Origin of the sequence: Aeromonas sp. Y293-4 (assembly GCF_027705905.1) — a bacterium.
Taxonomy (GTDB): Bacteria; Pseudomonadota; Gammaproteobacteria; order Enterobacterales; family Aeromonadaceae; genus Aeromonas; species Aeromonas veronii.
Genome location: NZ_JAPDCI010000007.1, coordinates 173015 through 226580, shown reverse-complemented (window position 1 = coordinate 226580; position 53566 = coordinate 173015). Strand labels below are relative to the sequence as shown.

Sequence of the window (53566 nt, the reverse complement as noted above, 5' to 3'; positions counted from 1 at the left end):
GAGAGTATAAGATCACACCCAGATCGGTCGGTCAAATCCTCTTAACATTGCTTCAAAACGTTCACGATCTCGCCCTGCTTGTTCGCACCTTCCCTAAGGAACAAATTGCTCGTAAAGCTTCAGAAAGTATTTCCAAACAATATTGGAGTCATATAATTTCATGAGTAGTGTAGCCAAAACGTTTTCTAATACTGATGGAAAAGAATTTCTTAAAAATTCTTTCTCTATGCAGCAGAAGGTACTTCAATCCCAGCTGGCAATGTCTTCCGCAACCATAACTCACAATGGAACGATGGGAGAGGTTAACGAGCAGTATTTTATTGAAATAATAAAAAAGTACCTACCAGATCGTTATGCCGTTGATACAGGAATTGTTATAGACTCCAATGGTAAGACAAGTGATCAGATTGATGTGATAATTTTTGATAACCAATATACGCCGACTTTGTTAGATCAACAAGGCCACCGCTTTATTCCAGCTGAGTCAGTTTATGCGGTTTTAGAGGTCAAGCCTAAAATTGATAAGGGTTATCTTGAATATGCTGCCCAAAAAGCAGAATCAGTTCGGGTGCTCCATCGAACTAGTGTGGGCATACCACATGCAGGAGGAATTTACCCACCAAAGCAGCATTTTGAAATAATAGCCGGTATTGTAGCGACTGATATTGATTGGGCTGATGGGTTTGGTGAAGCATTTTTACGAAATCATAAAACGTTGAATGGAATGCAAAGGTTAGATTGTGGCTTGGCGGTATCTGGTGGATGCTTCGATATATTTTCGAATGATTCATCAATGAAGCTTGGTCCGGTTGATAATTCTCTTATTTATTTTCTTTTCCGTCTGTTGCAGAAGCTTCAATCGTTAGGAACAGTTCCTGCTATTGATTGGAATGAGTACGCAGAACAACTAGTAACCTAAAAACAGTTCCATAAAAATTCGCAATGTGTAGTATTTTACTATGCAGATGCGATGGTTTTAAGGTGATGTGCTGTTCGTAGGTTCGTTTATCTGGTAGGCGTAATTGCAAACTCGCGATGACACATTCCCGCTAATGTGGCGATATGGAAAAATTTTAGCGAGTTGAATTCAGAAAGGCCGCGAACGTCCGATTACGCTTCGCTAATCGAACCTGTTGCCTTGTGATAAAAACTTTTTTTGACAGCTTTTGTGCATGAAAATCTTTAGGGCTCGGCATTATAATAACCGAAAGGAAGTTTGAATATGAATGTTGAAACAAGTTCAGTTTTGGGATGGCTTGGAGTTGTGTTGGCTATAGTTGAAGTATGGCATCCAAGATTATCGGTGATGTTAGAAGATTATCTCGACAAGCAGATTTCAGAAGTTAACGCCTTTCAAAAACTCTTCCTAAATGAGTATGATGTTTTATCTAAGATGGCCAATAGTTCTATTAAAGAGGCTCTTAAGGGTCCCCAATTAATGACATTAGAAGAGCTTAAAGGAAGTACCTATACATCTATTGAGAATATTAAATCTTATTTGAGGTTTTATTTTGTCACATTGGTGAATGTTATGATTTTGAAACCAATTAGGCTTTTATTAGTATTCCTAAACAGAATCGGTAGAGGTAGGGCCGTTGGTGGCTTAGGCATCATTTTGGCTATATTGAGTACCATTTTATGAAATGGTGCCGATGATTGTTGTTAACAAAGCATTTCGGTGTTGACTACTGGCGGTATTCAAACCAGAAGTTGTGAAGCTCCTGCCGAAAGCCATGGTTACAGCAAAAAATCAGGGAGCCATAGCTCCCTAATCGCGACACACGGGGTGATAAATCAGCCGATGGCGGGCGCCAGTTGCCCGTTGGCGGGCTGCAGGCGTCCTTGGTTACGGCGCTGATAGCGCCAGGCCAGCAGTAGCGGCATACCGAGCAGCAGCTGGGCGGCCAGCGGGATCTCCTCGATGGGGGCGGCCAGTGCACCTTCCGGAATAATGCCCCCCTCAATTTCGGCCGCCAGTTTGAGCTCCAGCGCATTGCCAAAGTCGGCGAAGGTGGTGGCATTGATGACAAATGCATCCTGACCGCCCGCCACGTTCTCCACATACCACTCTTGCAGTACCCCATCGGCATAGTCCTGACCTATGGTGATGCCGTTGATGGTGTCGATGCCGGAGGCGAGCAGTTGATCCCGCACGGTGGAGGTATCCAGCCCGTTGTTCTGGATACCGTCACCCGACACATCCATCACCTGGCGGGCGGCGGTGTAGTTGTTGGTATCAAACTGCTGGGCACCAAAGGCCATGGCCGAACCGGGGGCCGTCATCCCCGCATAGGGGCGCACCAGGGCATCCAGGGTGGCGGCGAAGTTGTTGATGGAGGTCATGTCGTAGAGGTGGAACCAGTCAGTCATCACGCTCTGCTGGGTCGAACCGCTCCACATCACCATCTGTACCGCAATGGTCCCCAGCTTGTCGCCACTGGTGTCGAGGATGGCGCTCTGTACATCCTGACTGTAAAAGGCGTCCACATACCCCTGTAACTGCAAATTGAATTCCGATGAACTGACGCTGCCCGACACATCCATCAGCAGTTGCAGTTCGGTATCGACTTCGGTCAAGGCGTATGCGGGGGAGGTTACCAACAACATCCCCAGCAGCCCTGCCAACGGTTTGAGTTTCATTGCCCACTCCTTCTCCTTGGCGCTAGTGCCAGCAGGGGGAATGAATAAAGCGTGCCAGCTTTGTTGCATCCTCTGACTTGGCTTGGTCCGGGTGAGGCCGGGCAGGCATGGAACTTGCGAGAACTTGCGACAGAGGTCAAAAGCGCTGATAACCGGCAGGAGTTGCGATGGAGATCCGTCCCTGGCAGTGGGCACCCAACTGGCTGCTACTTGGTTTGGCCAATCAGTGGGGCATGGTGTGGCTCAATATGGGCCACTTCAACCTGCTGGTGGTGTTGCTGATTGCTATCTGGTGGCAAATTGCATCGCGGGTTGCACCGAGCTGGCGTCCGCATCCACTGGCGCTCGCCCTGTTTATCCTGCTGATCCTGATCCCCAGCGCCAGTTGCAAGGCGCTGGCCTGTCTGCTGTTGGTGGCCTCGCTATGGCGCCGTCATCAGAGTGGCGATGAGCGGGCGGTGTTGCAGATTGTGCTCGCCTTTACCGTGGCGGTGTTGTGGGGGCAGCAGGTGTTTGCCCTGCTCTCCGGCCCTGTGCTGGCCCTCGACGCCTGGGGGGTGGGCCAGTGGTTGCAGCTGCTGGGCTGGGAGACTCGCCTTGATGGCAATCGCATCGAGCGGCTGGGAGGCCATGCGCTGATTGTGCTCAAGGGGTGCTCCTCGTTTTCTCAACTCTATCTGGTGGTGCTCTCCTGGCTGGTCTCCTGCTGCTGGCTGGCGCCTGAGCGCCCCCTCTACCGGCAGTGGCCCATGTTGCTGCTGGTTTGCCTGCTCTATATCGGGGCCAATCAGTTGCGGTTGGTGCTGATGAGTCTGGATCTGCGCTGGTACGGCTGGCTCCATACCGGCTCGCTGGCCCAGCTCTACCAGTGGGCCATTATGTTGCTGGTGATGACCATTCTCTTTATCCGGGGGCGCCGTGATGCATCTATCTAGGGGATACCTGTTGCTGTTGCTGGTGGCACTGCTCAGTGCTGCCGCCATGGGCTGGCGTTATCAGAACCGGGCCGTTAACGAGGGAGCCAAGCCCATGCTGATGGAGCTGGTCCAGTTGGGATGGCGCTTGCGGGTGGCTACGCCGGTATTGGGCGGCACCTATGTCAGCTATCAGCTGGCCCATCCCCGCTGTGACGGTCTGCTGCAGGCCATGCTGGTGGCGCCTGATAGCGAGGCGATGTCAGTGACGCTGGCGGGTGAAGGGATGAGTCAGGGGGTGATGTTTTTAGGCGAGCTACACCAGAGTCCGCCGCTGCTCTCGTACCGTCTTACCCAGGGTTGGCGCAAATTGTGGGGGCTGGTCCCTTATCCCCTCTATCGGGTGGCCTTGCCAACCTCTTGCCTCGCGCTTATTGCGCCGCCGTTGGCGTGACCGCCCCCGATTCGCCGTTTGGCAGAATGCGGATCAGCAAGGTATTGGGGGCCAGCATGGGGTCATAGCGGGGCTCCAGCTCAATAGCGCGAGCTCCCAGCAAGCGGGTGAGGGCAGTAAGTCGCACGCTTGCCATTCGCGCACTCTCCAGCATGTCGGTTTGCAGCCCGGGGCCGCTTACCAGCGCAATCCGGGCCGGATCCTTGCGTCCTAAAAACTGATGCAGCAGCTGCTCCTGATCCGCTGGCAGTTGTGTCTCCGCGTTCTGGTACTGCAGTTGCAGCTGGGGCTGTTCGGCCAGCTGTTGTTCCCGCAACTGGTTGAGGATCGGCAGGGTCTCATTGACCGGCTCCTGACGGGCGCAACCGGTGAGGATCAGCAGCGGAAGCATCAGAGGCAACAGGCAGCGCAGGGCGCTGTCGTTTGCTGTGGAGCGGGGAATCTGGTTGGCCATACGCAGTCACTTCAGGAGGATGAGTTGGCACCAGTTTGCAATGTTTTCAATCCCTTGGCCAGTTGTTCAATCTCGCGGCGCCACTGGATCCAGGCGGCAGAGGGCAGTTGCTCTGCCACCTGCCAGCGGGTCGGCAGCTGATCGCGCAGGCGCTCCAGCAGCAGGGCGGCATCCACCTGATAGCGGGCCTCCTGCTCCAGCCATGCGAGCCAGCGCAGATCTTCGATGGCTTGCTGCAACAGTAACAGATCGCGGGAGAGGTGATGCGCCTCGCAGGCTTGCGGGCCGAGCAGCATAAAGTCGCTCTCCCGCCCGTCGGTGGGGTCATAAGGCAGGGCGGTGGGCATGCGACCATGCCACTGCAAATAGCCCTCGGCGCCGCTTTGCCACAAATAGAACCCGGCGGCTCTCGGGGTGCCCAGATTGTAAAACCAGGGGGTGACCTTGTGCTGGCGTATCCGCGCCACATCGGCCTTGTCGGCGCCAAAGCCTGCGTTGATCAGGGCAATCTCCACCTCTGCAAGCAGACCAACCTGACCCGGATGATTGAAGTGGCCTGCGCGGATCACCGCTGGATCCCGCCGTTTCATCTCCCGCGCCAGGGTGGTGATGGCGGGCAGGGTGGCAAGATCCGGCTCATCAAACAGGCTCCATGCCAGCGGGGGCAAGCCGCTGGCGGTCAGCCCCTGTTGCCGCGCCTGCCACTGATCAAGCTGGTTGGCAGGGTCTCCCCCCCAGCGTTTGAGCGGGGTATAGGCCAGCAGGGGCGGCACAAAGCCGAGCCCGGCCGCCTCTCCCATGATCTCCTGCATCCCCGCTTCATCCTGTGGCAGGGCGGGCGAGAGGCCGCTGATCCCGAGTTTGGCGAGCCGCTGCAGATCGCAGTGACTGGCCTCGGCGATCTGCTCTTTTAACGCCTCGGGATTGGGGCTCAGCCAGTTGAGATAGGGGGGCGCTTCGACATAGATGCCGACCGGCTTGCTGGCCGCGGGCAGGGTCAGCGGCAGCACCTCGATAGTCAGTGGCAACTGCACCAGTTGCTGTTGGCTCAGCAGCTGAATATTGCCCAGATAGCGCCCCGCCGGCGCATCGCGTGGGACTGTTATCTGCAGCACCAGACGCCGAGGTACGTCTGCCAGCAGGGTGAGCCCGGCGATCCCCTCGACCAGCTCCTGATCCGAGGGGGCTAGCAGGGTGCCACTCGCCTGCGGGCGAACCAGATGCCACTTGCCGTAATAGGGGGTCAGCGCCAGCGGCGATCCTGCTTGCTCAGGGGGCTGGATCACCAGCAAGGGGGCCGGATCGTCGGTGGCGGCGTGGATGGCAAACTCCAGCAACAGCTGGCTGCCACGGGCGGCCAGCACGGGTTGCGCAGCCTGCTGCAACGCATCGGCCGCAGATAGCGGAGCGATCTGCAGGGTGGGGGCGGCATCCGTAATCGGCGTGAGGCTCAGTTGCTGCGAAGCAGGGGCTGGGGCTGGGGTTGGGGAATAGTGCGCCAGAGTCCACTTTTCCAAAAACAGCTGGCGCTGCTTGGTCAGCACGCTTGCGGTAGCGTCGGCCAATACGGCGAGATCTTTTCCACTATTCGGGAGAGCCTCTTTGCTGGTGGGGGCCGGATAGGGGGCAAGCAGCAGCCCCGCCAGGTATTTGGCATCCGGTGAGTGGCCCACCAGTGTGATAGTGAGCGGGCCGCCGGGGTGGTTCAGGGTGACATGGACCGGGCCGCCTTGACGAGCTCCGAACAGCTGCCAGGGATCCGGATTTGGCAGTGCCTCGCGGGACTGCCCCGCCAGATAGCGCTGCGTTAGCCACTCCTGCGGTTGCCACTGCTCGGCCCAGATGGGCTCGCCATTGACCAGCACGCTGCGCTCGAAGGGGTGGGGCAGGTACTCCCACTCGCCGGGGTCATCGAGCCAGAGGGTGAGCTGGTAGCGTCCTTTGGCTAGATCCAGTCGTACTCCGTCGAGATTGCGCAGTCCATCGCGAACCAGGGCATCGCCGGAGGGACGCAAGATGGGGGTGGGATGGCCAATCAGCCGGGGATCCCCCGGACTCAGGGGCTCAAAGCCGGTAAAGCGGGGCGCAGCCGCAGCCCCCAGATCCAGCGCAATGGTGCCCGCTGGCAAGGTCAAACCGGGCTGCCAGTACCAGCGGTGAATGGTCATGGAGGGGGCGTTATCGGCCATAAAGAGATAGAGCTTGGTGAGTTTCTCCAACGCCAGCGCTCTGGGCTGGCTGGTGCGCCACTCACTCAAGGCAAAGCGCTGGGTGAAGGGGCCGGGGGCGACAATCCGCTCCAGATTGACCCGGCTGCGGTAGTTGACCGAGGCCTCATCGTCGATACGCAGGATCAGGGTTTGCGGGCGGGCGCTGGGGTTATGGCCCTCGATCACCAGTTCATCATCGCTGCCTATTGGCCAGTTGTGGGTGCTCAGATCAAGCCGCTGGGGTGTCTGGTTACTGGTTAGGGGCAGCGGGGTCAGCCCCTCCAGCCGGGTAGCGGCTATTGCTGCATGGCAGCAGAGCAGGATAACCAGCCAGAGCCCTCTGCTCATCCGGCCAGCCCCTTCAACCAGTTGTTCAGCTCGGCAGCCTTGTGATCCCAGCTTTGCTGGGCCACCTGCTGTTGGCGAGTGTGGCGCCCTTCGCTGCGGGTGAGCCCCTCCCAGCCACTCTCCTGAAACCAGCCCGGATTGGATTGATCAAAGGCGGCCCGGTTGATGGCCTGGGCCAGGCTCTCCCCATCGTGGGGGAGCTGGATCTGATCCCGATAGCCATCGAGGGCCGGAAAATCGGTGCTGACGATGGGCCTCCCTGCTGCAAGATATTCGCGCAATTTCAATGGATTGCAGGCACGGATCTGGGCGTTGTCGACAAAGGGCAGCAGGCTCACCTGCCAGTGCTGGGCATAGGCCGCCAGCGTGTGGTGGGGACGGGGCCCCAGCAGATGGATATTGGGGAGCCCCTTGAGGGGGGAGATATCGGTCTGGACCGGGCCAATCAGCACCAGATCCCAGTGGGGCAGGGCGGCGGCCGTCTCTGCCAGCAGGGGGATATCAATCCAGTCGCTCAGGCTGCCGTAAAATCCGGCAATGGGGCGGCCGGAGGGGAGATCTGCCGGACGCTCTCTGGGGGGCATAAACAGCTCGAGATCCACACCGTGGCTGAGCAGCCGGGTTTTATGGGGGGGGAAGCGGCTGGCTAGTGCGGGGCTGGCGGCCAGAATGAGATCCGCTTTTTCCACCAGTCGGGCTTCGCAGTGAGCGATGGCCTGATGATCCACCCCCGCCAGCGCCGAGAAGTCATCGCCGCAGTAGTAGATGACCGCCCGCTCTTCGAGCTTGCCAATCAGATCGACGGCGCTGGGCAGGGAGATCCAGAGCAAGGGGCGATCCAGCTCGGGCAGCTGACGCCGGATCTGCGCCGCCAGCCAGTGGCCATTGATCTTGCCTGCCAGCCGACTGCCCGGCAGTGGCAAGGCGAGCGGCGGCAGTACCCGGGGGCTGCTGACCTCTGATGGCGCAACCGACTGGCCGCCAGCATGGCGCGCGCCGCGCAGCACGGCCCCCAGTTTGCGGACGATACGGGTGAGATCATGAAGGGTAAAACGGGGGCAGCGCATGCCGATGGAGTTGACCCAGAGCACCTGATAATCGGGCAACAGACGCTTGATCAGGTGCTGGGTGCTGGAGGGGTGCTGGCCCCAATCCTCGCCCAGCACCACCAGTTGCGGCAGTGAGTGTGGTTTCATGCAAAGGTCTCCGAAGCGTGTGCGAGGTCGCTGTGATCCTGTGGCTGCAAGGGGCGCAGTACGGTGGCCGGTACACCCGCTGCCAGCACACCTGCAGGCAGATCCCGAGTGACGACGCTGCCTGCGGCGACAATGGTGCCGGCGCCTATGGTGACACCGGCCATCACCATCACCCCGGTGCCTAGCCAGACATCCTGCTCCAGCACAATGGCCCCCACCTGTTCATCGCGATCCGGCAGGCCCCGGGCGCGATCGCGGGCGTTGACCGGGTGCCCCGGGTAGCCCGCCAGAAAGGCGCGCCCTGCAATCCGGACGTTATCCCCCAGTACTATCTTGCTGCCCACCGCCAGGGTGGTCTGCCAGCCAATGCCGACATTGCGGCCAATGACCAGCCTTGGCGTCTGGCTCGATGCCCGGCCGCTGATGGTCATGGCGGCGCTGAGGCGGCAGTCGGCACCAATTTCGATGGTGACCGGGCCGCTGATATAGGGGATGCCGCCATAGAGATAGAGGCGTGGCGCGGGGGCTGTGAGGCGAGATTGAAACAAGGGGGTCCACCAAAGGGTGCGGGTCAGGGTTGCCAGCGCGTTGCTGCCCAGCAGATAGAGCCGATAAAGCAGCCGATGCAGGGGTGGGATCACGGGGAATGACCAGTGGCGGGCACTTTTGGCCAGTCGCCATACCCGGCGAGCCAGTGGCGTCTCTCCCTGTTTGGCCCAGCTTTTCATCCGGTGCAGGTTGATGGTGTTCATGGCGACCTCTCCCTCTGGTGCAGTCCGTTGCTCGCTATGCAGAAAGCAGGGATCGGGCCAACAGGACGACCCCAGCGGGATCGGGCCAAATGGGGCTAAGAGGTGGGGCAGATTGCGCCGGTCGGTGCAATTTGCAGCCAGCGTTGTGCAAAACGCAAATGCCAGTCTCATTCTGGGCTTGTTCAGGCCGGTTAAGCCGCACAGAGGGGCTATCGCTTCAGGGCGGGAGTGAGTGGCGTGGGCTTTGCATTAGCGGTAGCTGACCTGGAGCAGGATGCTTCGGGTGGCTGGGAGGCCCTATGAAACTTGGTGTGAACCAGATTGCCATGCTCTATTACGCCGGCGGATTGCTCCTGATGAAGGGGATCTCCCTGCTGATGCTGCCGGTGTTGACCCATCAGCTGCTGCCTCGTGAATACGGCCAGCTGGAGGTGCTGCTGACCCTCATCAATCTGGGTTCCCTTATTTTGGGCTTCGGGCTGGTAGATGCCCTCTACCGCTTTGCCGGATTGGCGAAAGATGAGCAGGAGCGCCAGCAGGTGGTGGCCCGCATGTTTGGTCTGGTCTGGCTGATCGCCCTGGCCAGTCTGGCGCTGCTCTGGCTCTTGGCACCTGTGGTGCAAGCCTGGCTGCCGGTGGAAACCCGCCTTGCGGATGTGCGCTGGGTGCTCTGCGCCCTGCCGTTTGAAGGGGTGATCGGCGTGCCGCTGGCATGGCTGCGCATGCGCAATCAGGCGCAGCTCTTTTTCGTGGCGACCGCAGGCAAGGCGGTGATCCAGTCGGTGCTGACCGGCTGGTGGCTCTGGCTCGGTTGGGGCGTGAGCGGGGTGCTGGCCTCCGGCACCCTGACCTGCGTTGCACTGGCGCTGCTGCTGAGCCTCTGGCAGTGGCGAGATAGCGGGATCCGCTTTGACTGGCAGCACTATCGGCCGCTGCTGCGCTATGGATTGCCCCTGGTGGTGAGCGGGCTGGCAGGTTTTGCCCTGAGCGGACTGGATCGCTGGCTGCTGGCCGATGTGGTGGGTGAGGCGCTGCTCGCCTACTACGCGGTGGCGGGCAAGCTGGCGCTGGCAGTGGGGTTGTTGCTGCAACCCTTTGCCCTCTGGTGGTATCCCCGCCGTTTCATGCTGCTGCGCGAACCGGATGGACTGCGACTCAATGCTCACTACAGCGTGATGGGGTCGGTGTTGGGGTTTGTTACCGCGGGGATTGTCGGGCTCACTGCCCCCTTGCTCATTCGCTGGCTGACCCCGGAGAGCTATCACGGGGCGATTGCCTATATTCCGCTGCTGGTGCTGGGGATGGCGGTGCGCAATGTTTCGGACTTGCTCAATGTCGGCTGCTTTAGCGGCGAGAAGAGCAATGCCCAGATGGTGATCAATCTGGGCTGCAGCGCCCTTGGGGTGGCAGGCTTTCTGCTCGCCATCCCCCCCTTCGGGGTTGCCGGGGTGATCTGGACCCTGCTGCTGGTCTATCTGGTGCGGGCGCTGGCCTTTTATCTGGTGAGCCAGCGGTTGCTGCCGCTGCCGTATCGCCTCTCGACCCTCTGGGCCAGTTCGCTCGGGGCGCTGGCGATGGTCTGGCTCGGCCAATGGTGGGCAGGATCATGGCTCGTCTAACGCCAGCCATCTGGGCAAGCACCATCTGTCTGGTGCTGGCCCTGCTCTGGTGGCGGCTGCCCCATCCCTTGCTGCTGCCGGTGCTCGGCCTTGCCATTCCCGCCATCTGGTTTGCCCTGCGCTGGCCCTTCTTGATGGTGCTGGGGTTTGTCACCTTCTCCTTCTTTCGACTGCATGAGGTGTTCCCCCAGCTCTATCCCCTCAAGATCCCGCTGCTCTTCTCGCTGGCTGCCATCGGCGCGCTGGTCTGGCACATTTTGCTGACCGGCCGGATCAAGCCCTACTGGAGTCCTGCCCTGAGCTGGCTGACGGCCTTCTTTGTGATGGTCTCCATCGGTGTGCTGTTTGCCAGCAACCGGGGCGAGGCGATCGCCACCTGGACCGGCAGCTACAGCAAGATCTATCTGATGACCCTGGCCACCGCCTGGCTGGTGCGCACCCCGGGGGATTTTGCGCTGGCGGTGCGCACTTTTGTTGTGGCGGGTTGTCTGGTGGCGCTGGTGGCCCTCTACAACAAGGCGAGCGGGATCGGGCTGGTGGAGGGGACCCGGGTGACCATAGGGCGCGAGCTGGGCTCTGTGCTGGGGGATCCCAACGATCTGGCGCTGGTGCTGCTCTTTCCTGCCGGCTTTTCGCTGAGCTTGTTGCTCAATCAGGGCAATGGGGTGGGGGGGCGTTTGCTGGGGGGGCTTGGTTTTGTCCTGACTGCGGCCGCCATTATCGCCACTCAGAGCCGCGGCGGCTTGCTTGGCGTGTGTGCGGTCAGCGGCCTGTTTGCCTGGCAGCGGGTGAAGTCGAAAACCCTGTTGATCTCGCTGGGGATGGTCGCGCTGGTGGTGCTGTTTGCCGCCGCCGGGATCAGCGACCGGGCATCTGGCGGCGCCGCCGAGAGTGGGGTCGATGCCTCGGCCATGGGGCGGATCTACGCCTGGCAAGCGGCCTGGGGCATGGCGCTGGGCCATCCGTTGGTGGGGGTGGGCTTGTCCAATTTCTATTACAACTACTTCTTCTACAGCCCCCATTGGGATGGGCTTAATCATGCGGTGCACTCCACCTGGTTCGGGGTGCTGGCTGAAACCGGCTTTGTCGGGTTGGCGCTGTTTATCGGCATGGTGACGGTGGCCCTGCGCAGTTGCTGGCGTTGCCAGCTCGCTGGCATGCCTCCTGCAGTGATCACGGCGATGCAGGGGGTGATGGCCAGCATGGTGGGGTTTGTGATTTCGGGATCCTTCCTGACCCAGGGGTTTACCTGGCCTATCTATCTGGAGTTGGCGCTGGCCGTCGCCGCCATCAAGTACGTGCAGCAGGCGGCCGCAGAGGTGAAGGCCACCGCTGAGGAGCATCAGGAGGCAACCCGGTTGCCGGCAGTGCCACCAAAGGGAGCAAGAGGATGAACGCAACCCCTGTTTTGCTGGTTCACTACGGAGAGGACTGGATCCGCGGCAGCGAACGCTGCCTGCTGGATCTGCTGGCCCACCTCGATCGCAGCCGGTTTACGCCCCTGCTCTGGTGCAATAGCCCGACGCTGGCGGCAGAGGCGGCCACCCTCGGGGTAGAAACCATGGTCGAGCCGTTCAGCCTGCTGCTGGGATGGCAGGCGCCACGTTTTGATCTTGCGGCCCATCGGCGCCTCTCCCGGCGAGCCAGAGAGCTCATCACCGAGCGGCAGATTGGGCTGGTGCACGCCAACAGCGCGGCCCCTTGTCAGTGGCTGGCGGGGGTCTGTCGGGCGTTGCAGGTACCGCTGGTGTGCCACCTCCATGCCCGTTACCAGCCAAGAGACAGGTTCAGCCTGCGGGTTCATCAGGCAAGCGTGCTGATCGGGGTGAGCGAGCCGGTGTTGACCGGTTGGCGCCAGGATGGCTGCGCGGCCGATCGGTTGATCCGGGTACCCAACGGGGTGGATGCCGCTCGCCTGAATGGCGGTGCTCACTGGCCGGTCGTCGGCATGCTGGGCTTGCCACCGGGGGATATGATCATCGCAACCGTTGGCTCATTGATCAAACGCAAGGGGATTGATCTGCTGATCCGCTCGCTGGCTGCCCTGATGGCATCGGGGGAGGAGGCCCAGTTGTTGATCATTGGCAGCGGTCCGGAGCGGGAAGCATTGATGGCGTTGGCTGTCGAGCTCGGGGTTGCCGAGCAGGTCCACTTTCTCAGCGAGCGACCAGACAGCGCGGCTATCTTGCGGGGCGGGGTGGATCTGCTGGTCTCCGGCGCCCGTGAGGAGGTGTTTGGTCTGACGTTGGCGGAGGCGGGCATGTTGGGGCTTCCGGTCAGTGCCTATCGGGTAGGCGGCATCCCCGAAGTGGTGGAGGAGGGGGTGACCGGCTTGCTGGCAACCCCGGGGGATTGGGCCGAGATGGCTGATCACTGGCGGCAATTGAGCAATCCGCAGCGCCGATGTGCGATGGGGCGGGCCGCTAAGTTGCGTGCCGCACAGCTGTTCACGGTGGCGCGCTATGTCGACGGGGTCACGGCGGTGTGGGACGCCGCGCTGGCTGGTCGTTGGCACGCCACGGCCTCCACACCCTTCCGACCACTCATGCATTGGGCGGGGCAACGCCTCCTTGCCAGAGGTCGCAATATGCTGGCGAGTGGGATGGCAAGAGTTGCGCAAAAAGTGCAACTGGGGTTTGGCCGCCGCAAGGTGCCAGAGTAAGGGAGCAGCAAGATGAGCATGCAAACTGAGCCGGTGTTCGGAAAGGTCATCGTTGTGGATCCTATCCCGTTTCGCGGTGGCTCCAAGGTTGCGACCGAAGTGCTGCTCGATGAGTTGGCCAAACGGATGCCCGGGCTCACATGCCATGTGCTGACCCAGGATCCCGACTCCTGGTCCCGTTGTCAGCATCATCCCCTTTGGCTGCCCCACATATTGAAGGGGCGGGAGTCCGGCATCGGTTATCTGCTCAAACAGGGGTGGCAGACCATGCTGATCCTCTGGCTGGTGTTGCGTCTGGGGGAGGTGAAGTGTCTGGTGGCGGCGTCCGGGCCTGGGGTGGATCTCTGCTGTTACTGGGCGGCCCGCTGGTTGCGGTGCCGGGTGGTTCAGCTGATCCATGGCCCTGTGGGGTGCTCGGGGCTCTCTGCCAGGGCCTTGCAACGGGCGAATTTTGTGTTTTATCTCGAATCAACTCGCAGCTCCCTGGCGGCATTGCTGGCCCGGCTTGGCGAGACCGAGTTCCCGTCACACTGGCAGCCATTTACCAACGGTTTGAGCGAGATTGATTGGCCCAAAGCGACCCTGGGGGGGCCTCGTATTTTGTGGGCGGCCTCGTTGCTGCGCTGGAAGGGACTGGAGACCATGCTGGCCGCCCATCAACTGATCCCTGACGCGCGCCCCGAGCTGATGGTGTGCTATCTGCAGCCCAAGGGCACGCTGCAACCCTGCAGCCAGCCTCAGCCACAGCTGCCAGACACGCACTGGTATGCCAACCCCGCCAATCTTGACGAGATCCGATCACAATGCGGCATTTTTGTCTCCACCAGTCATCAGGAGCCCTTTGGCCTCTCCATTCTGGAGGCCATGGCGGCAGGATTATGCGTGGTGATCCCGGCCGATGGCGCCTGGTGGGACCGACACCTTACGGATGACGTGAATTGCCGTAAATATCAGCCAAACGATCCCGGCGATCTGGCGCGGGTGCTGGCCAGCCTCAATGCCATGCCCGACGTGGTCAAGCGACTTGGCCATCATGCCCGCCTGCATGCCATGGTCCATTACAACGCGGCGGATACCTATCAAAGCACACTGGATCAGTGGGAAGGTATGTTGCGATGGGATGCGTTGAGCCTTGCCGTGCATGGTTAGCGTGCAGTGGTTCCCCGTGGGGAGGATGGTTACGCATGAGGGACTTATGGGCAGAGGGGTTACGGGAGGCTGGGTGACTCCGCCAGTCTGATGCAGTTACGGCCGGATGATTTGGCGGTGTAGAGCGCAGCATCAGCCAGTTTTACCAGTTCAGATGGCTGCCAGTGACTCGATGGTCTGAGGCAGGCAACACCCATGCTAACGGTCACCAGACCGGTGGCATTTTGTGCGTGTGGCTGCGCGAGTGCAAAAATCAGCCGCTGGATATGTTGGGCAATTTCATAGGCGGATTGACGCTCGACATGTGGCAACAGGATGACAAATTCCTCTCCGCCGTAGCGAGCCACCAACTCCCCCGAGCGGCGCCCGGATTGCGCCAGGGTATGGGCCAGCAATCGAAGGCACTCGTCACCGGCAACGTGGCCATAGAGGTCGTTGAACTGCTTGAAATGATCGATGTCGAGCATGATGAGCGCAATCGGCATCTCTGTCTGAATACAGTGCTCCCAGGCCTGGTTCAATGAGTTGTCGAACAGACGACGGTTGCCGATATTGGTGAGCCCGTCGGTATTGCTGAGCGCTTCCAGTTTCCGGTTCGCTTCGGCCAGCTCTTTGGTTCTGAGCTCGATAATGAGCTCCAGCTCATGTTGGCGCGCCTCCAGACTGGTCATCGGGTAAATTTCGCTTTCCCGAGCCGCACTGTAAGGGATGGAGATACTGCTGTGAGCAATTTTCCACGCCATGGCTTCGTGTCGAAAAATCAGCACCAGTCTGGCGGTTCTGCGGGAGAGGATAGGTTCTGATTTCGGTAGATGGATATGGAAGAAGGCGGTGACCGCCACCACATCGGCGGCCAGATCTTGCAGGGTTACGTCGAGTATTTCCAGGCGGATCCTGCCCGGGATCTGGGCAAAATCGCGGCGGGTTATCCGGATCCACTCATCTCTATCGGTAACCAGAACATCACTGCTGCCGGCAAAACCGCTGAAATTGTCGCTAAACCGCGTGGTGAGCCGATCATCCCGTGATGAATACATCTCGATGTACTCATCAAACAGTGAGCGGATCAACTGTTCCCGTTCAGTGGTCATTGCGCTGGGTCCATGTGAAGTGGTCACGTTTTTCAAACGTTCGATTGAATTATAGTCAATTATGTCATTTAAATTGGCTATCTATCTTGATTTTTCTCGTTTTTTTGTTCAATTCCCGCACTTGGCAAGTGTCCCTAGGGCCAGCCAGAAACAAGGCTTCATGGCGTTGTTATCAGAGGCAGTCAGGGGGAGGTTTCTCTCTGCAACTGCGGCCGCTGCGGGCTGAATTTCACGAGGTGAGCAGGGCTGTCAACGAGTTCGAGTTCGATCAGGCAAGGTAGTGGCTGGAGCCACTGCTTGACTGATGATTAACACCCTTATCGTTTGTCATGTTTATCGTCATCCAAACTCATTTTTTGGGGTTGCCATTGAACAAGAATAATTATCATCTATATCGATGGGAATGGATATTTACGCTCTGGTTAATTACGCAGGGTGACGTGAAGGTAAATAGTGTGAAGGTGGGCGGTAACATCTGTAACTGGGTGAGCGAATGCATCGCGAGTTAAATATGTACACTATGTTGCAGGCAGCCTTCCACCTTGCCTTTTCTCTCTCCAATGATTTGAATGCAGATTCACGATGATGCGTAAACATATCCGTGAGCGCGATATTTTACTCACCCGCATCCAAGACAATAAAAAGAGTGGGGGGGCGTATTGATATGCATACCTCGGCGGTATCTTTTCATTAAGCGGTGTTAAACATAAGGGAGGCCAAGCGGGGTTGTACTGTGTGGGCTAGCAGGAGCAATCATCGCCGTCCAGTGCAGGCTGAATGCAAACTGAAACCAAGCGACATGCAGGTAAATCGTGCCGTGCAGGCCGTGCTTGCTACCGGTGGCAGCTGGCCGTGAGACAGTTCTGGTGTGGGGAGGTAAGTCAGGAGGTTGCCCGTAGATGACTGCATGAAATATGCAATGAGATGAGTAAAGATATATTCAATGGATCATTTATTGTTGAGCGTCATTATTGTTAAATGAGCGGTATAGCCAAGATTTCAATCATGTTAATTTGGCTCACAGTGAAAGAGAGGATATGCAGTGATTAATTATTTAATATCCAATTAAGTTCATAAAATTTATGGGGATGCTAAATATCTCTTTGGGGGTAATTAATTTCATTTGTGATGTGGCTCGCTATGAAAATAGGGGTAAGCCGGTCGAAATTGATAGAGATCAATACTGCAGGGTGGGTGAGTCCTTAGCATTTCCGCTATTAAGCATTTATCAAACAAGTGCTCACTACGGGAATAAGTAGAATGGTCGAGGATAATTTTTTATCGGCTCATGGGATTAATCGCCGTGATTTTATGAAATTGTGTGCCGGGATGGCCGCAACCCTGGGATTAAGTCAGCATGCTGTCGCCAAGATGGCCACTGCGCTCACCAGCCCCGAACGGCCGCCGGTGATCTGGATTGGGGCGCAGGAGTGCACCGGTTGTACCGAATCGCTGCTGCGCGCCACGCACCCCACTATCGAGAACCTGATCCTCAATACCATTTCGCTGGAGTACCACGAGGTGCTCTCGGCGGCCTTTGGTCATCAGGCGGAAGAGAACAAGCACAACGCCATCAAGCGTTATAAAGGCAAATATGTGCTGGTGGTGGATGGCTCCATTCCGCTGAAAGATGGTGGCGTCTACTGCATGGTGGCCGGTGAGCCCATCGTCGACCATATTCGCCGTGCGGCTGCCGATGCGGCTGCCGTCATTGCCATTGGTTCCTGTGCCGCCTGGGGTGGCGTCCCTGCCAGTGGTGGCAACCCGACCGGCGCTGTCAGCCTTGAAGAGGCGCTCGGCAATATCGGCACCCCCATCATCAATATCCCGGGTTGCCCGCCCAATCCTCACAACTTCCTCACCACGGTTGCCTACTACATCACCTACGGCAAGCTGCCAGCGCTGGATAGCAAGAAACGTCCGCTGTTTGCCTATGAGCGACTGATCCACGAGAACTGCGAGCGTCGTCCGCACTTCGACGCAGGGCGTTTTGCCAAGGAGTTTGGCGATGAGGGGCACCGTCAGGGCTGGTGTCTCTACCATCTGGGCTGCAAGGGGCCGGAGACCTACGGCAACTGTTCAACTCTGGAGTTCTGCGATGTGGGCGGTGGCATCTGGCCGGTCGGCATCGGTCACCCCTGTTATGGCTGTAACGAGCAGGGGGTCGGTTTTAGCAAGGGGATCTTCCAGCTTGCCAAGGTAGAAAACCCGACTCCGAGGGTGGATAAACCAGATGTGAAGATCCAGGAGGGGGGCTATACCTCGCCCACCGCGACTGGCCTGATCGGTGGCGCCCTCGGGGTGCTGGTGGGGGTGAGTCTGATGACGGTGCGTGAACTCGGTCGCCAGCAGAAGCGCCACGAAGCCGGGCAGCACCCATCACGGGAGGAGTAACCGTGAACAGACGCAACTTCCTCAAATTTGCCTCCGTCGGTGCGCTGGCGGCGGGCACAGCCGTACCCGGCAGCGCACTGGCGGCGGCCAAGAACAAGCCGCCCATTCCCGGCGCACTCGGCATGCTCTACGACTCCACCCTCTGCGTCGGCTGTCAGGCCTGTGTGGCGGAGTGTCAGCGCCTCAACGGCAACCCGGCCAATCCAGCCGGGGCGCAGACCTGGTCCAACAACGACAAGCTGACCCCCTACACCAACAACATCATTCAGGTGTGGAAGAGCGGCACTGGCGAGCACAAGGATCAGCTGGTGGATGGCTACGCCTACATCAAGAAGCAGTGCATGCACTGTGTCGATCCCAACTGCGTCTCTGTCTGTCCGGTGCAGGCTCTTAAAAAAGATCCCAAGACCGGCATCGTTCACTACGACCCGAGCGTCTGCACCGGCTGTCGCTACTGCATGGTGGGTTGCCCGTTCGATGTGCCCAAATATGACTACGACAATCCGCTGGGGGCGATCCACAAGTGCGAGCTCTGCAACCAGAAGGGGCTTGAGCGGATCGATCAGGGCAAGTTGCCCGGCTGTGTCGAGGTGTGCCCCACTGGCGCCGTCATCTTCGGCACCCGCGAGGAGCTGATGGCCGAGGCCAAGCGTCGCCTGCTGGCGACCCCGGGCAGCGAATATGCCTATCCGCGCCAGACCCTCTCTGCCAACGACCCTTACCTGCACGAGGTACCCAACTACCAGCCTTACGTCTATGGCGAGAAGGAGGGGGGCGGCACCCAGGTGCTGGTGCTGGCCGGGGTGCCCTATACCAAGCTCGACATGCCCGACTTGCCGGAGCTCTCCTCCGGTGCCCGCTCCGAGCATATCCAGCACACCCTCTACAAGGGGATGGTGCTGCCCATGGTGGTGCTGACCGGCCTTTCGGTGCTCATTCGCCGCAACACCAAGAATGGTCACGATCATCATCACGATGATGGCCATGATCAGGGGAGTGCGCAGATCAAGGATCAGGGCACCACAAAGGGAGGCAAGGATCATGAGTAACCACAAGGCACATCCCCTCGGCGGCAAGCTGGTCAGCTGGCCTGTGCTGGTGCTGGCCCCCTTTGCCGTGTTGTGCGGCATGTTGATCTTGAAGCGCCTCGTCTTTGGGCTGGGCTCGGTCACCGATCTGAACGGTGGCTATCCCTGGGGTCTCTGGATCTCGTTCGATCTCTTGATCGGTACCGGTTTCGCCTGTGGCGGCTGGGCGCTGGCCTGGGCTGTCTATGTGTTCAACCGGGGCGAGTATCATCCGCTGGTGCGACCGGCCCTGTTGGCGAGCCTGTTTGGCTACTCGCTGGGCGGTCTCTCCATCACCATCGACGTGGGGCGTTACTGGAACCTTCCGTACTTCTACCTGCCCGGTCACTTCAACACCTCCTCGGTGCTGTTCGAGACAGCGGTCTGCATGACCATCTATATCGGGGTGATGGCGCTGGAGTTTGCGCCCGTGCTGCTGGAGAAGTTCGGCTGGAAGGCGTCCCTCATTCGCCTCAACAAGATCATGTTCTTCGTGCTGGCGCTGGGGGCGTTGCTGCCCACCATGCACCAATCCTCGATGGGCTCGTTGATGATAGTGGCGGGGGAGAAGATCCATCCGCTCTGGCAAAGCTACGAGTTGCTGCCGGTCTTTTCGCTGCTGACCGCATTTATCATGGGCTTCTCCATCGTGGTATTTGAGGGCTCCTTGGTGCAGGCGGGACTGGCGGGGCGTGGCCCCAATGAGAAGTCACTCTTCTACAAGCTGACCCAGGTGATCGATATCTTCCTGATCCTGTTTGTGGCGCTGCGCTTTGCCGAGATCGTCATCCACGACAAGTCGGAGTATCTCTCCGAGTTCAATCGCTTCTCCATCATGTTCTGGAGCGAGATTGCGCTGATGATCTTCCCGCTGCTGGTGTTCCACTGGGACAAGAGCCGCCGGGATTCGCGCATGTTGTTCCTGGGGGCCCTCAGCATGCTGCTGGGCGCCGCCCTCTGGCGACTGGATTACTCCCTGCTCGCCTTCAACCCCGGCAATGGCTACCACTACTTCCCCTCCGCGGAGGAGGTGCTGATCTCTCTGGGCTTTGTTGCCATCGAGGTGTGTGCCTATTTGCTGTTGATCCGGCTCTTGCCGGTACTGCCATCACTTGAACGTGTTCACCAAGATTATCAGGCCCGAGGGAAAGCCAACGTATGAGCCAACGTATCACCATAGACCCCATCACCCGCATTGAGGGGCACCTGCGTATCGACTGCGAAATCGAAGGCGGTAAAGTGACCAAAGCCTGGTCGTCCGGCACCATGTGGCGCGGGATGGAGGAGATCGTCAAGGGCAACGACCCGCGCGATGCCTGGATGATAGTGCAGCGCATTTGCGGGGTATGTACCTCCATTCACGCCATCGCCTCGGTGCGGGCTGTGGAGAATGCCATCGGCGCCAAGGTGCCGGTCAACGCCCAGTTTATCCGCAACCTCATCATCGCGGCCCACAACATCCACGATCACATCGTCCACTTCTATCAGCTCTCCGCGCTGGACTGGGTGGACATCACCGCGGCCCTTGAGGCCAATCCGCAAAAAGCGGCGGACATGCTCAAGGGTGTATCAACCTGGTCCCTCAACAGTGCCGATGAACTGACCAAGGTGCAGGACAAGATCCGCGCGCTGGTGGCGAGCGGCCAGCTCGGCATCTTTGCCAACGGTTACTGGGGTCACAAGGAGATGAAGCTGAGCCCGGAGGTAAACCTCATCGCCGTGGCCCACTACCTGCAGGCGCTGGAGTGCCAGCGCGATGCCAACCGCATTGTCGCCATCCTCGGTGGCAAGAGCCCGCACATCCAGAATCTGGCGGTGGGCGGCGTGGCCAACCCCATCAATCTGGATGCACCTAGCGTGCTCAACCTGGAGCGGCTGCTCTATGTGAAGAGCTTTATCGACCGGCTCGGCGAGTTTATCGAGCAGGTCTACAAGGTGGATGCCGCCATCATAGCCGCGCACTATCCTGAGTGGCTGACGCTGGGGCAGGGGGCCAAGCACTACCTGAGCGTGCCGGAGCTGCCCACCGACGCCAATGGCGGCAGCTTCCTGATGCCGGGCGGCTATATCGAGAATGGCAATCTGGCGGGATATCGCCCCATCGAGAGCCATCAGGATGGCTGGCTGATGGACGGCATCGCCGAGAGCAACAAGCACGCCTGGTACAAGGATGACGAGCCCCTCAAACCCTGGGAAGGCAAGACCGAGCCCGATTACACCGGCTGGCAGGATAACGGCAAATACTCCTGGGTCAAATCCCCCACCTTCTACGGCAAGGTGGTGGAGGTGGGGCCGCTTGCCGACTTGCTGGTGAAGCTCGCCGCCAAGCACCCGGAGACGGTAGCGCACTTCGATCAGCTGAACGGCATCTACAAGGCGCTCACCGGCTCTGCCATCAAGACCGAGCAGCTGCACTCCACCATGGGTCGCATCATCGGTCGCGCGGTGCGCTGCTGCGTGCTCAAAGATACTCTGTCCCATCAGTGGAAGGCGCTGGTGGACAACATCGGCAAGGGGGACACCACCGCCTATATCAAGGCGGAGATCCCGGCGGACAAGGAGTTTCGCGGAGTGGGCTTTGAAGAGGCACCGCGCGGCATGCTCTCCCACTGGATCGTCATCAAGGGCGGCAAGATCGAGAACTATCAGGCGGTGGTGCCATCGACCTGGAACTCGGGCCCGCGCAACTTCAATGACGAGCCCGGCCCCTACGAGCAGGCGCTGGTGGGCACCCCGGTAGCCGATCCCGCCAAACCGCTGGAGGTGGTGCGCACCATCCACTCGTTCGATCCCTGCATGTCCTGCGCGGTGCATGTGGTAGATACCCAGAATGGCGAAACAACTCAGGTGAAGGTGTTGTGATGAACATCCTGATCTTGGGCGTCGGCAACCTGCTGTTGAGCGATGAGGCGGTGGGGGTTCGCATCGTCGAGGCGCTGGGGCGCAACTACCGTTTCGCCCCCGGCATCGAGCTGCTCGATGGCGGTACCGCCGGCATGGAGTTGCTCGAAGCGATGGCCAGTCGCGATCACATCATTCTGGCGGATGCGGTGCGCAGCGGTAATCCGCCGGGGACAGTGGTGACCCTGAAGGATGAAGAGATCCCGACCCTGTTTGGCCGCAAGATCTCCCCCCATCAGCTGGGGCTGGCGGATGTGCTCTCGGCGTTGCATATGACGGGGGAGTCGCCCAAGCGGCTCACCCTGATCGGGGTCGAGCCTGAATCCCTCGAACCCCGCATCGGCCTCACCCCCGTGGTGATGGCTGCCATGGGGGAGGCGACGGATCGGATTTTGACCCTGCTGGCTGCCGTTGGTGCGCCCGCCATTCCGCTCTCTGAGCAGGAGAAAGCTGAACAAGCACTGGAGGGCCTATGGCGCAGTCCCATTTAAGCGAGGCTGAGAGAGTGCTGGAGAGAGGACCGGAGACGGCACAGGAGTTTGCCGGTTTTGCCAGCGATCCCGCGCCTCTGCTGGTAGCCCAGTACGAGCGGATCGCTCGCGAAGAGATGCAGGCGTTGCCCTTCTATCACGCCAGCATGCCAATCGTGGCGGAGTGTGTGTTGTTTGAAGACCAGTGGCTCGGCTGCGTGCTCACCCCCTGGATGCTGAGCGTGGTGCTGCTGCCGGGGCCGGATCAGCTTTGGCCGGTGCGCAGCAGCAGCGATCGGCTCGCCCTGCAGCTCCCCTGCGGCAACATGACCTTTATGGTGGGTGAATTGCCCGAAAGTGGTCAGTTGCTGGCCTGCTCCCTGATGTCGCCGCTCGATCCCCATCTCGGGGCCGGGGAGGGGCGAGCACTGGTGAGCAGCACCCTCAAGATGCTGCTCTCCTTGCCGGTGCAGCAAGGGGCTGGCGGCGTGGATCTGGGGCGCAGACGGCTATTCGGTGCCCGGCGCGGTCAACCGGCATAGTCGCTAGGTTTCACGCGAAATCAAGTTTAGAATAGGGGGCCATTTTGGCCCCTCACTCCCATGTTCAGACACGCATTGCGCCTCTTTTTTGAGTGATGATCCGTGAGTGGTACAAAACAAGAAGGATCCCCATGACTGTTTCTCGCAATTCCCTTCGCCATTACGCCAGATCCAGCGCTACTGCCCTGTTGACTCTGCTGCTGGGCACTGCCTCTCACGCGGCGCTGGCCGCTGCTCAACCTGTGCCTGCCGAGCTCAAGCTCGCCATCGGAGCCGAACCCACCGAAGGGTTTGATCCTCTGCTTGGCTGGAGTCACGGCAGCTACCTGCTGCTGCACAGCCCGCTGCTCAAACAGAACGCCGATCTCAGCTGGCAGAATGTGCTCACCCAATCGGTGACCCCGAGCAAGGATGGCAAGGGGTGGCTCATTACCCTCAAGCCTGACCTGAAATTCTCCAACGGCGCGCCGCTCACCGCAGAGGATGTGGCCTTTACCTACAACAGCGCAGCCCAGGGCGGCGGCAAGATCGACATGGGCAACTTTGTCTCGGCCAAGGTGCTCTCGCCCACCGAGGTTGCCATCACCCTGAGTGCCCCCCAGAGCACCTTTGTCAACGTGCTGGGATCTTTGGGGATAGTGTCGAAGAAGGATTACGACGCAAAAGCGTACGCCCAAAAGCCGGTCGGCGCTGGCCCTTACCGGCTGGTGAGCTTCCTGCCCGGCCAACAGCTGGTGGTGGAGGCGAACCCCTATTACGCCGGCGGCAACAATGACTTCAAACGGCTGGTGTTTGTCTTTATCGATGAAGAGAGCGCCTATGCCGCGGCCCAGAGCAGCCAGCTTGATGTGGTGCGCATTGCCCCGTCGCTGGCGCCCAGCGTGCCTTCTTCCCTCAAGCTATGGGTGCGGCCGAGTGTCGAGAACCGCGGCATCGTCTTCCCCATTCCGCCAGCGGGTGGCAAGGATGCCAAGGGTTATCCCATCGGCAACGACGTGACTTCGGATGTGGCGGTGCGCCGCGCCATCAACTACGCCATCGACCGCAAGCTGCTGGCCGACCAGCTGCTGGAGGGGCACGCCATCCCCGCCTACAGCGCGGTGGAAGGCCTGCCCTGGCTGAACAAGGCCACCGCCTTCAAGGATGGGGATGCGGCCCACGCCAACGCCCTGCTCGACGACGCGGGCTGGAAGATGGGCAGTGACGGCATTCGCCACAAGGGCGACCTGCGCGCCGCCGTTACCCTCTGGTACACCAGCGGTGACAGCACTCGCCGGGATCTGGCGGAAGCGGTGCGCGCCATGCTCAAGCCCATTGGTCTTGAGGTGAGCCTCAAGTCCGGCAGCTGGGAGCAGGTGGAGCGGGAGATGCACGCCAATCCGGTGCTGATGGGGTGGGGGAGTCTGGATCCCATGGAGCTCTATCACCACTACCAGAGCGGCTCCGGTGGCGTGGAGTTCTACAACCCTGGCTACTACAGCAACCCTGTGGTGGATGGCCACCTCAAGCAGGCGCTGGATGCCCCCAACTGGCAGGCGGCCGTGCCGTTCTGGCAGCAGGTGGAGTGGGATGGCAAAACCGGCGCCGGGGTACAGGGGGATGCCGCCTGGGCCTGGCTGCTCAATGTGCAGCACACCTATCTCGCCAACCGTTGCATCGATCTTGGCAAGGGGGCGCCGGAAATCCACGGTAGCTGGTCCCTGCTCAACAACCTGCAGGATTGGCGGTGGACGTGCCGCTAAGTTCGCCCTTGAGTCATTCAGGTTATCTGTTGCTAAAAGCCCTGCTGCGTCTGGCAGGGCTGTTATGTCTGGTCTCGGTCGCCACCTTTGTGCTGCTGAGTTACTCCCCCATCGACCCCATCAAGGCCTATATCGGCAACGATCTGCTCCATGTGCCGCCGGAACAGTACGCCCGCATCGCTGCTCGCTGGGGGCTGGATCAGCCGCTCTGGCTGCGCTATTGGCACTGGTTTACCCAGGTGCTGCAGGGGGATCTCGGTTACTCCATGCTCTACAACGCGCCTGTGGGTGAAGTCATAGGCCAGCGCTTTGCAGCCTCCTTCCTGCTGCTGACGGGCGCCTGGCTGCTCTCCGGCTTTTTCGGCATTCTGCTTGGCCTCTGCGCCGGTCGCTATCTCAATCGTTGGCCCGATCGCCTGATTTGCCGTTTTGCCTATCTGCTTGCCTCCCTGCCCACCTTCTGGGTCGGCCTGTTGCTGCTCGCCCTGTTTGCGGTGCATTGGCCACTACTGCCAGTCTGCTGCGCCTGGACGCCGGGCCTCTCCGCCGATGAGGCAGATTGGGCTATGCGAGCGCGCCATCTGTTGCTGCCGGTGACGACCCTGGCGCTGCTCGGGGTGGGCAACATTGCCCTGCATACCCGGGGGCGGGTGGCCGAGGTGCTGGCGAGCGACTTTATCCGCTACGCCCGCGCTCAGGGGGATGGTGGCTGGCCCATGCTGCGTTTTCATGTGCTGCGCCATGCCCTGACCCCGGCGCTCTGCCTGCAGTTTGCCTCCCTTGGCGAGCTGATTGGCGGATCGCTCTTGGCCGAGAAGGTCTTCTCCTACCCGGGGCTCGGCCAGGCCACCGTGGATGCAGGGCTGCGGGGCGATATCCCCCTGCTGATGGGCATAGTGCTCTTCTGCACCCTGCTGGTCTTTATTGGCAACACGGTGGCCAGTTTGCTGCTGGCGCGCATCAATCGGGGTTGGGAGGGCGAGCATGCTGTTTAACCCGTTTCCCTCCATACTGCGGCTGGGTTTTGCCCTGCTCGGATTGGCGCTGCTGGCTACTTACGGCTGGAGCCTCTCTCATCAGGATGTGCCGATGGATCTGCTGGCGCGCCAGCAGCCTCCCTCGCTGACCCACTGGTTCGGCACAGATCAGATGGGGCGGGATCTCTGGTTGCGTGCCTTTCAGGGCACCCTCACCAGTCTGGAGCTGGGCATCAGCACGGCGCTCTGCAGTGGCCTGCTGGCCATGGTGGCGGCAAGCGTGTCGCTCATCCATCCCAGATGCGATGCAACTGTGCGAATGGTGATCGACGCCATGTTGGCGCTGCCCCATATGCTGCTGCTGATCCTTATCTGCTTTACCGTAGGGGGCGGCATGCACGGGGTGATCCTGGCGGTGGCGCTCACCCACTGGCCCAAGTTGGCACTCATTCTTTGCGCAGAAGCGCGGCGGATCGCCTGCAGCGACTACGTGGTGCTGGCCCGCTGTCAGGGGATGGGTGCGCTGCGTCGCTGGCGCATCCACCTGCTGCCGGGGCTGTTGCCCCAGTGGTTTATCGGCACCTTGCTGATGTTTCCCCATGCGGTACTACACAGCGCGGCCTTGAGCTTTCTCGGCTTTGGTCTGGCGGCCCACGAGGCCTCGCTGGGCCTGCTGCTGGCCGATGCCCTGCGTTATCTGGCCGGTGGCGGTTGGTGGCTGGCCCTCTTCCCGGGACTGATGTTGCTGCTGCTGGTACTGCTGTTTGATCAGGCCACTCGCGCCTTGCAACAGCTGTTGTGGCACAGGAGTGAACCATGCTGAGTTTTGATCAGGTGACCATAGAGGCGGCCCACTACTCCTGGCTGGGACGGCGCAGCTGGCAGCCTTTGCTGACCGATATCAGCCTGCAACTGGCGACTGGGGAGATAGTGGCGCTGGTGGGGGGGAGCGGCGAGGGCAAGAGCCTGCTGCTGCAAAGCGCCCTGACCCTGCTGCCGGACAATCTGCGCATGCGCGGCACCATCTCCCTCGATGGCACGCCACTGTGCGATGCCAGTCGGGCCCGTCTGCGCGGCCACACCCTCTGCTATGTGCCGCAGGGGGTAAGCGCCCTCAATCCGCTGCTGACGGTGGAGCGCCAGCTTGGCCGCGCGGCGCGCCTCTGCGGTCAGAGCGGTTCTCGCGAGCGGCTCGGCGAGCAGTTGCTGCGCTACCAGCTGCCCGCGACCACCCTGGACAGATTCCCGCGCCAGCTCTCCGGTGGCATGGCCAAGCGCATTCTGGCCTGCACTGCGGCCCTTGGTGGTGCCCGCTACATTCTGGCGGACGAGATCACCGCCTGGCTCGACGAGGGGCTGGCCTGCCAGCTGCTCAGCCAGTTGCGTGAATTGGCCAATCAGGGCAGCGGCATCCTCTGGGTGACTCACGATCTGGCGCTGGCGGCCCGCTTTGCCGATCGCATTGTGGCGCTCCATAAGGGCCAAGTGAGCGATACCTTGAGCAGCCACCATCTGCGGCAAGGGCAGGGGAGCGAGATGCTCCGTGCCCACTGGCAGGCGCTGCCGGAATTCAACGCGCTCTTCTCTGTGCCGGAGGTTTCCTGATGTTGGAAGTACGAAATCTCACTATCGCCCAGGGGGAACGTCCCCTCTGGCAGGGGTTATCGCTGACGGTGAAAGCGGGCGAGCGGCTCGGCATCTCCGCACCGAGCGGCCATGGCAAGACCACGCTGGGGCGAGTGTTGGCGGGTTGGCAACCGGTTGGGGCCGGCGGGCAGCTCCTGCTGGATGGGCTGCCGGTGCCTGAACAGGTAAAAGGTTATAACCCCATCCAGCTGGTGCCCCAGCACCCGGAGCTCACCTTCAATCCCTATCGCACCACCGGGCAGGCGCTCTGGGATGTATGGCGCCCCGATGACGCCATGCTGGCTCGCTTTATGGTCAAGCCTGAATGGCTTGGTCGTAAACCCGGTCAGCTCTCCGGTGGCGAGCTGGCCCGCATCGCGCTGCTGCGCGCCCTCGATCCCCGCACCCGGTTGCTTGTCGCTGATGAGGTGACCGCCCAGCTGGATCCGCAAATCCAGCGTCAGCTCTGGCGGGAGTTGATGATTGAGTGCGAACAGCGCGGGCTTGGCATGCTTGTCTTCAGTCACCAGCAGGCGCTGCTGCGCCAGATCTGCCATCGGGTGCTGCGCTTTGGTGAGGCGCCTCTTGCGACGGGCGTATTGGCCGAAAGCGCGGCCTGAGGATTGGCTTCCCCCTCATCCCCAGCCCTTCTCCCGCAAGGGGAGAAGGGAGCAGACGGTGACTCTCCCTGGGGAGAGGGCCAGGGTGAGGGGGCGAGTATGAAACGCTGGCCACTCTGGACAGATAGCACGGCGGGCAAGATTCGCAGATAAAAGAGAGGGAGGCATCAGCCTCCCTCTCTTATTTTCTACCCTTATCAGCGGGGTTTAACCGGTTCAGGCACTGGCCAGCCAGTTAAGCCAGGCATTCATCCCTTCGCCTGTGGTGGCGCTGACTTGGATCACCTGAATATAGGGGTTGACCCGTTTGGCGTTCTCGATGCAGCGGGCCACGTCAAAACTGACGTAGGGCAGCAGATCAATCTTGTTGATCACCATCAGCTGGGCGGCGGCGAACATATCCGGGTATTTCAGCGGCTTCTCTTCCCCCTCGGTGACGGAGAGGATCGCCACCTTGTACTTCTCGCCAAGATCGAAGCTGGCGGGGCAGACCAGATTGCCCACGTTCTCGATAAAGAGGATGCCCCCTTGATTGGCAGGCAGCTGGTGGCAGGCGTCGTGCACCATTTTGGCGTCCAGATGGCAGCCCTTGCCGGTGTTGATCTGCACAGCAGGCACGCCGGTGGCACGGATGCGATCCGCATCGGCGCTGGTCTGCTGATCCCCTTCGATCACCGCGCAGGGGCGTTTTTCGGCCAGCAGGCGCAGGGTTTCGCACAGCAAAGTGGTTTTGCCTGAACCCGGGCTAGAGACGAGATTGAGCACCAGCTGGGTCGCTTCGTCGAAGTGTTCGCGGTTGTGGGCTGCCAGCGCATTGTTCTTGGCCAGCACATCCATCTCGATGGCGATCAGCTGACGCTGCCCCATGCCGGGCACCGACAATCCCGCTTCCCCTTTGCCGTAGTGCAGATCACCCTGCTGGTGGTCATGGTCATGGTCATGGTCATGGTCATGGTCATGGCTGTGATCATGGGGATGCGCGTGGGAATGGCCGTGGTCATGAGAGTGGACATGATCATGATGATGGTCGTGGGGGTGATCATAGTGGTGCTCATGCAGCTGATCATGCCCCTCATGGCTTATGGGAGCCCGCACCCCGTGGTAGTGGTGATGGACATCTCCCTGATGGTGATAGTGGTGGTGAATGATCAGGGTGCGCGGCGCACCCTGCTCGTGGTCATGATGATGGGCGTCATGAGCATGATGATGGTCGTGCTTATGACCATGTTCATGGTGATGTTCATGTTCGTGATGATGCTCATGATCGTGCTCATGGCCGGCGATCCGCGCCTGGCCGCATCCGCATACGCTACACATATCAACTTACCTCAATGTCGGTGATGCGCAGGCTATCACCCTGCGCGACTCGTAATTTGTATCCGCCACACTCGGGACAGGCCTGCCCGCGCTCGGTGAGGGTGACCGTCTGGTTGCAGTCGTAACACCAAGCCTCTGCCGCCTTGTGTTGAAAGTGAAGCTGGGCCCCTTCGACGGCAGTGCCCTTGGCGGCCGCCTCGAAGCAGAAGGCGATTGTGTCAGGGTCGACGCAGGAGAAGCTGCCAACCTCGAGCCAGAGGGCGGTCACCTTGTTAAAGCCCCGCTGGGTGGCCTGTTCGGCCGCCAGATCGATGGCAGCCATGGCCAGAGACATTTCGTGCATGGTGGCTCCTTAACCCATATGGGGAGGAGCAGTGACTCCTCCCTGTAATTGACGGAACGGCATGGGCGATCAACAGATCCGCGGCAGTAGTTCCCCTTGCGGTAGCTCCAGATAACGGCGGCTACCCCAGGGGTTGTTGAGGATCACCTTGTGGCGATCGCTCGCCTGCACCACGCCGATCTGGCTGGCTGCGGGGTTGAACTGCCGCAAGATGCCCAGCGCGTCCTGCGACTGTTCGGCAGGCAGGGCCAGCACCATGGTCCCCTCGTTGGCGAGATCATGGGGCTCGAAACCGTAGAGCTCGCACAGGCCGCGCACCGGATCGCACACCGGAATGGCGGACTCCTCCAGCTCGATGGCAACACCGGAGGCGCTGCTCCACTCGTTGAGCACGGCGGCAAGGCCACCGCGAGTGGCGTCGCGCAGGGCGTGAGGGGTAATCCCCGCTTTTAGCAGCGCTTCTACCTGCGGCCAGAGGGTGGTGCAGTCGCTCTTGAGATCCGACCCAAGTTGCAGGGCGTCGCGAGCCATCAGGATGCAGGCGCCGTGGCTGCCGATATCCCGCGACACCAGGATGGCGTCACCGGCTTTGAGGTTGCGCACCGAGATGCCCCGGCTTTGCTCAGGCAGCGGGAAGGTGCCGACCCCGCTGGTGTTGATAAAGATCTTGTCGGCTGCCCCCTTGGGCACCACCTTGGTGTCGCCGCAGACGATGCGGGCGCCGCTCTTGGCAAGCTCTGCGGCCATCGACTCGACGATGCGGGCCAGATCGGCGTAGGGGAACCCCTCCTCGATGATAAAGCTGCAGCTCAGATACTCGGGCTTGGCCCCCATCATGGCGAGATCGTTGACCGTGCCGGCGATAGCCAGCTTGCCGATATCACCCCCCTCGAAGAAGAGCGGCGAGACGGTAAAGCTGTCGGTGGTAAAGGCTACGGGGCCCTCTACCGGCAGCAGGGCGGCATCTTCACCGCGCAGCAGGATCTCGTTGCCAAAGTGGCGAAAGAAGAGCTGGTTGATCAGCTGGTTCATCTCGACACCGCCGCCGCCGTGGCTAAGTTGGATTTCTCTCATAGGGTCTGGTTCTCCACAAGATTGCAGAAACAGGCTGGTTCATCTCTCCTCATCACCCGACCGCCGTGGCTTAACTGAATTTCTCTCATTGGATCCCCATATATCGGTAGTAGGCATTGCAGGCCCCTTCGGAGCTGACCATGCAGCTGCCCATGGGCTGGGTCGGGGTGCAGCCCCGGCCAAAGACTTTGCACTGGTTCGGTTTGGCAAGGCCGCGCAGGATATCGGCGCACTGGCACGCCTTGTGGTCATCGATGGGAGTCTGATTGAGCGCAAAGTGACGCTCCGCATCGCGCTTGGCAAACGCATCGCGCAGGCGCAGGGCGGAAGCCTTGATATCGCCAAGACCCCGCCAGCGAAAGTGCTCGCGGGTCTCGAAAAAGCGCTCGACCAGCCGCTGGGCGGCTTTATTGCCGCTGGCGGTGACGGCGCGGCTGTATTGCACCTCCAGCGCGTAGCGACCCTCAACCTTCTGGCGCACCATCATCAAGAGCGCCTCCATCACATCCACCGGCTCGAAGCCGCTCACCACCACAGGTACCTGATAGCGTTCGACGATGGGCAGGTAGATATCGGCGCCGGTGATGACGCTGACGTGAGAGGTGCCGATAAAGGCGTTCACCTTGGCCACCCCGTCGGCCATCACCGCATGAATGGCGGGGGGCACCAGCACATGGTTGATATGAAACAGCAGGTTCTCAATCCCCTCAGCTTCAGCCGCAGCCAGCAAGGCGGCGGTCATGGGGGTGGAGGTCTCGAAACCGATGGCGAAGAAGACCACGGTTTTCTCAGGGTTCTCACGGGCGATACGCAGGGCATCGAGGGGGTCATAGACCGGGCGGATATCGCTCCCCTTGGCGCGCTGCTGGGCCAGCGTGCCTTTGGAGCCAGGCACCCGGATCATGTCCCCCAGGGTGACCAGAATGACATTCGGTTGACTCGCCAGCTCGATGGCCTGATCGATGCGCTCTTTGGGCATGATGCAGACCGGGCAGCCGGGGCCGTGAACGAACTCGATGCTGGCTGGCAGCAGCTGGTGCAGGCCGTACTTCATGATGGTGTGGGTATGGCCGCCACACACCTCCATCACCCGCAGCGGCTCGGGCAAATCCTTGGCCAGTTCTGTAATTTGGGCGGCGAGGGCACGGATCACCTCGGGCTGGCGAAAGCCCTGAAAGAGATCATTGAGGGTCAGCATGGCAAGATATCCTGTTTGGGCATCAGGGCCACCATCTGGCGGAAGCTCTCGAGGCTGGCCTGCGCCTCTTCCTGGTCAATCTTGCTCATCACAAAGCCGATATGGAGCAGCACATAGTCCCCCACCTGGAGAGGCTCCTCGAGCAGCATGCAGCTGACCCGGCGCTGTACCCCCAGGGTATCGACGGTGACGCAGTTATCTTCGGGGTGCAGCTGCACCACCTGAGAGGGGATGGATAGACACATGGATTTCAGGACTCCGACAAGGTGGCACAACCGGTGGTGACAGGCTGGTGCGTGGCAAGATGGTGGATGGCAAACCAGAGCTGACCGGCGGCGATGCCACCGTCATTGAGCGGCAGGGTTTCAGAGGTCAATACCTGCCGACCGGCGGCTTCGAGTGCGGGCACCAGCTGGTCCATCAGCACCCGGTTTTGAAAGACGCCGCCCCCCAGCGCCACCGGATAGCCGGGGAAGCGCTCGGCCAGAGCGATAACCAGATTACTGATGGCGCGGATAAAACCGGCGGCCAGGCTGGCGGTGGAGGTGCCTTTGCGCCGCTCGCTGACAAGTGTATTGATGAGCTCGGCCCACTCGATCTGCATTGGCCCCTCTGCTGATTGGCTGAGATCAAAGGTGAGGGGGAAGGGCTGTTCATCTGGGGTGAGCTGCAAGGCGGCTGCCTCCAGCAGGAGCCCCGCTTCGCCCTCGTAATCGGGGGTATCGATCACCCCCAAGAGCGCAGCCACCGCATCGAACAGCCGACCGATGGAGCTGGTGTAGGGGGTGTTGCGACCCAACTGCCAGAGCTGGTGCAGGTTGCTGATCCGCTTAAGGGGCAGTTGGTTGATCAACGGAATATCGAGGGCGCAGATCGCCTCAGGACTGTGCGATTCAAACAGCAGCCCCAGCAGCTGGCGCACCGGCTCGCGGATGGCCGCCTCGCCGCCGATCAGCTTGAAGGGTTTGAGGTGGGCAACCCGCTCAAATCCCTGAACGTCTGCGATCAGCAGCTCGCCGCCCCAGAGGGTGCCGTCATCGCCAAGGCCGGTGCCATCGAAGGCAACACCCAGCACCGGGCCCGTGATGTTGTGCTCGGCCATCACCCCCAGCAGGTGGGCGTGATGGTGCTGCACCTCGAGGTGGGTTGCATCCTGATCCTGGCAATAGCTTTTGGCCCACTGGTGGCTGAGGTAGCCCGGGTGGCGATCCGAGACCAGCACTTCGGGTTTGAGATCGTAGAGATCGCGAAAGGTCGCCAGGGTCTGCTCGAAGTGCTCCTGCATCGGCAGGCTGTGCAGATCGCCAATATAGGGGCTGTAGATGCGCTGGCGGCTGAAGGCGAGCGCCAGCTGGTTCTTCTGTTGCGCCCCGACTGCCAAGAGCGGCGCCTTGACCGCCTCTTGCAGGCTGGGGGTGCAGGGGGCATAACCCCGGGCGAGCCGTAACGTCTGGCGTCGCCCGCCTGCCCACTGCACCAGACTGTCGTCGCACGGGTGCAGGATGGGGCGGTTATGATCCAGGATGCCGTCAATCTCGCTGCCGAGCTCCCTGACCACTACCTCGCACTCGATAAGGATCGGGCTGCCGCGACCATTGGCGCTGGTGGCCACCAGCGGCATGGCGCAGGTATCCAGAAGCAGCTGATGGAGCGGGGTATAGGGGAGCATGATCCCAAGGTAGGGGATGCCGGGGGCGATCCCCTCGGCCAGCGGCGCGGTTGTCAGTAGGGATTCTGAGAGCCGATCATCGTTTTTGCGCTTGCGCAGCAAGGTGATGGGTCTGGCCTGAGAGGCGAGCAGTTGCCACTCGTCTTCGCTGCCGGTGACATGCAATTTGGCCTCGGCAAGGGAGCCCATCATCACCGCCAGCGGCTTGCGCGCGCGCCGTTTGAGCGTTCGCAATTTGGCAACACTCTGTTCATTGCGGGCATCACACATCAGGTGATAACCCCCCATCCCCTTGACCGCGATAAGCTTGCCTGCTTGCAGGGCGCTTGCTGCGGCCTGCAGGGCATCCTCGCGCTCGGCCAGTGCATCGCCACGGCCATTTCGCCAGCTGAGATGGGGCCCGCACTCGGGGCAGCTCACCGGCTGGGCGTGATAGCGTCTATCCAGCGGGTTTTCATAGGCCGCCGCGCAGCGCGGGCACATGGCAAAGCCCGACATGGCGGTGTGGGGTCTGTCGTAGGGAAGACGGCGGATGATGGTGTAGCGCGGGCCGCAGTGGGTGCAGTTGGTAAAGGGGTAGTGGTGGTGGCGATCGTTGGGGTTGGCCACATCGTTGGCGCACGCCTCACACATTCCCTGATCCGGCGAGATGGCGACCGTGGCGGCGCTCTGCTGCTGGCTGGCTTTAATTCGAAACTGGCCATGAAATTGGCCATCGAAGTCGGGATCATGAGCGAGGGGCAGTTCCCGCTCGCTGAAATGATCGATGCGGCTAAGGGGCGGCGCCTGTTCCCGCAGTTCGCGGGCAAAGGCGGCCAGCTGCTCAGGCGATCCTTCGGCGCCGATGGTGACGCCGTTGGCATCGTTCAACACATAACCGGCAAGGCCGTGGCGCAGCGCCAGCCCATAGACGAAGGGGCGAAAGCCGACCCCCTGTACGATGCCGTCGATATGAAATTCGCGGCGCAATCGGGTGGCCACAGGATTGGCAGAGCCAGAGGGGACGATGGTGGCGCTCATGCCGGCTCCATCTCATCTTGAGTCTGCGGCAAGCGCAGCACCCGGCGCTCGTTCTCCTCGCGCCGCACCCAGCCATCCATCTCCATGCGCAGGCAGAACGGAATGGCGTATTTGCGCGACAAGCCGGTGATCTCCTTGAGGGATGCCATGTCGATCAGATCTCCCACCTGCTGGCCCGCCAGCACGGCGGCGACCATCTGGTTGTAAAGCTCGGCGTCGTAGTAGATGGGGCCATCGAGTTGCACCAGATACTTGAGTCGCGCCAGATTGCGCAGCTGCTTTTGCAACGCGCCTTTTTGCTGCAAGCCCTGCTGCAGGGCGGCGGGCAGCTTGCGGGTGATAAAGGGATCCAGCTCCACGCCGCCGGGGCCCAGTTTACCGGGCTCGTAACCCTCCTTGCCTTGATCTCGCACCACCTTGAGCACCAGCTGTGCCTCTTCCCCCAGATCATCTTCCGACTCGCCGCTGCCCGGTTGCCACTTGTCATGGTGCAGGCGAATGTGCTGCTCGCTCTTGAGCTGCTGGAGCAGGGCCTGAGTGACCGGCAGGGCGATGCCAAAGCGGGTCGCAAGCTCGGCGGCACTCAGCGGTTCGCTGGCCAGCGTAGTCAGCAGTTGACCGCGACTTTGGGCCAGCCAGCAGTTATCCAGCAGCCACTCACCGAGGGGAGTGACCTGCTCTGGCTGCTGGTCAAAGCGGCTGGCCAGCACATAGCCGTTGAGCCCCAGTTGCAGGGTGGCCGGGTTGTAGTGTTTGAGCTCACCTGGCAGCTCGCCCAGCAGGGCGTGCAGCGCCTTGCGCCTGGCAGGGTGGATGTCGCCGCACCAAGCGATGCGGGCGCCGTGCAGCAGTTCGCTGCTGCCGTGGCGAATGATGGCAAGCGGCTGGCCGAAGAAGCAGGGAATAGGGGTGGCAAAGATCAGCCGTGCCAGCCGGGTATCCTTGATGGGAACAAAACGGGCCCGGCCATGCCAGCTGCCGAGGGCTACTTCCACTTCCTGCGTGCGTAGCGCCTTGCCGCTCAGGCTCTCGGCGTTTAGTCGCACGATAAGGTGGGTTGCCGCCTCACACTGGCCGACAGTGCTGGTCAGGCAGTGGCCACGGGCCACCTCCTTGTGGGGCACTTTTTTCAGACCCACCGCCACCCGACAGACGGCACCGATCTCGTCGACGCTCTGGTGATAGGCCTGCAGGGAGCGCACCTGCACCTCCCGATCTGCGGGGTAGAGGCGCAGCTTGTCCCCCACCTTGAGGCTGCCCTGTTGCAAGGTGCCGGTAAGCACGGTGCCGGTACCATTGGCGGTAAAGACCCGGTCTACATACAGTCGCGGTGCGGCCTGTTCGCGAGCCTCTTGTGAGGCTGGCAGATCGGCAAGCTGGCAGACGATGGCGGTGTGCAGGGCAGCCATATTGGCGCCGGTTTTTGCGCTGACGCTGACGATATCGGGCACCATACCGCTCTCGTCCATCACCCGCTCCAGCAGGCTCTCTTCCAACAGCAAAAGCTCGTCAGGGGAGACCAGATCGCACTTGTTGATGCAGACCAGCAGGCGCGGCACCCCCATCGCCTTGAGCAGGCGCAGGTGATCGCCGGTCATCGGCATCCACCCCTCGTCGGCGGCAATGACCAGCAGCACCAGATCCAGACTCCAGAGCCCCGCCACCATGTTGCGGATATAGCGCTCGTGGCCGGGCACGTCGATGACGCCTATGGTGTTGCCCTGACCGTCATCGAAGTGGGCAAAGCCGAGATCCTGGGTCATGCCGATGGCCTGCTCGTGGGCGCGGGCCGTGGTGATGCCGGTGAGGGCCTTGATCAGCAGGGTTTTGCCATGATCCACGTGGCCGGCAAGACCGATAACGGCGCGATAGGGGGTCATGGGATCAGGGCTCCTCGGTCGCATTTGTTGCATTGAACGGGGCGGGCAGCAGCAATTCCTTGAGTTGGGCGATCAGCAGTTCCATTTCGGTCGGCAGCAGGGTGGCCATATTGAGCAGCACCTTCTGCTGGCGCACGGTGGCGATGACCGGCACCGGCAGTTCGCGCAAATCATCGAGCAGCTGCTGGGCCGGGCGCGAGTCGGTGCACTCCAGCGCAGGGGCCGGGTAGAACTCGTCCGGCAAGGTGCCACCGCCCACCACCAGCTGGGCGGGGACCGGCACAAAACAGCCGGGCAGGGCGGCCATCAGCCGGGAGGCTCTCGCCTGCATGGCGGCAGAGTTGCTCAAGGTGCGCTGGGCGATACCCTCGCCGACGGGAGACTTGTTGAGCTTGTGGATGAGCAGGCGTTCGAGCAGGGAGTAGACGATGCGGCTCGGGCGGAAGGTGCGCATCATAGGGTGTTTTTCCAGCCGCTTGATAAGGTCGCTGCGGCCGCTGATGATGCCCGATTGCGGGCCCCCCAAGAGCTTGTCGCCTGAGTAGCAGACCAGATCCGCCCCCGCCTTGATGTACTGGCGCACCGAGGTTTCATCCGGTGCAAACTCTTCGGTGGTCAACCCCGAGCCCTGATCCACCGCCAGCACTACGTGCTCGGGCAGGGCGCGGGCCACTTCGCCGATATCGGGGGATTCGGTAAAGCCGCGAATGGCGAAATTGGATCTGTGCACCATCAGTACCAGCGCGGTCTGATCGGTGATGGCATCGAGGTAATCTTTGGCGGTAGTGATATTGGTGGTGCCCACCTCCACCAGTTTGGCGCCGGAGAGGGCCAGAATGTCGGGGATGCGAAAGCCGCCGCCAATCTGGATCTGCTCGCCCCGCGAGACGATCACCTCGCGCCCCTTGGCCACCTCCTGCAGCAGTAAAAAGAGCGAGGCGGCGTTGTTGTTGACCACCAGCGAATCCTCGGCCTGGGTGAGGCAACGGAGCAGGGGGGCGATCAGCCCCTTGCGCCCGCCGCGCTTGCCGGTGGCGAGGTCCAGCTCCAGATTGTTGTAGCCGGTGTTGAGGTCACGCACCTCGTCCCACAGCTCGTGACTTAATGGTGAGCGCCCCAGATTGGTATGCACCAGGGTGCCGGTGGCGTTGATCACCCGGGTTTGACGCTGGCGCAACTGTTGTCGGCAGCGCTTGGCAAGCAGCGCCTCTATCTGCTCGGGGGCAACGCCATGCTGGCGAAAATCTTCGCTCTGGCGCAGCTCGCTCAGGGTATCGCGCACCGCCTGAGTCACCAACGGGCGGCTCAGCGCCTCGATAAACCCGGCGAGAAAAGGTTGTTGCAGCAGCTGTTCTACTTGCGGCAGACGGCGGGTTTGTTGCTGTGAATCGTCGGCAGCCGTACCTGATGCGGGCTGGCGATGGGGGATGGCTGGCGCGTGAGACGAGTTCGGCATGGGATTACCAGTGCAGTGCGTGGGTTCGGGATGCGCACCGGTTTACCGATAGATAGGCCGAGCTGACGGGTTATGGCACTGCTGGCGATTTGCGGATGAGTGCAAATCGGGTGCATCAATGATCGGGTATAAATTAATTTTTCATTGATGCTGATAAATTAATTTTTGGCCAGCGAGATAACCTGAGTTCGGATTATATTGGCAAACGGCAAGCACCTTTTTTAAGGTATTCTTTCAAACATATTGAACAAACGATGAAAATAACACTCGGGCAAATAAACTCAGCGAGAGAGTATTTGTTCAATAGATAAATTTGGCGGAAGAGGCAGGAATCGAACCTGCCAAAGCCTTCTCGGCTCACATCGGTTTTGAAGACCGAGGAGGCCACCAGACCCCATCAACTTCCGTAACGGACGCCATTTTGTGGCAAATTTCTGTGACTGGCAACGCTTTTTTTGTCATAAAAAAGCGATGGTTAGCGATTTTTTGAAAAATTCAAAGAACCTTGTTTTATATCAAGTTCAGCACAATTAGCCCGATGTTTTTAATTTAACATCGGGCCTCGATCACATTGCCCAAAGCGTCAGTCAATAACGGTCGTTAACAACTCGATAAATAATCATCGCTTGGCGTTGGCAATATTCCACTGCTCCAGTTTCTCTATTAACAAGTCGGTATCCTTGGCTGCATCAAGGTGCTGATAAAGATAATCCATCGCCTCGCTCACCATCTCGGTCATCGGGAAAGAGAACGCCACGATGGCCGGTTGTACCCCGACAAAGATCACCTCTGGGACAAAGGTCTTGAGCTCGTCGATCAGGAAATTGAGCGGCATATTGTGGGTCGAGAAGATAAACATCTCGGCGATGGTCTCGGGGGGGATCACCTGCAGGGTACCCGCCTTCTCGCCGATCTCGGCGGCATCCACCAGCACCACTCGCTCCGGTTGCAGCTCCCGCACCTTGTAGACCACATTTTCCGGCGCGATGCTGCCGTCGATATGGATCCAGCCGGGCAGGGGGGCGGCTTGCAGCTTGTCGGCGAGATAGGGGCCGGCACCGTCGTCCCCCATCATGGCATTGCCCACGGTCAACACGAGATTGCAGCCCATCAGCGGCTCCTTACCATCAGGTACATATGGGGGTCGTTAAAGAGGGCGGTGAGCTGATCCATAAAGGTGTTGGTCCAGCCCAGCTCCTGCTCATCGAGTAGATTGTCGGCTTTGCGCAGTCGGTCGAAGGCGCAGGCCAGCATATGGCAGTGCTCGCGATAGATGGTGATCTCGCCAAAGGTGAGAAACCCCTCCATCTTGCGGCGCGCTTCACTCCCCTCTGGCAGCTTGGCTACCCAGTCGCGATAACCGGTCAGCGAGCAGACCAGGTCTGCTCGCAGGCAATCGACGATGCCGAGGTGGTGGCCGATGGCGAGGCTGTAGTACATCACCTCCTTTGCCTCTTCCGGCACGTCAAACTGCTCGTCGACGAACTTGCGCGAGAGTCGATAGAAGAAAACCTCGTCAGCCATGCACGGTCTCTCCCTTGCCGGCCGCCCGGTTAAGGCAGGCGTTTGCGAGGTTGTTGACGATCTCCGAGAGGCGCGGATCGTCGTGCTGATCGAGGTAGCTCTGGATGCGCAGATCCACATCCTGCTGGGTCGCCCCTTCGAGTAGGGCCATAAACTCGTCGGCGATGATCCGCCCCTGCCGATAACCGGCCATGCGGCGCGCTTCGCGCTCGATCATCACCCGAATTTCGTTGGGGATGCCGGTGTGGCGTAGCTCGACCCGCTCACCCGGTTGCACCTCGTGGCTGGTTGCTTTGAGTTTCTGCTCAAGCAGGCCGAGCGCCACGGCAAAGCCGTAGATGGTTGCCGCCGGTGTCGGAGGGCAGCCGGGGATATAGACATCCACCGGCACGATCTTGTCGGTGCCGCCCCAGACGCAGTAGAGGTCGTGGAAGATGCCGCCGTCACAGCCGCAGGCGCCATAGGCGATGCAGATCTTAGGATCGGGGGCTGCCTCGTAGGCGCGCAGGGCCGGTACCCGCATCGCCCGGGTCACCGCGCCGGTAAAGAGCAGAATGTCGGCGTGGCGGGGGGAGGCGACCACCTTGATGCCGAAACGCTCTGCATCGAACAGCGGGGTGATGGTGGCGAAGATCTCGATCTCGCAGGCGTTGCAGCCGCCGCAATCGACCCGGTAGACATAGGCCGAGCGGCGAATGTCTTTGAGCAGGGTCTTCTTGAGTTTGGTGATCTCGGGATCCTGTACCAGCGGCACGGCGCGGGTATGGGCATGGCCGACAACCGGTTCTATGCCTTTGATCTTGCTCATCACATCCACTCCTTTTGTGCGGCCATCGGTGTGGCTATCGGTGTGATCAGGGCCGAGTCAGGCTGGCTCAGCATGCTCTGTTTTCGTTTGCAGTCGGGGCAGTGGTGCAGTCGCTCCGGGGTCGCGAGTGGTGTGCCCGCCTGCTTGAGGGTGTCCTCCACCAGCGCCACCAGTTTGCTCGGGGCAAAGTAGGTGCCGCACAGGGTGCAGGGGGCCAGCGCGAAGCGGGCCTCCTCATAGAGATCCGCCTTGTTGGTTACCGCCAGTTCGAACTCGGGGGAGAGGGCGATGGCATGGGTCGGGCAGACCTCCTCGCAGCGGCCGCAGAAGATGCAGCGCGCCATGGAGATCTCCCAGCGCCGTTCGCCGGTCTCCATGTCCACTTCCATCACCAGCGCATTGGCCGGGCAGGCCTTGGTGCAGGCGGCGCAGGCGATGCACTGATCCGCCTGATATTTCGGTTTGCCGCGAAAATCCCGGTTCACCTCGTAAGGGGCGAAGGGGTACTTGGCGGTCGGGGTGCCAGCCTTGAGGATGGTCTTGAACAGCTTGATCATGATGACCCCTTATTTCAGCGGAGAGTTTTTGCGATCGATGCCGTAGCGCTCGATCTCCTTGTAGGAGACCACGGTGGATTTGCCCTTCTTGGGGTCGACCAGAGTGACCCGGTCGGTACAGGAGTAGCAGGGATCCAGACTGCCGATGATGAGCGGCGCATCCGCCACGGTATTGCCGCGCAACATGTAGCGCAGAGCAGGCCAGTTGGCGTAGGTGGCGGCGCGGCAGCGCCAGCGGAACAGCTTCTGGTTGTCTCCGGTCATGCTCCAGTGGACGTTCTCGCCGCGGGGCGCCTCGGTAAAGCCCAGCGCAAACTTGCCCGGCTGGTAGGTGAAGCCTTCGGTGAGCAGTGGCCCTTCCGGCAGGTGCTCCAGGCCGAACTCAATCATGTCGAGGGAGTCGTAGAGCTCGTGGATCCGCACCAGCACCCGGGACTGCACGTCGCAACCCGCCTTGGTCTGGATCTCCATCGGCAGCTCGCGGTAGCCGGCAAAGTCGTGGACCCGGCGCACGTCGCGCTTGAAGCCGCTCGCCCGCACCATGGGGCCGACGCAGCTGAAATCGCGGGCAATTTGCGGCTCGAGCTTGCCGATACCGATGAGGCGGGAGGAGATGTTGGCGGTATCCAGCAGCATGGCCACCAGGGGTTTGAGCTCATCACGGAGCTCCCGCACCAGCTGGGCACCCTTGATGCGATCTTCCTTGAAGATGTCGCGGCGTACCCCGCCAATCAGGTTGAGGCCATAGGTCTTGCGGGCGCCGGTCAGCAGCTCGGCCAGGGTCATGGATTTCTCCCGCACCCGGAAGAACTGCATGAAGCCGGTGTCGAAACCGGTGAAGTGGCTCGACAGGCCGATGTTGAGGATATGGCTGTGCAGGCGCTCCACCTCCAGCAGCACGGCGCGGATCATCTTGGCCCGCTCCGGCACCGTAATACCCATGGCGTTCTCCACCGAGGTGGTGTAGGCGACGCTGTGGGTAAAACCGCAGATGCCGCAGACCCGGTCGGTCAGAAACGCCACTTCGTTGTAGCCCATGCGGGTTTCCGCCAGCTTCTCCATGCCGCGATGGACATAGAAGAGGCGGTAGTCGGCATCGATGATGTCTTCCCCATCGACGAACAGACGAAAGTGGCCCGGTTCATCCGAGGTGATGTGCAGCGGGCCGACCGGCACGATACGGTTGGCATCACTGCCCAGCTCGTTGACGAAGGGGTAGGTCTCGGTGTCGGTGGTGGGCATAGGGCGCTGGCGGTAATCCATGGCGTCCTTGCGTAGCGGGTGGATATCCTCCGGCCAGTCGTCCGGCAGCACCAGACGGCGTTCGTCCGGCAGGCCGATGGCGCGCAGGCCGTACATGTCGCGGATCTCTCGCTCGCCCCACACCGCCGCCGGAATGGTCGGGGTGATGGAGGGGTACTCCTGGGTATCGGCATCTACCAGCACCTTGACGGTGATCCAGCACTTGGTGTCGCCCTCCATGGAGAAGACGTGGTAGACGGCGAAGTGGCCGTTGAGGCTGCGCTCGTCATTGGCAAAGGAGAGCGGAAGCCAGCCCCCCAGCTGATGGAAGATCAGACTGGCGGTCTCGACCAGACTGGTGGGCTTGACGGTAATGGTGGCCTGATCGGCGGTTTGCCACTCCTCGTCGACGATGGCGTGGGGCAGTTGGGCTCGCACCTGCTGGATGTAGTCGCAGCCGATGCGATCCGAAATGGCGATGGTCATGCAGTTCTCACTTTAATGTTCGGGAATGAGCATTCACAAATGATGAAATCGGAAAAAGTTGCTGTGCTGGCGGGCATGGCTCAGACCCCGACCAGATAGGCGAGCAGCGCCAGCAGGGCCAGCCCCAGCCCAAAGCGGGTGAGCCTGTGGGTGCGCACGAACTGGGTACGGGCCATGGCGTTTTCGATGATGCCGGCCAGCAAAAAGGCCACCAGCAGCTTGCAGACTAGGATCAGCGCTGCGCCGATGAGCGCAGGCAGACTCCAGTTGGCCGCCTTGCCAAAGGGCAGGAAAATCACCAGAAAGAGCTGCACCACCACCAGTTGCTTGAGGCCGATGGAGAGCTTGAGCAGGGCGAGGCCCGCACCGGAATACTCGGTAAGCGGCCCCTCCTGCAGCTCCTGCTCGGCTTCGGCGCAGTCAAAGGGCAGCTTGCCCATCTCGACAAACACCGCGAAGGCGCAGGCGGCACCGGCCAGCAGGGTGGCGATGGGGGCGGCCAGTGGCTGGGTCGCCACATAGCTGCTGATATTGCCCAGATCCGAGCTGCCCACCATCATCGCCATGATGAAGCAGGCGAGCACCAGAATGGGTTCCACCAGAATGCCGAGGGTCAGTTCGCGGCGGGCACCGATCCCTGCAAACATGCTGCCGCTGTCGAGCCCCGAGAGGGAGAAGAAGAAGCGGAAGATGGCGAACAGATAGATGTCGGTGATGAGATCTCCGGCGATGGGGAAGGGGGACTCATGAGTCAGGGTCGGCAGCGCCATCCCTACCAGCAGCAAGGCGGCAATGAGCAGCGCAGGCATCAGGTTGAAGATGATGCCGGCAGGCTCGGGAGTTACCTCCTGACGGCGCAGGAGCTTGGCGATATCCCGGTAATCCTGCAGCAGGCCCGGCCCCTGACGGGAGTGCATCTTGGCCCGCAGCACCCGGTTGAAACCGGTGGCGAGCGGCGCCAGCGCCAGCATGGCGATGGCCTGGGTCAGGGCGAGGGCAACCATGCCCCAGCTCGGCATTTCAAGAACAGGCATATCAGACTCCTACAGCCATCAGGATAAAGAGCGCCAGCACAAGGCCGTGCAGCAGCCAGCCAGTCGTCCCGCTGGTATCGCTCACCCCGTGCAGGGCGCTGGCCAGATCGAGCTGCGGCTGCTTGCGATAGAGCGGCGCGCAGAGTTGGCGCAAGGTGTGGGTGACACCACCCGAGGTGAGGCTCATGCGCTCCTCATAGGCGTAACCGCAGGCCCACGGAGTGCCGGCGTGACGACGACCCAGCTTGGGCCCTTTGAAGATGGCCAGTACCAGCAGCGGAATGAGGAACAGCCCCAGCAAGGTGATGGCGATAACGGGTGGTGAGAGGATCGCTTGTGAGCAATCCAGCGGCAGCAGGGTGGCGCCAGTGGCCACGTTCATTTGGCCGCTTACCAAGGCTTGGCCATAGCTGGCGATATGGGGGGCAATCCAGGGGGCGCCAAGACCCAGCACCAGACAGACCGCGGCCAGCAGCAGGGTACCTGCCACCATGGCGCCCGGCACTTCGCGGGCATGGCTCGCTTTCTCGCTGCGCGGTGCGCCGCAGAAGCAGATGCCGTACACCTTGACGAAACACATCACCGCCATGGCGCCGGTTACTGCCAGCATCACCACCGCGAGCGGCGCGACGACAGAGGTGCCGAGCTTGGTCATGGAAAGGAACGACTGGTAGATAAACCACTCGCTGACAAAGCCGTTGAGCGGCGGCAGCGCCGAAATGGCCATGGCACCGATCAGGAACGCCAGCGCGGTCCACGGCATCAGTTTGGCCAGCCCCCCCATCTTGTCCATGTCACGGGTGTGCAGGCGGAACATCACCGAGCCGGTGCCCATAAAGAGCAGGCTCTTGAAGATGGCGTGGTTGAGCAGGTGATAGAGGGCGCCGAGCAGCCCCAGCACCACCAGTGCCGGTTGCTGGTTTGCGATGCCGATCATGCCGATGCCCATCCCCATCAGGATGATGCCTATGTTCTCCACCGTGTGGTAGGCGAGCAGCCGCTTGAGATCGTGCTCGGCCAGCGCAAACAGCACCCCGAGCACTGCCGAGCAGGCACCAAAGATCAGCACCACATAGCCCCACCAGAGCTGGCTGGCGCCGAGAAAATCGATGCTGACCCGCAAAATGCCAAAGAGACCCAGCTTCACCATCACGCCGGACATCAGCGCCGAGATATGGGACGGCGCAACGGGCTCGGCCACCGGCAGCCAGCCGTGCAGCGGCACGAAACCGGCGCGCAGGCCAAAGCCGCAGAAGCTGAGCAGGAACACTAGCGAGGCCAATGCGCCCGCCAGATGGTGTTCACGCAGCGCGGCGAACTCCAGCGAGCCGCTTTCGCGGCAGAGCAGCCAGAAGGCGATCAGCACCAGCGCCATGCCGATATGGTTCATCACCAGATAGAGACGGCTCTGTTTGGCGGCCTCGGGGTTGGTCTTGACCAGCCAGTAGGTGGTGAGGGTTACCAGCTCGTAGCAGAGCAAGAAACCGAGTGCGTTGTCGGCCAGCACCATACCCACCATGGCAAAGAGGAAGAGGTTCATCAGCGCACCGATGGCCACATCCCCCTTGCCCTGATATTCGCGGATATAGGCAAAGGAGTAGAGGGCGACGGCGACGCCGACGGTGCTGATCACCAGCAGCATCAGCGCGGCAAGCATGTCGAGGTGAACCGAGCCCAGCAGCCAGAGCTGGCCGTCGACGGGGGCGCCTTGGGTAAAGATCTGGATGGCGGCGACCAGACCCGCGAGCGACCCCAGCAGGGCAAAGCCACTATTGAGACGGTTGGCCAGTGCGGGCAGCTTTTGCAGCAGCAAACCGGCGGCAGCGCCCAGCAAAAAGAGCAGGAGCGTAGCCATTACAAGGGGGGACAACATCAGCGAACTCCCTCTGTGGTGGATAAATCGGATGCAGGGATCGCCGTGGCAGGCGCCGAGAAGGCAGAGGCCCCTTGCGGGTTGGTGTCGGCCGCTTGCTGGCGACGGATACGGGCGGCGCGTTCGGTGTCGCCGTCATTGACCAGCTTCAGTGCCTGGGAGGGGCAGGCACCGACACAGGCCGGGCCTTCGCCGCGAAACTCGCACAGGTCGCACTTGACCGCGATGCTGCGCACCCCCGGCTCCCAGCTCAGCAGATCCTCGCCAAAGCAGCGCAGGCCGGCAGAGGTGGAGGGGTTGCTGGAGCGGATGGAGCAGGGGATATAGGTGTCGTAACTGGTGGCCACAGCCACCGGACGGCTGCCGCCGCTCTGGATGGCGCCAAAGGGACAGGCCACGGCGCAGAGATTGCAGCCGATGCAGAGCGACTCGTTGAGTTGCACGCAATCGCCGGTCTGGCGAATTGCCTCGACCGGGCACACCTTGATGCAGGGGGCATCGTCACAGTGACGGCACTGAACCGGCATGGTCGCCTGCTCGTGTCGCATAACGGTTAAACGGGGGGCTTGCTGCAAACCTTGCGCCTTGTGTACCTCGCTGCAGGCCGCCATACAGGTGCCACAGCCGATACAAAGCTTGGGGTCAGCGATAACGAAGCGGTTCATAGCCTACCTTGTCGTGTCGCGAACGGAGAAAGTAGGGGCAGGTTGGCAAGATACGGGCCAGAATGGTTTTTACAGAAAAATTGGATTTAAGTGGCTGTTTTTAAATGAATAAAAACCTTCGTGTAGTTGAGTGAACGCGCTGAGGTGGCTGTCGAACTGTGACGTTCGTCACTTGTGACGAAGCCACCAAGAGGGTTCGTCACCTTGGAAAACGCAGCATGAGCAGGGTGCAAAGAACGCAGTGAATTGCACCACTCTCCAACATATGTGTGCGGTGCACGGCGCTGCGCTTATTGCACCCTACGGTGGGATGTCTGTGGGGGGCGATGTGGTTTGCCCCCTTCTCCCCTCGCGGGAGAAGGGCTGGGGATGAGGTGGGAGGTCAGCCATATGTTCGCGGTGCACGGCGCTGCGCTTGTTGCACCCTACGGCGGCCTGTCTGTTCGGATAGAGGCCGTCTGTATTGAAACCGTAGGTTCGATTAGCGAAGCGTAATCGGACGCACGAGAACCGAACCATATCGGCAGCATGCCGGGAGTAGGGGGCAAAGAACGGAGTGAATTGCACCGTTTACAGCATATGGTCGTGGTGGTTTGCTCCCTTCTCCCCTTGCGGGAGAAGGGTGGGGATGAGGGGGCCGGTAACTGGGTTAACGGAAACAACAGAGGGAGGCCAATGCCTCCCTCTCTATTGCTGACGTTTTCTATGCCATGAAGAGGCCATCAAGCCGCTATCAGATATCCACCTGGGAGCCCAGCTCGATAACCCGGTTGGGCGGGATCTCGAATTGATCCGGGGCCCGCAGGGCGTTGCGCTGCAGCAGCATAAAGAGCTTGCCGCGCAGATAGAGATACCAGGGGCGGTCTTTCATGATGAGCGACTCGTGGGCCATAAAGAACGAGGTCTCCATCATCCGGCAGCTCAGCCCCTCGGCGTTGCAGCGGTGGAAGATCTCCTCCACGTTCGGAGTCTCGCGCCAGCCGTAGCTTGCCACCACCCGCCAGAAGGTAGGGGAGAGCTGCTCGATGCAGACCCGGCGCACATTGTGGACGTAGGGGACATCCTCCACCCGCAGGGTGAGCAGGATGATCCGCTCGTGCAGCACCTTGTTGTGCTTGAGGTTGTGCAGGAGCGCATGGGGGATCACATTGACCACCCGCGACATATAGACAGCAGTACCGGCCACCCGGGTCGGCGGGGATTTCTCCAGCGAGGCGATCATCGGCTCAAGGGAATTGCCGTGCTCGTTCAGGCGACGAATAAGCTGGAAACGCTCGCTCTTCCAGCTGGTCATCACGGTAAACATCACCGCCCCCAGGGTGAGCGGCAGCCAGCCACCGGAGAAGATCTTGGCGAGGTTGGCGGCAAAGAGCGGCACATCGATACAGAGCAGCGCGGCAAACAGGATGGCCACCAGATACTTGTTCCAGTGCCAGCTGTTCTTGGCTACCGAGCAGGAGAGAATGGAGGTGAGCACCATGGTGCCGGTTACGGCGATGCCGTAGGCCGCCGCCAGATTGCTGGAGTGCTCGAAGCTCATGATGACGATCACCACCGAGATATAGAGCATCCAGTTGATGACCGGAATATAGATCTGGCCGGACTCCTGCTCGGAGGTGTGAACGATGCGAATGGGGGAGAGATAACCGAGCCGCACCGCCTGACGGGTCAGGGAGAAGACCCCGGAGATCACCGCCTGCGAGGCGATCACCGTCGCCATGGTTGCCAAGAGCAGCAGCGGCACCAACGCCCATTTCGGCGCGAGCAGGAAGAAGGGGTTGGCAATGGCGGCGGGGTTGCTTAGCAGCAGCGCCCCCTGACCGAAGTAGTTGAGTACCAGGGAGGGCAGCACCACGATAAACCAGGCGAGGCGAATTGGATTCTTGCCAAAGTGGCCCATATCCGCGTAGAGCGCCTCCACCCCGGTGATGGCCAGCACCACGGCGCCGAGGGCAAAGAAGGAGGTGGTCTGGTACTGGACAAAGAAGCGCACCGCCCAGATGGGGTTGAGCGCACCCAGCACCTCGGGGTTATGGATGATGCCGCGCAGCCCCAGCACCGCCAGCGTCATAAACCAGATCAGCATGATGGGGGCAAACAGCTTTCCCACCATGGCGGTGCCATGTTTCTGGATGGCAAACAGCAGGGTCAGCACCAGCACCGAGAGAGTGACGATATAGGGGTCGAGGGCGGGGGTGAGAATGCTCAGACCCTCGATGGCCGACATCACCGACATCGCCGGGGTGATCACCACCTCGCCATAGAAGAAGCTGCCGCCAATCAGGCCGAGGATGATCAGCAGTGGCGTCCAGCGGGTGGAGGCGTTGCGGGTCGCCAGCGACATCAGGGTGAGAATGCCACCCTCGCCGGCGTTATCGGCCCGCATCACAAAGGAGAGGTACTTGACCGACACCACCAGGATCAGCAGCCAGAAGATCAGCGAGAGAAAGCCGAGAATGGAGGCCGGCTCGACGCCGAATCCGAATTGACCTGACAGGCACTCGCGCAAGGTATAGAGCGGGCTGGTGCCGATATCGCCATAGACTACGCCAATCGCCGCCAGCATAACGCCGGGAGTGGCTTGTTGTTTATCACAGTTCATGAGTTCATCTTGTCAGTTTGATGTTTACACGTTTGCCAACGCACAGCTGCCCGACCTATCAGGAGAGTCGTGATATTTAATCGGGAGAGAATTAATGGATTGCGATGGGAAAGGGCGCTAACGGAATAGTGATCTGCTTGTCATGGAACACAGTCTGTTCATCTGCCATTAAGCTTATAATGACACACACTCTGCGGGACTATGCTCAGTTATAAATAATCAAAAGTTCAATTTGAGTAAGAGAATTAATTATCCGGCGATTGAAATATATGGCGGGGAAGCGGGCAACCGTTTGTTTTATCTGAGGAAGTGGTTTGGCCACTATTTTTTACCGAGGTGAGTGAAAAACAGACGATAAAATAGTGACTAATTAATTGCTGGCAGGATGGCAAAGGGGAGGGGCTTGGGTAGCAATGGAGTCTTTATTTGGAAGGAAAAATGTAGGGTGCAATGAACGAAGTGAATTGCACCAAGTATTAAAATTGGCAAGAGGTGCAATGCGCCGCGCTTATTGCACCCTACGGTGATTATTACTCTCCATGATAGAGCTTCAATAAAAAGTAGCGGTCAGGACTATTTTTAATGCCGCTCACTTTACCGACTATTTTAAATCCCATTTTTTCATAAAATTTGGGTGCCTGAAATGAGAGAGTATCGACTTGAGCTGCAATACAGCCTCGTTTTTGTGCCTCACGTTCAGCAATCTCCATTAATTGAATGCCGAGACCCTGTCCTCTCTTGTCATTGTGTACCCAAAGTACTTCGATCAACAGTTGATGATAAATAGTACGTCCGGCAATGCCACCGACAACTTCGTCATTATCATCATGAATGGCAACAATTAAAGGTTGGGAGCGCTCCTCACCCATTTTATCAAAGTTAAATTGTCTAAGGTTATCAACAAGTACATTGAAGATGTCATCTTTATGTTCATTATGGATTTTTATATTCATCAAATCTTACTCCATTAAAATGTAATCGTAGGGTGCAATGAACGAAGTGAATTGCACCAAATATTGAAAGAAGCAAGAGGTGCAATGCGCTGCGCTTATTGCACCCTACGGAACTGGAATATCAGAGTTCATCATATGTGATGATTTCAATTTTATCCCGGCTAACACCACACTTAAGGAGGCTTTGTATATATTTTTCTTTATCTGACGCTTGGTAGCAATAAACTTTCCACATTACATCTCCAACCTGATTCTTGATACGATGAAAGTATGGCAAATCAATATTGTTTAATGAATGGCCGATAATCACCACCTCATTAATATCATTGAGGCTTGAAAAATACCCCTCATTTTTATCTAGCACAGCTTCAACAGGTTTTCGTAGGGCGTATAGAGGAGATCTGGCAATACTTTCTGCTTCTGAAAATATATGACCACTATATTCTCCATCCTCATCAAACTCTGATGGTTCTGTAATATTCTCTCCATGGCCAAAAATCAGTTCACTGTGTCGACTTACACTTCCATGAATATGGAAAACACGTTCATCTTCAATATTGTAGATGGATTGAAGTGTTGATGTGTAATTAAAGGTAATAAATGCTGAATTAGTATTGAAAGTCATTTTTTGAACAGCATTAGTCACATCAATACTATCAACCCAGTCAATAAATGTTTCTTCGATAGTAGAAACGTGATTTTTGGTTTGTTCAGTAAGTTCATCCTCTAAACCATAAATATCTCTTGGTCTAAAATCTTCTGAATTAACATTGACCTCATTATGAATCGAAAAGAAGTTATCTGCGTCAAATTTACCAAGCGCATTTTCAAAATCATGCCAAGGCTGGTGCTCACGTAAATCAAATGAGTAGTATTCTTCTATTTCATCGAGGAAGTCTTTTGCAAACCCATAAAAATCGTTATAGCTTGTAGGTAGATCATGCCATAAGTCAAATCCATTACCAATTATATACAGTGTCTTCATATTGAAAGTATTCCAGCTTAACTTGGCTTTTAAGAAATATATTTTTGATTATTAATAATTCCCTAGGACTGCTCATTTTTAATAAATTAATCTGTACGAAAACGATCTTTGTGGATCTGGTTGCCAACTGGCACATATTAACCGGAGGGATAGAAAACTGAAGGGGCAGGGGCCTAAAACCGGCTCTGGCTCAACAAATTAGTCAATAAGTGTCTAATTTTTGTTTGGTTTGACTTGGTGATGACTTGCCAGCTCGATAGCAAAACCAAACAACTTGTCATCGCCTCAAGCGGCTTTGGCGTGCTGTACAGCCCATTTTTGGCCCTTGGCATGGCTTTTCTCCCGGGATTTCGTTCCTCCGCTTGTCCGGTTTAGGGCAGCCGATCCTGGTTGCAAACTCCTTCGAATGGTTCCGTCACACGGCTGGGGCAGGGGCTGGTCAGCCGGTGTCGAGCTCGTCACTTTTGTCGTGTCGATCACACTTCCCAGCCCGTCGTCACCCTCGTCAGGGGCGGCAAGTCGCACGTATTCCTTTCTGATTACTCCTTTATTTTCAGTTGCTTGTGATTTTTTATCGCCCCCTTGGCCCGTTTTGGTCTGATAAATGCTTTGTGGGGGGCTGGCCGCCTCTTTGCCTGTCGGCGGGCGGCCCGGTGTAACGAACCATTTAGGATCCCTCTCTATGAACAGCTTCGTGATTGCAGATCCCAGTCTCTGTATTGGGTGTCGTACCTGTGAGGTGGCCTGCGCCGTTTCACACCAGTCAGGGTCTTGCAGCGGGACCCTTGAGCGGGAGGGCGGCCTGCATCTTGCCATCGAGGATGGACATCTGGTCTCCAGGGACAGCTACTTTCAGCCGCGCCTGAAGGTGATCGTGGGCAGCAAGGTGACCACGCCGGTGCTCTGCCGCCAGTGTGAAGACAAGCCGTGCGCCATGGCCTGCCCGAACAATGCCATCGTCAGCGAGGATGGCTGCGTCAAGGTGTTGCAGGAGCGCTGCATTGGCTGCAAGTCCTGCGTGGTGGCCTGTCCTTACGGCGCCATGGCGGTGGTGCTCAAAGAGGTGGCACCCGCTGCCGATTCGCTCTTCAAGCGTCCGCAGACCAAGGCGCAGGCGCTCAAGTGCGATCTCTGCCGTCACCGCGAGGCGGGCCCGGCCTGTGTCGAGGTGTGTCCGACCCAGGCGCTGCGGCTGGTCACGCCGGAGCATCTTGAAACCCTGAACCGGCAGAAGCAGCTGGCCAGTGCCGAGGCACTGCTGGCGATGCCGGCGCGGGTGTGAGCGGGCTTGCCGAGCCGTTTTTCGTTAACAAACAAGAGTGTGAGTCATGAAAAAAGTCATTACCGTGTGCCCCTATTGCGGCACCGGTTGCAAAATCAACCTGCTGGTTGAAAACGACAAGGTGGTGGGGGCCGAAGGCGCCAACGGCCGGACCAACGAGGGGCAGCTCTGCCTCAAGGGCTATTACGGTTGGGATTTCCTGAACGACACCAACCTGCTGACCCCCCGTCTCAAGAGCCCGATGATCCGCCGCGAGCGCGGTGGCAAGTTCGAGGCAGTCTCCTGGGACGAAGCGATCGAGTTCGCCAGCAGCCGTCTCTCTGCCATCAAGGCGAAATATGGCCCGGACGCCATCATGACCACCGGCTCTGCCCGTGGCCCCGGCAATGAAGCCAACTATGTGATGCAGAAATTTGCCCGTGCGGTGATTGGGACGAACAACGTCGACCACTGCGCGAGGGTGTGACACGCACCCTCAGTCTCCGGTCTGGAGACAACTGTAGGCAACGGCGCCATGAGCAACGCCATTCCCGAAATTCAAGAGACCAAGTGCCTGCTGGTGTTTGGTTACAACGCTGCTGACTCTCACCCCATCGTCGCTCGCCATATCCTCAAGGCGAAGGCAAACGGGGCCAAGGTGATTGTGTGTGATCCCCGCATGGTGGAGACCGCCCGTATCGCCGATCAGTGGCTGCCGCTCAAAAACGGTTCCAACATGGCGCTGGTTAACGCCTTCGCCAACGTGTTGATCAATGAAGGGCTCTACAACAAGGCATTTGTCGCCAACTACACCGAAGGGTTCGAGACCTTCAAGGCGACGGTGGCCAAGTACACCCCGGAATATGTGGAGGGGATCACTGGCCTCAAAGCTGCCGATATCCGCGCCGCCATTCGCACCTATGCCGAGTCGCCTGCTTCCATGATCCTGTGGGGCATGGGGGTGACCCAGTACGGGCAGGCAGTGGATGTGGTCAAAGGGCTCGCGGGTCTGGCGCTGCTGACCGGCAACTTCGGTCGTCGCGGCACCGGCTGTGGGCCGGTACGTGGTCAGAACAACGTGCAGGGCACCTGTGACATGGGGATGCTGCCACACCAGTTCCCGGGTTATCAGTCGGTGGCCGATCCCGCCATCAGCGCCAAGTTTGCCAAGGCGTGGGGCGTGGCGTCGCTCTCCCAAAAGCCCGGCTATCGCCTGACGGAGCTTGGCCACAAGGTGGAGGAGGGCAAGTGCAAGGCCTTCTACATCTTCGGTGAAGATCCGGCTCAGACCGAAGCTGATTTGGGTCAGTTCCGCCGCACTCTGGCGGGGATGGAGCTGGTGATCGTGCAGGATATCTTCATGACCCAGACCGCCGAGATGGCCGACGTCATTCTGCCCGCCACCAGCTGGGGCGAGCACGAAGGGGTCTACAGCTCGGCAGATCGCGGCTTCCAGCGCTTCTACAAGGCGGTGACGCCCCCCGAGAACGTGAAGCCGGACTGGGCGATCTTCTCGCTGATGGCGACCGCCATGGGTTATCCCATGGAGTACCACAACACCGAAGAGATCTGGGACGAGATGCGTGCGCTCTGCCCGCTCTATGCCGGGGTCAGCTACGACAAGATGGCCGATCTCAAGAGCGTGCAGTGGCCTTGCCCGACCGAGGATCACCCGGGCACCAGCACCCTGTTCGAGGGGAATGTGTTCACCACCCCGAGCGGCAAGGGTCAGCTGATTGCCTCCGAGTGGCGGCCGCCGCTGGAGCAGCCCTGTGCCGAGTACCCGCTGGT

47 protein-coding genes and 1 tRNA gene (1 of these 48 only partly in view) are annotated in these 53566 nt (G+C 59.9%); 22 read left to right on the top strand and 26 right to left on the bottom strand.

Annotated elements, in window-relative coordinates:
• Nucleotides 1-160: 160 nt before the first annotated feature.
• Together OKC31_RS10510 and OKC31_RS10505 are read left to right on the top strand one after the other, a co-directional pair.
• Nucleotides 161-919, top strand: a complete 759-nt coding sequence (locus OKC31_RS10510; RefSeq protein WP_270656957.1) for a DUF6602 domain-containing protein — start codon at nucleotides 161-163, stop codon at nucleotides 917-919.
• A 303-nt stretch (nucleotides 920-1222) separates the two neighbouring features.
• Nucleotides 1223-1642: a hypothetical protein gene (locus OKC31_RS10505; protein ID WP_160880521.1), complete on the top strand. Its 420-nt coding sequence runs from the start codon at nucleotides 1223-1225 to the stop codon at nucleotides 1640-1642.
• Between the two features lie 152 nt (nucleotides 1643-1794).
• Here the strand turns inward: OKC31_RS10505 and OKC31_RS10500 are convergent, their stop codons facing one another.
• The gene (locus OKC31_RS10500) at nucleotides 1795-2640 is read right to left on the bottom strand and encodes a DUF1194 domain-containing protein (protein WP_270656955.1); all 846 of its coding nucleotides are present in this window, start codon (nucleotides 2638-2640) and stop codon (nucleotides 1795-1797) included.
• Between the two features lie 167 nt (nucleotides 2641-2807).
• Between OKC31_RS10500 and OKC31_RS10495 the strand changes: the two genes are divergently transcribed.
• A complete protein-coding gene (locus tag OKC31_RS10495; RefSeq protein ID WP_005351432.1) occupies nucleotides 2808-3575 on the top strand; it encodes a hypothetical protein in 768 nt (255 codons plus the stop codon).
• Entirely contained in the window at nucleotides 3562-4008 is a 447-nt protein-coding gene (locus tag OKC31_RS10490) for a hypothetical protein (protein WP_270656954.1), read from the top strand. Before OKC31_RS10495 ends, OKC31_RS10490 begins: the two co-directional genes overlap by 14 nt.
• Here OKC31_RS10490 and OKC31_RS10485 read toward each other — a convergent pair.
• Genes OKC31_RS10485 through OKC31_RS10470 form a run of 4 tightly spaced genes read right to left on the bottom strand, consistent with a single transcriptional unit; the run spans nucleotide 3986 to nucleotide 8968 of the window.
• Nucleotides 3986-4462 (bottom strand): hypothetical protein, encoded by a 477-nt coding sequence (locus OKC31_RS10485; protein WP_270656952.1) that lies wholly within the window; start codon nucleotides 4460-4462, stop codon nucleotides 3986-3988. The two genes, OKC31_RS10490 and OKC31_RS10485, sit on opposite strands and share 23 nt — an antisense overlap.
• Nucleotides 4463-4473: 11 nt before the next feature.
• Nucleotides 4474-7020, bottom strand: coding sequence for a hypothetical protein (locus OKC31_RS10480; RefSeq protein WP_270656951.1), 2547 nt, complete (start codon nucleotides 7018-7020; stop codon nucleotides 4474-4476).
• Nucleotides 7017-8216, bottom strand: coding sequence for a glycosyltransferase (locus tag OKC31_RS10475; protein ID WP_270656950.1), 1200 nt, complete (start codon nucleotides 8214-8216; stop codon nucleotides 7017-7019). Before OKC31_RS10475 ends, OKC31_RS10480 begins: the two co-directional genes overlap by 4 nt.
• Nucleotides 8213-8968, bottom strand: coding sequence for an acyltransferase (locus OKC31_RS10470; protein WP_270656949.1), 756 nt, complete (start codon nucleotides 8966-8968; stop codon nucleotides 8213-8215). Before OKC31_RS10470 ends, OKC31_RS10475 begins: the two co-directional genes overlap by 4 nt.
• A 299-nt stretch (nucleotides 8969-9267) precedes the next feature.
• On the opposite strand from OKC31_RS10470, the gene OKC31_RS10465 reads away from it, so the two are divergent.
• Genes OKC31_RS10465 through OKC31_RS10450 form a run of 4 tightly spaced genes read left to right on the top strand, consistent with a single transcriptional unit; the run spans nucleotide 9268 to nucleotide 14398 of the window.
• Nucleotides 9268-10587 carry a lipopolysaccharide biosynthesis protein gene (locus tag OKC31_RS10465; RefSeq protein WP_270656948.1) on the top strand — a complete coding sequence of 440 codons (1320 nt, stop codon included), beginning with the start codon at nucleotides 9268-9270 and terminating at the stop codon, nucleotides 10585-10587.
• Nucleotides 10575-11981 carry an O-antigen ligase family protein gene (locus tag OKC31_RS10460; protein ID WP_270656946.1) on the top strand — a complete coding sequence of 469 codons (1407 nt, stop codon included), beginning with the start codon at nucleotides 10575-10577 and terminating at the stop codon, nucleotides 11979-11981. Before OKC31_RS10465 ends, OKC31_RS10460 begins: the two co-directional genes overlap by 13 nt.
• Entirely contained in the window at nucleotides 11978-13249 is a 1272-nt protein-coding gene (locus tag OKC31_RS10455; protein WP_227094628.1) for a glycosyltransferase family 4 protein, read from the top strand. Before OKC31_RS10460 ends, OKC31_RS10455 begins: the two co-directional genes overlap by 4 nt.
• A gap of 12 nt (nucleotides 13250-13261) precedes the next feature.
• Nucleotides 13262-14398 carry a glycosyltransferase family 4 protein gene (locus OKC31_RS10450; RefSeq protein ID WP_227094627.1) on the top strand — a complete coding sequence of 379 codons (1137 nt, stop codon included), beginning with the start codon at nucleotides 13262-13264 and terminating at the stop codon, nucleotides 14396-14398.
• A 59-nt stretch (nucleotides 14399-14457) separates the two neighbouring features.
• Here OKC31_RS10450 and OKC31_RS10445 read toward each other — a convergent pair whose 3' ends face one another.
• Nucleotides 14458-15516 (bottom strand): diguanylate cyclase domain-containing protein, encoded by a 1059-nt coding sequence (locus OKC31_RS10445; RefSeq protein WP_270656960.1) that lies wholly within the window; start codon nucleotides 15514-15516, stop codon nucleotides 14458-14460.
• Between the two features lie 1233 nt (nucleotides 15517-16749).
• On the opposite strand from OKC31_RS10445, the gene hybO reads away from it, so the two are divergent.
• The 11 genes from hybO to OKC31_RS10390 all read left to right on the top strand — a co-directional run bounded on the left by hybO (nucleotide 16750) and on the right by OKC31_RS10390 (nucleotide 27828).
• Nucleotides 16750-17883, top strand: coding sequence for a hydrogenase 2 small subunit (gene hybO, locus OKC31_RS10440; RefSeq protein ID WP_005345182.1), 1134 nt, complete (start codon nucleotides 16750-16752; stop codon nucleotides 17881-17883).
• Between the two features lie 2 nt (nucleotides 17884-17885).
• Nucleotides 17886-18932: a hydrogenase 2 operon protein HybA gene (gene hybA, locus OKC31_RS10435; RefSeq protein ID WP_270656945.1), complete on the top strand. Its 1047-nt coding sequence runs from the start codon at nucleotides 17886-17888 to the stop codon at nucleotides 18930-18932.
• Complete coding sequence (hybB, locus tag OKC31_RS10430) at nucleotides 18925-20112, top strand: Ni/Fe-hydrogenase cytochrome b subunit (protein ID WP_005351459.1); 1188 nt, start codon at nucleotides 18925-18927, stop codon at nucleotides 20110-20112. Before hybA ends, hybB begins: the two co-directional genes overlap by 8 nt.
• Nucleotides 20109-21812 carry a hydrogenase 2 large subunit gene (hybC, locus tag OKC31_RS10425; protein ID WP_270656943.1) on the top strand — a complete coding sequence of 568 codons (1704 nt, stop codon included), beginning with the start codon at nucleotides 20109-20111 and terminating at the stop codon, nucleotides 21810-21812. The genes hybB and hybC overlap by 4 nt, the downstream gene beginning before the upstream one ends.
• Nucleotides 21812-22342, top strand: coding sequence for a HyaD/HybD family hydrogenase maturation endopeptidase (locus tag OKC31_RS10420; RefSeq protein ID WP_270656942.1), 531 nt, complete (start codon nucleotides 21812-21814; stop codon nucleotides 22340-22342). The genes hybC and OKC31_RS10420 overlap by 1 nt, the downstream gene beginning before the upstream one ends.
• The gene (gene hybE / locus OKC31_RS10415; protein WP_270656941.1) at nucleotides 22324-22863 is read left to right on the top strand and encodes a hydrogenase-2 assembly chaperone; all 540 of its coding nucleotides are present in this window, start codon (nucleotides 22324-22326) and stop codon (nucleotides 22861-22863) included. Before OKC31_RS10420 ends, hybE begins: the two co-directional genes overlap by 19 nt.
• A gap of 131 nt (nucleotides 22864-22994) precedes the next feature.
• Complete coding sequence (locus tag OKC31_RS10410) at nucleotides 22995-24605, top strand: ABC transporter substrate-binding protein (protein WP_270656940.1); 1611 nt, start codon at nucleotides 22995-22997, stop codon at nucleotides 24603-24605.
• Complete coding sequence (locus OKC31_RS10405) at nucleotides 24590-25600, top strand: ABC transporter permease (protein WP_270656939.1); 1011 nt, start codon at nucleotides 24590-24592, stop codon at nucleotides 25598-25600. Before OKC31_RS10410 ends, OKC31_RS10405 begins: the two co-directional genes overlap by 16 nt.
• On the top strand, nucleotides 25590-26405 hold the full coding sequence (locus tag OKC31_RS10400; RefSeq protein WP_270656938.1) for an ABC transporter permease: 816 nt from the start codon (nucleotides 25590-25592) through the stop codon (nucleotides 26403-26405). The genes OKC31_RS10405 and OKC31_RS10400 overlap by 11 nt, the downstream gene beginning before the upstream one ends.
• Nucleotides 26399-27187 carry an ATP-binding cassette domain-containing protein gene (locus OKC31_RS10395; RefSeq protein WP_005351482.1) on the top strand — a complete coding sequence of 263 codons (789 nt, stop codon included), beginning with the start codon at nucleotides 26399-26401 and terminating at the stop codon, nucleotides 27185-27187. Before OKC31_RS10400 ends, OKC31_RS10395 begins: the two co-directional genes overlap by 7 nt.
• Nucleotides 27187-27828 (top strand): ATP-binding cassette domain-containing protein, encoded by a 642-nt coding sequence (locus OKC31_RS10390; protein WP_270656937.1) that lies wholly within the window; start codon nucleotides 27187-27189, stop codon nucleotides 27826-27828. The genes OKC31_RS10395 and OKC31_RS10390 overlap by 1 nt, the downstream gene beginning before the upstream one ends.
• A 216-nt stretch (nucleotides 27829-28044) precedes the next feature.
• On the opposite strand, the gene hypB is transcribed toward OKC31_RS10390, so the two are convergent.
• Complete coding sequence (gene hypB / locus OKC31_RS10385; protein ID WP_270656959.1) at nucleotides 28045-28887, bottom strand: hydrogenase nickel incorporation protein HypB; 843 nt, start codon at nucleotides 28885-28887, stop codon at nucleotides 28045-28047.
• On the opposite strand from hypB, the gene OKC31_RS10380 reads away from it, so the two are divergent.
• The gene (locus OKC31_RS10380) at nucleotides 28768-29169 is read left to right on the top strand and encodes a hypothetical protein (RefSeq protein ID WP_270656935.1); all 402 of its coding nucleotides are present in this window, start codon (nucleotides 28768-28770) and stop codon (nucleotides 29167-29169) included. The genes hypB and OKC31_RS10380 overlap by 120 nt on opposite strands.
• Here the strand turns inward: OKC31_RS10380 and hypA are convergent.
• From hypA to OKC31_RS10285, 19 genes are all read right to left on the bottom strand, one after another.
• Entirely contained in the window at nucleotides 29147-29488 is a 342-nt protein-coding gene (hypA, locus tag OKC31_RS10375; RefSeq protein ID WP_252656388.1) for a hydrogenase maturation nickel metallochaperone HypA, read from the bottom strand. The genes OKC31_RS10380 and hypA overlap by 23 nt on opposite strands.
• Before the next feature lie 69 nt (nucleotides 29489-29557).
• Complete coding sequence (gene hypE, locus OKC31_RS10370) at nucleotides 29558-30562, bottom strand: hydrogenase expression/formation protein HypE (RefSeq protein WP_270656934.1); 1005 nt, start codon at nucleotides 30560-30562, stop codon at nucleotides 29558-29560.
• Nucleotides 30563-30647: 85 nt separating this feature from the next.
• The gene (gene hypD, locus OKC31_RS10365) at nucleotides 30648-31760 is read right to left on the bottom strand and encodes a hydrogenase formation protein HypD (protein WP_270656933.1); all 1113 of its coding nucleotides are present in this window, start codon (nucleotides 31758-31760) and stop codon (nucleotides 30648-30650) included.
• A complete protein-coding gene (locus OKC31_RS10360; protein ID WP_005351497.1) occupies nucleotides 31754-32005 on the bottom strand; it encodes a HypC/HybG/HupF family hydrogenase formation chaperone in 252 nt (83 codons plus the stop codon). The genes hypD and OKC31_RS10360 overlap by 7 nt, the downstream gene beginning before the upstream one ends.
• Nucleotides 32006-32010: 5 nt before the next feature.
• Entirely contained in the window at nucleotides 32011-34449 is a 2439-nt protein-coding gene (gene hypF / locus OKC31_RS10355) for a carbamoyltransferase HypF (RefSeq protein WP_270656932.1), read from the bottom strand.
• Nucleotides 34446-36329, bottom strand: a complete 1884-nt coding sequence (gene selB / locus OKC31_RS10350; RefSeq protein WP_270656931.1) for a selenocysteine-specific translation elongation factor — start codon at nucleotides 36327-36329, stop codon at nucleotides 34446-34448. The genes hypF and selB overlap by 4 nt, the downstream gene beginning before the upstream one ends.
• A 4-nt stretch (nucleotides 36330-36333) precedes the next feature.
• Nucleotides 36334-37785, bottom strand: coding sequence for an L-seryl-tRNA(Sec) selenium transferase (gene selA / locus OKC31_RS10345; RefSeq protein ID WP_270656929.1), 1452 nt, complete (start codon nucleotides 37783-37785; stop codon nucleotides 36334-36336).
• 314 nt (nucleotides 37786-38099) lie between these two features.
• Nucleotides 38100-38191, bottom strand: a tRNA-Sec gene (locus OKC31_RS10340).
• A gap of 213 nt (nucleotides 38192-38404) precedes the next feature.
• Complete coding sequence (gene hycI, locus OKC31_RS10335; RefSeq protein ID WP_270656927.1) at nucleotides 38405-38896, bottom strand: hydrogenase maturation peptidase HycI; 492 nt, start codon at nucleotides 38894-38896, stop codon at nucleotides 38405-38407.
• Nucleotides 38896-39309 carry a formate hydrogenlyase maturation HycH family protein gene (locus OKC31_RS10330; protein ID WP_011706331.1) on the bottom strand — a complete coding sequence of 138 codons (414 nt, stop codon included), beginning with the start codon at nucleotides 39307-39309 and terminating at the stop codon, nucleotides 38896-38898. The genes hycI and OKC31_RS10330 overlap by 1 nt, the downstream gene beginning before the upstream one ends.
• Nucleotides 39302-40117: an NADH-quinone oxidoreductase subunit B family protein gene (locus OKC31_RS10325; protein ID WP_270656926.1), complete on the bottom strand. Its 816-nt coding sequence runs from the start codon at nucleotides 40115-40117 to the stop codon at nucleotides 39302-39304. Before OKC31_RS10325 ends, OKC31_RS10330 begins: the two co-directional genes overlap by 8 nt.
• Nucleotides 40117-40674, bottom strand: a complete 558-nt coding sequence (locus OKC31_RS10320; RefSeq protein WP_219280463.1) for a formate hydrogenlyase complex iron-sulfur subunit — start codon at nucleotides 40672-40674, stop codon at nucleotides 40117-40119. The genes OKC31_RS10325 and OKC31_RS10320 overlap by 1 nt, the downstream gene beginning before the upstream one ends.
• Nucleotides 40675-40683: 9 nt before the next feature.
• Nucleotides 40684-42402, bottom strand: a complete 1719-nt coding sequence (locus tag OKC31_RS10315; protein ID WP_270656925.1) for a hydrogenase large subunit — start codon at nucleotides 42400-42402, stop codon at nucleotides 40684-40686.
• Between the two features lie 80 nt (nucleotides 42403-42482).
• On the bottom strand, nucleotides 42483-43436 hold the full coding sequence (locus tag OKC31_RS10310) for a respiratory chain complex I subunit 1 family protein (protein WP_270656923.1): 954 nt from the start codon (nucleotides 43434-43436) through the stop codon (nucleotides 42483-42485).
• 1 nt (nucleotide 43437) lies between these two features.
• Nucleotides 43438-45309 carry a hydrogenase 4 subunit B gene (gene hyfB, locus OKC31_RS10305; protein ID WP_270656921.1) on the bottom strand — a complete coding sequence of 624 codons (1872 nt, stop codon included), beginning with the start codon at nucleotides 45307-45309 and terminating at the stop codon, nucleotides 43438-43440.
• Entirely contained in the window at nucleotides 45309-45974 is a 666-nt protein-coding gene (locus OKC31_RS10300; protein WP_270656919.1) for a 4Fe-4S dicluster domain-containing protein, read from the bottom strand. The genes hyfB and OKC31_RS10300 overlap by 1 nt, the downstream gene beginning before the upstream one ends.
• 733 nt (nucleotides 45975-46707) lie before the next feature.
• Nucleotides 46708-48576 carry a low affinity potassium transporter Kup gene (kup, locus tag OKC31_RS10295; RefSeq protein WP_013723794.1) on the bottom strand — a complete coding sequence of 623 codons (1869 nt, stop codon included), beginning with the start codon at nucleotides 48574-48576 and terminating at the stop codon, nucleotides 46708-46710.
• A gap of 530 nt (nucleotides 48577-49106) precedes the next feature.
• Complete coding sequence (locus tag OKC31_RS10290) at nucleotides 49107-49529, bottom strand: GNAT family N-acetyltransferase (protein WP_270656917.1); 423 nt, start codon at nucleotides 49527-49529, stop codon at nucleotides 49107-49109.
• 121 nt (nucleotides 49530-49650) lie between these two features.
• Nucleotides 49651-50514 carry a bacteriophage abortive infection AbiH family protein gene (locus OKC31_RS10285; RefSeq protein WP_270656916.1) on the bottom strand — a complete coding sequence of 288 codons (864 nt, stop codon included), beginning with the start codon at nucleotides 50512-50514 and terminating at the stop codon, nucleotides 49651-49653.
• 682 nt (nucleotides 50515-51196) lie between these two features.
• Between OKC31_RS10285 and OKC31_RS10280 the strand changes: the two genes are divergently transcribed.
• Both OKC31_RS10280 and fdhF read left to right on the top strand, forming a co-directional pair.
• Nucleotides 51197-51796, top strand: coding sequence for a 4Fe-4S dicluster domain-containing protein (locus tag OKC31_RS10280; RefSeq protein ID WP_005333302.1), 600 nt, complete (start codon nucleotides 51197-51199; stop codon nucleotides 51794-51796).
• Nucleotides 51797-51842: 46 nt separating this feature from the next.
• Nucleotides 51843-53566: the 5' portion of a formate dehydrogenase subunit alpha gene (gene fdhF / locus OKC31_RS10275; RefSeq protein ID WP_080771385.1), read on the top strand. Its footprint extends 421 nt past the window's final position; 1724 of the gene's 2145 nt are visible here — the first part of the coding sequence; it begins with the start codon at nucleotides 51843-51845; its stop codon lies off the right edge, out of view.

Coding starts and splice junctions, on each gene's coding strand:
- OKC31_RS10500 (WP_270656955.1), bottom strand. CDS start 2,640: ATGAAACTCAAACCGTTGGCAGGGCTGCTGGGGATGTTGTTGGTAACC.
- OKC31_RS10330 (WP_011706331.1), bottom strand. CDS start 39,309: ATGGCTGACGAGGTTTTCTTCTATCGACTCTCGCGCAAGTTCGTCGAC.
- OKC31_RS10310 (WP_270656923.1), bottom strand. CDS start 43,436: ATGCCTGTTCTTGAAATGCCGAGCTGGGGCATGGTTGCCCTCGCCCTG.
- OKC31_RS10455 (WP_227094628.1), top strand. CDS start 11,978: ATGAACGCAACCCCTGTTTTGCTGGTTCACTACGGAGAGGACTGGATC.
- selB (WP_270656931.1), bottom strand. CDS start 36,329: ATGACCCCCTATCGCGCCGTTATCGGTCTTGCCGGCCACGTGGATCAT.
- OKC31_RS10465 (WP_270656948.1), top strand. CDS start 9,268: ATGAAACTTGGTGTGAACCAGATTGCCATGCTCTATTACGCCGGCGGA.
- OKC31_RS10495 (WP_005351432.1), top strand. CDS start 2,808: ATGGAGATCCGTCCCTGGCAGTGGGCACCCAACTGGCTGCTACTTGGT.
- hypD (WP_270656933.1), bottom strand. CDS start 31,760: ATGCTGACCCTCAATGATCTCTTTCAGGGCTTTCGCCAGCCCGAGGTG.
- OKC31_RS10420 (WP_270656942.1), top strand. CDS start 21,812: ATGAACATCCTGATCTTGGGCGTCGGCAACCTGCTGTTGAGCGATGAG.
- hypF (WP_270656932.1), bottom strand. CDS start 34,449: ATGAGCGCCACCATCGTCCCCTCTGGCTCTGCCAATCCTGTGGCCACC.
- OKC31_RS10450 (WP_227094627.1), top strand. CDS start 13,262: ATGAGCATGCAAACTGAGCCGGTGTTCGGAAAGGTCATCGTTGTGGAT.
- OKC31_RS10280 (WP_005333302.1), top strand. CDS start 51,197: ATGAACAGCTTCGTGATTGCAGATCCCAGTCTCTGTATTGGGTGTCGT.
- OKC31_RS10460 (WP_270656946.1), top strand. CDS start 10,575: ATGGCTCGTCTAACGCCAGCCATCTGGGCAAGCACCATCTGTCTGGTG.
- OKC31_RS10300 (WP_270656919.1), bottom strand. CDS start 45,974: ATGAACCGCTTCGTTATCGCTGACCCCAAGCTTTGTATCGGCTGTGGC.
- OKC31_RS10325 (WP_270656926.1), bottom strand. CDS start 40,117: ATGAGCAAGATCAAAGGCATAGAACCGGTTGTCGGCCATGCCCATACC.
- OKC31_RS10505 (WP_160880521.1), top strand. CDS start 1,223: ATGAATGTTGAAACAAGTTCAGTTTTGGGATGGCTTGGAGTTGTGTTG.
- OKC31_RS10510 (WP_270656957.1), top strand. CDS start 161: ATGAGTAGTGTAGCCAAAACGTTTTCTAATACTGATGGAAAAGAATTT.
- hypE (WP_270656934.1), bottom strand. CDS start 30,562: ATGAGAGAAATCCAACTTAGCCACGGCGGCGGCGGTGTCGAGATGAAC.
- OKC31_RS10360 (WP_005351497.1), bottom strand. CDS start 32,005: ATGTGTCTATCCATCCCCTCTCAGGTGGTGCAGCTGCACCCCGAAGAT.
- OKC31_RS10290 (WP_270656917.1), bottom strand. CDS start 49,529: ATGAATATAAAAATCCATAATGAACATAAAGATGACATCTTCAATGTA.
- OKC31_RS10395 (WP_005351482.1), top strand. CDS start 26,399: ATGCTGAGTTTTGATCAGGTGACCATAGAGGCGGCCCACTACTCCTGG.
- selA (WP_270656929.1), bottom strand. CDS start 37,785: ATGCCGAACTCGTCTCACGCGCCAGCCATCCCCCATCGCCAGCCCGCA.
- hyfB (WP_270656921.1), bottom strand. CDS start 45,309: ATGTTGTCCCCCCTTGTAATGGCTACGCTCCTGCTCTTTTTGCTGGGC.
- hybB (WP_005351459.1), top strand. CDS start 18,925: ATGAGTAACCACAAGGCACATCCCCTCGGCGGCAAGCTGGTCAGCTGG.
- OKC31_RS10285 (WP_270656916.1), bottom strand. CDS start 50,514: ATGAAGACACTGTATATAATTGGTAATGGATTTGACTTATGGCATGAT.
- OKC31_RS10320 (WP_219280463.1), bottom strand. CDS start 40,674: ATGATCAAGCTGTTCAAGACCATCCTCAAGGCTGGCACCCCGACCGCC.
- hybO (WP_005345182.1), top strand. CDS start 16,750: ATGGTCGAGGATAATTTTTTATCGGCTCATGGGATTAATCGCCGTGAT.
- hycI (WP_270656927.1), bottom strand. CDS start 38,896: ATGGGCTGCAATCTCGTGTTGACCGTGGGCAATGCCATGATGGGGGAC.
- kup (WP_013723794.1), bottom strand. CDS start 48,576: ATGAACTGTGATAAACAACAAGCCACTCCCGGCGTTATGCTGGCGGCG.
- OKC31_RS10475 (WP_270656950.1), bottom strand. CDS start 8,216: ATGAAACCACACTCACTGCCGCAACTGGTGGTGCTGGGCGAGGATTGG.
- OKC31_RS10400 (WP_270656938.1), top strand. CDS start 25,590: ATGCTGTTTAACCCGTTTCCCTCCATACTGCGGCTGGGTTTTGCCCTG.
- hypA (WP_252656388.1), bottom strand. CDS start 29,488: ATGCACGAAATGTCTCTGGCCATGGCTGCCATCGATCTGGCGGCCGAA.
- OKC31_RS10485 (WP_270656952.1), bottom strand. CDS start 4,462: ATGGCCAACCAGATTCCCCGCTCCACAGCAAACGACAGCGCCCTGCGC.
- OKC31_RS10315 (WP_270656925.1), bottom strand. CDS start 42,402: ATGACCATCGCCATTTCGGATCGCATCGGCTGCGACTACATCCAGCAG.
- hybC (WP_270656943.1), top strand. CDS start 20,109: ATGAGCCAACGTATCACCATAGACCCCATCACCCGCATTGAGGGGCAC.
- hybE (WP_270656941.1), top strand. CDS start 22,324: ATGGCGCAGTCCCATTTAAGCGAGGCTGAGAGAGTGCTGGAGAGAGGA.
- OKC31_RS10480 (WP_270656951.1), bottom strand. CDS start 7,020: ATGAGCAGAGGGCTCTGGCTGGTTATCCTGCTCTGCTGCCATGCAGCA.
- OKC31_RS10390 (WP_270656937.1), top strand. CDS start 27,187: ATGTTGGAAGTACGAAATCTCACTATCGCCCAGGGGGAACGTCCCCTC.
- OKC31_RS10410 (WP_270656940.1), top strand. CDS start 22,995: ATGACTGTTTCTCGCAATTCCCTTCGCCATTACGCCAGATCCAGCGCT.
- OKC31_RS10470 (WP_270656949.1), bottom strand. CDS start 8,968: ATGAACACCATCAACCTGCACCGGATGAAAAGCTGGGCCAAACAGGGA.
- OKC31_RS10490 (WP_270656954.1), top strand. CDS start 3,562: ATGCATCTATCTAGGGGATACCTGTTGCTGTTGCTGGTGGCACTGCTC.
- OKC31_RS10380 (WP_270656935.1), top strand. CDS start 28,768: ATGGTCATGGTCATGGTCATGGCTGTGATCATGGGGATGCGCGTGGGA.